Source organism: Antarctobacter sediminis (genome assembly GCF_019218285.1).
Taxonomy (GTDB): domain Bacteria; phylum Pseudomonadota; class Alphaproteobacteria; order Rhodobacterales; family Rhodobacteraceae; genus Antarctobacter; species Antarctobacter sediminis.
Window position 1 is genome coordinate 1 of record NZ_JAHUZG010000001.1, and the last position, 54,525, is coordinate 54,525.

Here is a 54,525-nt window from a genome sequence, read left to right on the forward strand (position 1 = left end):
GTCGGGGCCTTCATCCAGTCCAGACGCTGCGCCTGCTCCGCCCAGAACCCCTCGGGATCCGAAACCGAACGCGCATACATCTCTTCGTAACGCTCCGCATCAACATGCGACTGCTGCGCAAGCTCTGCCGAGGGCGGATAAACGGGGTTGCCGGTCTCGGGTTTGGTCTGTTCGGTCATGAAAGGAGCTCCCTCTCCGTAGTGATCCGGCGGTGGTCCGTGACCCGGCGTCACCGCATTCAACCCGGAGAATACGCGATCTGCAAAAGAAAGAAATAATGTTAGCGTTATGAATGATTTAGCTGTAAATCCTTTTCAGGTAAGGGTTGAAAATCGTAAACAAATTTGCCCAGATCCTTGCAAGTGCCTTGTTTTCATAAGCGGCTGTCGATGTTGTCGCAGGCTGTGGAAAAGGGCTTGCCGTACATCCGCAGGGAGAGTCGGCCGATCACGGCGGTGTGACAAAAGGATGCGGTATGCGCTTGTATACCGAGTGTTAGCGCTCGCCCTTCCGAATCTCCTTCGGGGCAAGCCCCTTGAACCGGCAGGGCTTTCGGCTAACCTCCCCGCGAGGCGGAAGATACCGCTCTACTGAAAAAAGGGGAGGATGACATGTCCAACATCACGGCCAAACTACTGGCAACCACCATCGCGGCGACGCTGGCCACTCAGGCGGCGGCGACGGAATGGAATGTTTCCACATGGGGATCGCGCCGCGCTTTCACCGAACACTTGCACAAGATCGCAGAGCTGGTGTCCGAAAAGACGGGTGGCGAATTCACCATGAATATCTCGTATGGCGGTCTGTCCAAGAACCGCGAGAACCTTGACGGGATTTCCATCGGTGCCTTCGAAATGGCTCAGTTCTGCGCCGGTTATCACCCGGACAAGAACCGCGCGATTACCGTTCTGGAACTGCCCTTCCTTGGGGTTGCGACACTGGAAGAAGAAGTGGCCGTCAGCCACGCGATCTATGGTCACCCGGCGGTTGCCGAGGAAATGGCCCAATGGAACGCCAAGATGCTGATGACCTCGCCCATGCCGCAATACAACCTTGTCGGCACCGGCGAACCGCGTGACGAACTGGCGGAGTTCGACGGCATGCGTGTCCGTGCGACCGGCGGTCTGGGCAAGGCGTTTTCGGCGGTTGGCGGTGTGCCGACCAGCGTGACCTCGTCCGAGGCCTATCAGGCGATGGACTCCGGCGTCGTTGATACGGTGGCCTTTGCGCAGCACGCGCATCTGTCCTTTGGCACCATCAATCAGGCGGATTGGTGGACGGCAAACCTCAACCCGGGCACCGTGAACTGCCCCATCGTGGTCAATATCGATGCCTATGACGGCCTGCCGGACGATCACCGGGCTGCGCTGGATGAATCCGTGGACGAGGCGATCGCCTTTTACCTCGAGAACTACGGCAAGCTGTTGCAGCGCTGGGATGAGGTGCTGGCCGAAAAGAACGTACAGAAGGTCATGATCTCGGATGACGAACTGGCCAAGTTCCGCGACGTGGCCGGCAAGCCCATCCACGACGCATGGATCAAGGACATGAGCGCGCAGGGCCTGCCCGCGCAAGAACTGTATGACCTTGTCTTCTCCACGCTCGAAGCGGCGCGGGCCTCGAACTGAGCTTGGCGCTTCCTGCCCCGGCCTTGCGCCGGGGCCTCTTGCCGGACCTGACGGTCCGGCAGCATCCCGGTGCGGGGCCGGGAGGGGAGCAACAATAATAATACAGGGGGTGAGCGATGGCGGGACATGCTTCCGTCCTCGAAGACGACAGCCTGTTGTCGCGGCTGGACCGCGGCCTTGCGCGGCTGGAGTGGGGCATGGCCCTTGTCTCTGGTATCGGTGCTTTTGCGCTGATGTGCCTTGCTGTCGTTTCCGTTTCGGGACGCAATTTCTTTAACGAGCCGCTCAGGGGATATGTCGACTGGATCGAGGCGGCGATGCCCTTCATCGCCATCTTTGGCATCTCGTACGTTCAGCGGTCGGGCGGACATATCCGCATGGACATCGTGGTGGGCGCGCTGAAGGGGCGAGCGCTGTGGATCGCCGAGTTCATCACCACTTTCCTCATCCTCGTGCTGATGGTGCTGCTGGTCTGGGGGACATGGGCCCATTTCGACCGCAGCTTTGATTTCTCCAAACCGAACTGGAGCCGGGACAGTTCGATCGACCTTGGCCTTCCGATCTGGCCCGCCAAGCTGGTGGTTCCGGTGGCCTTTGCGGTGATCTGCCTGCGGCTGGTCCTGCAACTGGTGGCCTATGGCCGCGCCATTGTGCTGGGGCTGAGCGAACCGGTGGCCGTGCCCTTGGTAATGTCTGCGGCCGAACAGGCCGCGGCCGAGGCGGATCAGGTACAGGGGCATGACCAATGACATCGATTGAAATCGGTTTGTGGGTGACTGGCGGGCTGCTGGTCATGGTTGTGCTCGGAATGCGGGTGGCCTTTGCCGCCGCCATGGCGGGGCTGATCGGGCTGATCTGGATCTTCTGGTCGAAGAAAGGATACGATCCCGAAGACTTTGGCTGGGCGCTTGGCGTGGCGGTCAAGACCGCGGGGCAGGTGCCGCATGGCAAGGTGGCCTCGCAGGCTTTGTCGCTGATCCCGACCTTTATCTTGATCGGCTATCTTGCCTATTACGCGGGGCTGACCCGCGCGCTGTTCGAGGCGGCAAAACGCTGGATCGCATGGGTGCCGGGCGGATTGGCGGTCTCGACTGTGTTTGCGACGGCGGGGTTCGCGGCGGTGTCCGGGGCAAGCGTCGCGACGGCGGCGGTCTTTGCCCGGATCGCCATCCCCGAAATGCTGAAGGTCGGTTATGACAAGCGGTTTGCCGCCGGGGTCGTTGCGGCGGGCGGTACGCTGGCCTCGTTGATCCCGCCCTCGGCCATTCTGGTGATCTATGCCATCATCGTGGAACAGGACGTGGGCAAGCTGTTGCTGGCCGGGTTCATACCCGGGCTCTTTTCGGCGGTGATCTACGGCCTGCTGATCGTCGGGCTGGCCTTGACCATCAAGGGGTTCGGCCCGCCGGTCGGGGGCTTTACCTGGCGTGAGCGGCTGGTCAGCCTGCCTCCGGCGTTGCCCATCGTGGCGGTGGTCGTGATCATCATCTTCTTTGTCTACAATCCCTTCGGAGGGGACAGTTGGGGCACGCCGACCGAGGGCGGGGCCATCGGAGCCTTCATCGTCTTTCTCATGGCGTTGTACCGGGGGATGCGTCTGCGCGAGTTGAAAGACGCGCTGGTCGAGACGGCAAAGCTGTCGATCATGATCTTCAGCATCATCTGGGGCGTGCTGATCTACGTGCGCTTCCTTGGTTTCGCGGATTTGCCCTCGGCGTTCAGCGACTGGCTGACTGCCTTGCCCTATTCGCCGATGCTGATCCTTGTCTGCATCCTTTTGGCCTACGCGGTTTTGGGCATGTTCATGGATGCCATCGGGATGTTGTTGTTGACGCTGCCGGTGGTCTATCCGGCGATCATGGCTCTGAACGGCGGCCCCTTCGTCAGCGCCGAAGAGGCGGCCTTTGGCATGTCCGGCCCGATGTGCGCCATCTGGTTCGGCATCCTTGTGGTCAAGATGGCGGAGTTTTGCCTGATCACGCCGCCCATCGGGCTGAACTGCTTTGTTGTGGCAGGGGTGCGGCCCGAACTGTCGGTGCAGGATGTGTTCCGGGGGGTCACACCGTTTTTCGTGGCCGATGCGGTGACGATTGCGCTGTTGGTGGCCTTTCCGGGCATCGTTCTGTGGCTGCCGTCGCTGGCCTGAGCACGGCGCAGGGGCGAAAAAGGAAAAGGCCGCGCGATCTGCGCGGCCTTTTGCCTTTGGGTCAGCGGCGCCCCTTGCGATCGCCGTTGCCGCCACCGCCACCGGTTCCGCCTTGCGGGTCTTCCAGCTTGCCACGTGCTTTGCGGGTCATCGCGCCGCGCATCTCGTCTTCGCCTGGAGTGCCGATGCTTTTGGCCTGATTGGCGTCATGGTACTTTTCCAGCACCGTATCGTCGGCGGTGGCCCATGGGTTCGCGTGCGATGCCAGTGCCGCGCCGGACATCAGCACAAGGCCCAGGGCCGCGGCGAGGGTGGTTTTACATGTCATCTCACATTCCTTGTCTCGATCGGGCACCTATGCGCCCGTCATTGATATTCGAATCGTGAGATATTTTGAATACGGAATGTTTAAGGCCGGATTAACCCGGGCATGTTCCCGCCGGTCACAGCCCGATCAGGCGGGACGGTGCCCCGCCGCGCATCCCTTATGCAGCGCGGGTCAGTTCGGCCCGGGTGGCCACCGCCAGCCGTCTGATCCCCTCGGCCAGAACCTCGGGCGGGTTCAGTGTGAAATTGATCCGGATCGCCCGGCGGTCGCGGCCCAGCGGGTCAAAGACGCTGGAGGGCGACACACAGACCCCATGATCAAGACCCGTCTTCATCAGCCGGTCGGTATTCAGCGCAGGGTCGTGGGCCACGGCCCAGACGAACATGCCGCCCGTGGGCACCTCCCATGTGAACAGCTCCGACAGATCCGCTGCCATTGCCGTGCAAAGCGCGTCGCGACGGCTGCGGTACAGGTTCAGCACCTCGGGCAGCAGTCGGTTGGGCAAGTCCTGCTCCAGCGCCGCCAGCGCCACGTGTTGGGTCAGCCCGCTGGTGAACATGTCCGATCCCTGTTTGGCCGTGGTCATGGCGGTGATGACCTCTGGCGCGGCAATGACCCACCCGACCCGCAAGCCCGGCGCCAACTGCTTGGAGAAGGTGCCAAGGTAGATCACCGGCCCGTCATAGACATCGGCCCCGGTGGCCGACAGGTCCAGCATGTGGTGCAGGGGTGTGCCGTCGTAATAGAGGTGCCCATAGGGATCATCCTCGACCAGCCAACAGCCCGTGTCCCGCGCCGCCGCCAGCAGGGCGTGCCGTTGGTCCAGCGGGACCAGCCGGCCGGACGGATTGGAAAAGTTCGGCACGGTATAGGCAAACTGCGCTCCGGCCATCGCCGTGCGGGGATCGCAGGCCGGATCCTCCAGCGCCATGGCGCGATATTGGGGCTCGCGCGGTTTCCACGCGTCGATGGCCCCCAGATAGGCCGGGGATTGCGCGGCAATCACTTCGCCCGGATTCAGCAGGACCTTGCCCACCAGTTCCAGCCCCTGCATGCCTGCGGTGGTGATCAGCACGTTGTCGCGCGTCAGATGCAACGCGCCCTTGCTGTACATCGCGGCGATGCGGTCGCGCAGGGCATTCAGACCGTCGATGGGCGAATAGCCAAGGCTGTCCTGCGTATGGTTCGACACTGCCCGCCCGGCAAAATCCGCCAGTTCCGCAACCGGCCATGTCGACGGATCAGGCAATCCGCCTGCCAGGTTCACCAGATCGGGAATGGCCCCGGCGGCAAGGAAGGTTTGCGTCACATCGTTGGTGTCGTTCAGCCAGCGGGCAAAAGGGGCGCGTCGGGCCATCGGAATCCTCCAGGAAACCTGCCGGAAGGGCAGAAGTGTCATCGTCCTAACATGTTTTCATGAAAGACTGCCAAGGGTCCGGGGCAGCATTTCCCGATGAAATCGCTTTATTTCCGAAAATCCGGAAATAAAGGGTTGCGGGAGAAAATATAATTCCGTATTTCCGGAAATATGAAAGAAGAATCGCTCAATGCCCTCTCTGCCCTTGCCAACAGCCGCCGCCTCGACGTGTTTCGCCTGTTGATGCGCCGCTATCCCGATGCCGTTCCGGCCGGCGAACTGGCAATCGCGCTTGGTCTTGCGCCCTCTTCCCTGTCGGCCGCGCTTTCGCAGCTGCGCGGCGCGGGTCTGGTCACCCAGACGCGTCACGGCACCTCCTTGCTCTATGCCGCCGACACCGGTGGCGCAGGGCGCCTGCTGTCCTTTCTGGGGGCCGACTGCTGCCGCGGCCGTCCAGAAATCTGCCTGCCCCTCACGCTTCAGGAAGCTTCAATGGCCGACCGTAAATACAATGTCCTTTTCATCTGCACGGGCAATTCCGCCCGTTCGATCTTTGCCGAAACGCTGCTGCGTGAACTGGCAGGTGACCGGTTTCAAGCCTTCTCGGCCGGCACCCGCCCGACCAGCGAACTGAACGATCGCGCGCTTGCCGTGCTTCGCGACAAAGGGCACGACATCTCTGGCCTGCGCTCGAAGAACATCAAAGAATTTCAGGGCACGGACGCGCCGCGACTCGATTTTGTCTTTACCGTCTGCGACCGCGCCGCAAATGAGGAATGCCCGCCTTGGCCGGGCCAGCCCATGACCGGCCACTGGGGCCAGCCCGACCCGGTCAAGGCCGAAGGCACCGACGCCGAGAAACAACTGGCGTTCCAGCAGGTCTACGGCGCGCTGCGCAACCGCATTCAGTCCTTTACCTCGCTGCCCATCGAAACGCTCGACCGCGAAAGCCTGCAAGCCCGGATCGACGACATCGCCAAGACGGAAGACCTCGCATGACCACCTACGCCATCAACGGGCTTGGCCGCATCGGCAAGCTGATCGTCAAACCCATGCTCGAAGCAGGCGACAACATCGCCTTTCTGAACGACGCGGTGGGGGATCCGGCCATGCATGCGCATTTGCTGGAATTCGATACCGTCCATGGCCGCTGGGACGCCGATTTCAGCGCCGACGCGGACAGCATCACCATCAACGGCACGCGCATCCCGGTCTATGGTTCGCGCAGCCTCGACGACCTGCCGCTCGAAGGGATCGATGTGGTCATCGACTGCACCGGCTATTTCAAGACCGCCGACCGTATCGCGCCCTATTTCGAACGCGGCGTGAAAAAGGTGGTGGTGTCCGCCCCGGTCAAGGACGGCGGCGCGGTCAATATCGTCTACGGCGTGAACGACGACATCTACAAAGCGGATGAACACAGGATCGTCACGGCGGCCTCCTGCACCACCAACTGCCTCGCGCCGGTGGTCAAGGTCATCCACGAAAACCTCGGCATCAAACACGGTTCGATCACCACGATCCATGATGTGACCAACACCCAGACCATTGTCGACCGCCCCGCCAAGGATCTGCGCCGCGCGCGATCGGCGCTGAACTCGCTGATCCCCACGACCACCGGGTCCGCCACGGCGATCACGCTGATCTATCCGGAACTCAAGGGCCGCCTGAACGGCCATGCCGTGCGGGTACCACTGCTCAACGCCTCGCTGACCGATTGCGTCTTCGAGGTCGAAAAGCCGACCACCGCCGAAGAGGTCAACGCCCTGTTCAAATCCGCCGCCGAAGGCGAATTGAAGGACATTCTCGGCTATGAAGAGCGCCCGCTGGTCTCCACCGACTACACCAATGACCCGCGCTCTTCGATCGTCGATGCGCCCTCGACCATGGTGGTCAATGGCACCCAGGTAAAGATCTACGCCTGGTATGACAACGAATGGGGCTATGCATATCGGCTCGTGGACGTGGCCCATATGGTCGGCAAAAGCCTCTGAAAGGCGCAACCGCCTTCGGCGCTTCTTCTGTCTGAAAATATCCCGGGGTGAATTGGCCGCAGGCCAAGAGGGGCAGCGCCCCTCGACCCCAACCGCCTGACCGGAGTCCGGACATGACCGACACCACCTCGCACCGCCCGGAAGGGCTGGCCGCCTATATCGCCGTCACCGCGGCCTATTGGGCCTTCATGCTCACCGACGGGGCCTTGCGGATGCTGGTGCTGTTGCATTTCCACACGCTGGGCTTTTCGCCGGTGCAGCTTGCCTATCTGTTCCTGCTCTATGAATTCGCCGGGATTGTCACCAATCTCTCGGCGGGCTGGATCGCGGCGCGTTTCGGCCTGACCTCGACGCTCTACGCGGGCCTTTCCTTGCAGGTCATCGCGCTATTGGCGCTCGCTCAGCTCGATCCGGCATGGAGCCTGACCGGATCGGTCATTTTTGTCATGGCGGTGCAGGGCCTGTCCGGCGTGGCCAAGGACCTGTCCAAGATGTCTGCCAAATCGGCGGTCAAGCTTTTGGCCCCCTCGGGGCAGGGCGGCTTGTTCAAATGGGTTGCGGTGCTGACTGGGTCCAAGAACGCGATCAAGGGGCTGGGCTTTCTTTCCGGCGCGGCGATGCTGGCCCTCTTCGGCTTTGTCCCGGCGGTCCTTGGCATGGCGGCGGTGCTGGGCGCGGTGCTGCTGGTGCTTGCCCTGCGGATGCCGGGCGGGCTGCCCTCCGGCAAGAAAGGCGCCAAGTTCAAAGAGGTCTTTTCCAAGGACCGCAACGTGAATTGGCTGTCGGCTGCGCGGGTGTTTCTGTTCGGCGCGCGCGATGTCTGGTTCGTGGTCGGTATCCCGGTCTATTTCTATGCCGTCCTGTCCGATGGCAGCGAAGAGGGCAATCGCCTTGCCTTTTTCACCATCGGCAGCTTCATGGCGGTCTGGACCATCCTTTACGGCGCGGTTCAGGCCTATGCGCCCAAGGCGTTGGGCGCGGACAGCCGTCCGGGGGCCGAAATTGTCGGTGCTGCGCGCAACTGGGCGTTGTCGCTGATCGTGGTGCCCGCGCTACTGGCCGTGCTGGTCTTTGTGACCGGGGAACCGGCACCTTGGCTGACGGGGACGATCATCGCGGGCCTTCTGGTCTTTGGCGCGCTTTTCGCGGTGAACTCATCGCTGCACAGCTACCTGATCCTTGCCTTTTCCAAGGGCGAGCGGGTGACGATGGATGTGGGGTTCTACTACATGGCCAATGCGGCGGGCCGTCTCTTGGGGACGCTGCTGTCCGGGCTCAGCTACCAGTTGGGTGGCTTGCCAGCCTGTCTTGCCACGGCGGCGGTCATGGTCGCGATCAGTGCCTTGGGCGCGGCAAAGCTGCGCCTCGACTGATCCGGGTCACAGGTCGTTCAGGATGGCATCCAGCCCGGTCTCGAATTCGGCCATTGCGCTGCCAAGCCGCCGCTCGATCTCGGCCTGATAGGCCATGGCAAGGGGCAGCAGATCCGCCATCAACGCGCGTCCCTTGTCAGTCAGCGCCAGCCGGACCAGCCGTCGGTCGCCCGCGTCCTGCGCCTTTTCGATGTAGCCTGCGGTTTCCAGCCGGGTCGCCGCGCGGCTGACCTTGCTTTTCTCCATCGCTACGCGGGCCTCGATGTCGCGCACCGAAACCGTGGCCGCGCCGTCCAGCGGCTGTGCCAAGTGGACTAGCACCCGCCATTCCGGGATCGAGATGCCGAATTTCTCGCGGTACTGCCGTGCCAGCGCCTCGGAAGTCTTTTCGGCGGCGACCGCAAGCCGGTAAGGCGTGAAACGCCCAAGGTCGAACTCCGGAAGCGGTGTCGGTCGGCTCATGTCGGTGTCCCTGTGACGGCGATTGAATTCACTGTAGCCCCGCCCTTGTTGCAAGTGCAATGAGGGGCGCGGCGTCAGGCGGACCAGACCACGCGGAACCCCTGATGTGTCGTCGAACTGTCCGGCGAGGTCCCGGACCGGGCCGCGATCCGGTAACGATAGCAATAACTGCGGTGACAGAGGAATGATCCGCCCTTGGACAGTTTGTACCCCTTCATCCCCTCAAGCCGTGCCTTCACCTGTTTCTTGAGCGATCGTATGCGGAAAGGATCGGCGGTCCATTCCCAGACATTGCCCGCCATGTTGTACAGGCCATAACCGTTGGGTTCAAAGGCGCGGGCGGGGGCGGTTGTGCGATAGCCGTCAGCGCAGCTGTTCAAGTCCGGGAACCGGCCTTGCCAGATATTGCAGGGCTGAAAATCCGTGTCGTCGGGTTCCGCATCGCCCCATGGAAAACGTACATCGCCCAGTCCGCCACGCGCCGCATGTTCCCATTCCGCCTCTGTCGGCAGACGGCCACCGACCCATGCGGCATAGGCCATGGCATCGTTCCACGAGACATGCACAACCGGGTGATCAGGATGCCATGCGTCGGCACGGGTGTCCGGCCCGTTGACCTCACGCCAATTGGCACCTTCAACCTGCCGCCACCACTGCACCGCCGCCACAGCGCGCGTGGGCCCCACATGTTCCGGCACCTGGTCCTGGAACACGAAGGACCAGCCAAAGCGTTCCGCCTCGGTGACAAATCCTGTGGCGGAAACAAACGCGTCGAACTGGGCATTGGTGACGCTGGTTGCACCCATCAGAAAGGGTTTGACGCGTGCTTCGCGCAGCGGGCTTTCGCCGTCGTCGGGGATCTGCGGGGTGGTTGTGCCGACCAGCGCCTTGCCGCCCGGAATGCGGACCGCATCCGCGTCGGGACGCGGTGCCCCTTGGGCGATTTTCGAGGCTGGCGTGCCGGTTTGGGGGCGGGCGGGTGTGCAACAGGATTTCGGGGCGTCTTGGGGTTTGGTCATGGCTCTTGGGTATCCCGGCTGATGCCGCGCGTCGATAGGTCTAGAGGGCTGCGGCCAAAGCCAGCCAACCCGCGGTTTCCGAGCCAAGCTGCGCCGCGCCCAGAACATCGCCGGTTTGCCCGCCCAGCCTTTGCCTTGCGCGCTGCGCGACAATCGCCGCCGCCAGGGCCATGACCGGCAGAACCACCAGCGCCGCGCCGCCCAAGGACAGGGCGGCGACCGCGGTCACGATCAGGCTGGGCAGCCAGACGCGCCAAGGCAGCGCGGTGTCCGTCGTGGCGGCCATCTGGCCCATGCCATCCGCACGGGCGGGCGGCAACAGGTCCAGCAGCACCAGCATGGCCAGACGGCTGACCACCGAGACAAGCACAAACCCGGCCAGCGGCAAGGCGGGCAGCGCGCCAAGCGCCGAGGCCGCAAGCCCAACCGCAAAGATCAGCGCTATCACGCCATAGCTGCCCACGCGGCTGTCGCGCATGATCTCCAGCCGGTGGGCGCGGTCGCGGCCCCCGGCACCATCGGCGAAATCGGCAAATCCGTCGTGGTGCAGCCCGCCGGTCAGCACGGCCAGCAAGGCCAGCGCGGTCAGCGCCGCCGCAAGCGGCGGCAGGCCCACCGCCTGTGCCCCGGCGAAACCGGCCCATGCGGCAAGGCCCATGGGCAGGCCGACAAGGGGAAAGCCCCAGCGCGCCTCGGCCAACGTGGGAACCGGATCCCGCAGTTGCCCCATCGGCAGGCGCGTCAGCATCATCATCGCCAGCCGCAGTTCGTCGACGCGGCGGGCCATGGTCATGCGCCGGAAACGCCTGCTTCGGCGAAGGTGGCCATGCCGTTGTGGCAGGCCAGCGCGCCTTTGAGGATCGGCAGGGCAAGCGCCGCGCCCGAGCCTTCGCCAAGCGCCATGCCCATGTCCAGCAGCGGTGTCTTGCCCATGGCCTCGGCCAGCTTGCGGTGTCCCGGTTCGCGGCTTTGATGGGCGATCAGGCAATGGGCCAGCAGCTCCGCGTCGGTCGCCGCCAAAGGTGCCACCGCCGCGGTGCAGATGAACCCGTCCAGCAGGACCGGGATTCGTGCCATGCGCGCGGCCAGAACGGCCCCGCACAGCGCCGCCTGTTCCCTGCCGCCAAGCGCCGCCAGCTGCATCATCGACGACAGGCCAGAGTGCTTTTCGACGCCTGCCGCGACCACGCGGGCCTTGAGGCTCATGCCGTCGGCGTCCGAGCCGGTGCCGGGGCCGACCCAGTCGGGGGCGGTGCCACCAAAGGCCGCCATGGCCAGCGCGGCGGCGATGGTCGAATTGCCGATGCCCATTTCGCCCAGCAACAGGATGTCGGCCGAGCGGTCGACCGCCGCCGCACCGCGTTGCAGAGCGTCGAGGCATTCGGCCTCGTCCATCGCGGGGCCGGTTGTGAAATCGTGGGTCGGCCGGTCAAGGTCCAGCGCGATGACATCCAGATCCGCGCCGGCGGCCTTGCTCAGCTGGTTGATCGCGGCCCCTCCGGCTGCGAAATTCGCCACCATCTGCGCGGTCACTTCCTGTGGGAACGGGTTGACGCCCTGCGCGCAGACGCCGTGATTGCCGGCAAAGACCAGCACCTGCGCCTTGTCGATGCGGGGGCGGTCCGTTCCGCGCCAGCCGGCCATGAAGGCGGCCAGTTCCTCCAGCCGGCCCAGCGACCCCGGCGGCTTGGTCAGTTCCTTCTGCCGCGCGGTCGCGGCCTCGGCGGCGGCACTGTCATAGGCCGGAAGATCAAGAGAGCGGACCGCGTCCAGCGAGGCGAGGGGCAGGGTGTTCATGCAGGTTTGACCTTCAGTGGGTGACCAGCGACGCAGAACCACAATTCGTCGCAGGCTTCGGCGATATGTTGATTGACCAGCCCCGCCGCGTCACGAAAGGCGCGGGCAAGGGCGTTTTCGGGGACGATCCCGGCGCCGACCTCATTGGTGACAAAGATGACCGGCGCGGTTTGCTCGGGGATCGCATTCACCAAGTCGTCCAGCGCCGCGCGCCAGTCGTCCTCGGCCAGCATCAGGTTGGTCAGCCACAGCGTCAGGCAATCCACCAGCCGGGGTGCGCCGCCGTCGCTGTCACGCAGGGCACGCGGCAGGTCATGCGGTGCCTCGATCGTGCGCCAGTCCGCGTCGCGCCGCGATTGGTGCAGCGCGATCCGGTCGGCCATTTCGGTGTCATGGGCCTGGGCGGTGGCGATGTAGATCGCAGGCCGCCCCAGCGCGAGCGTCTTCTGCTCTGCCAGACGGCTTTTGCCCGAGCGTGCGCCGCCCGTGATGAGGATCGACTTTCCCATGCGGTCGTGACAAAGCATATGCCGTTCTGCTTGAAAAGCCCTGAAATGACGCCCCCTGACGCCGCCGAACTGATCCTGATTCGACATGCGCCCGCGCTGCACGGCGGGCGTTTGTGCGGGCGCAGCGATGTGCCTGCCCGTATCGGCGATCCTGCGGCTTGGCGTCCGGTGCAGGGCTTTCTGGCCCATGTCGCGCAAAAAGTGGTCAGCCCGGCGCTGCGCTGTCGCCAGACGGCGGCGGCGATCTGGCCGGAAACCGCACCCGAAACCGATGCACGCCTGTGGGAACAGGATTTCGGCGCGCATGAAGGTCTGACCTTCGACGAGATCCCCGACATCGGCAATCTGACGCCCGAGGCGCTGGCCAACCATTGCCCGCCGGGCGGGGAGAGTTTTGCCGATATGGTTGCCCGTGTCCGTCCGGCGCTGGAGCAACTGGCCGATCGCGCGCGGGCGGGTGGCTCCGTGGCCGTCGTGGCCCATGCGGGCACCGCACGGGCGGCGCTGGCGCTGGCGCTTGGGTCGGTTCCTGCGGCGCTGTCGTTCGAGATCGCGCCGTGGTCGATGACCCGGTTGCGCGCCTATCCCGGCGGCTTGTCCGTGATCGCCACGAACTGGCGCCCGCTCTGAGCGATGGTTTTTGTCGCGGGGCATTTCGGAGAGTGGATCCAGGGCCGGTTCGGCCCCGAGGGGCCGGTGGTGCTGGTCACAATGGCCTGTCCCGATCTGGGCGTGTCGGTCGATCACCATGACGCGGGGCCGCTGTCTGTCGCGGGGGTGCCACCGGTGCTGAAACCTGATCAGGCCGCGCGCTTTTTCGAACTACTGGGCAGTGATTTGCAGGGGCAGGTCCACGTGACGCCGGATTTCCCGCCGGGCGGCGGCGCGGGCATGTCGACCGCGGCGCTGGTCGCGCTGGGGCGGTTGGCCGGAAAGGAAAGCCCGGCCATCGCCCGTGCCTGCCTTGCGGTCGAGGGGGCCAGCGATCCGCTGATGTGGCCCGCGCCGGACAGGGTGCTTTGGGCCTCGCGCCGGGGCGAAGTGCTGGCCGAAACGGGGCCGGTGCCCAACTGCGAGGTGCTGGGCGGTTTCTGGGGGCCACCCGAGCGGACCAATCCCGCTGACGAGGGCTTTCCCGATGTGCGCGACCTGATCGAGGCATGGCCTGCCGCAGACCTGCGGGGCAAGGCGCAACTGGCCAGCGAGTCCGCACGGCGGTGCACCGCGCTGCGCGGACCGGCGGGCGATCCGACCGAACGCCTTGCCGTCGAACTGGGCGCGCTGGGCTTTGCCCGTGCGCATACCGGTCCGGCGCGGGCGCTGATCTATGCGCCGGGCACCGTGCCGGATGGGGCCGAAACCCGGTTGCGCCGGGCCGGGTTCGGCAATGTGCTGCGGTTCAGAACCGGAGGTGAGGCGTGATCTTTGCGCAGGTGATGCTGATCGGCTTCGTCGTGGATGCGCTGCTGGGGTGGCCGGGGGCGCTGTATCGCCGCCTGTCGCATCCCGTGGTTTGGATCGGAGGGCTGATTTCCTTTCTCGAGCGCCGTTGGAACCGGGACAGCGAAGGACGCCGCATGATCCTTGGCGCATTGGTGGTGCTGGTGGTGCTTGTGGTTTCGGTCACGCCCGCATTGTTGCTGAGCCTGCTTTTGGGTGCGGGGTGGCCGGGTGTCGTCCTGTTGGGCCTGCTGGCCTGGCCCCTGATTGCGGTTCGGTCGATGTACGATCACGTGGCCGAGGTGCTGCACCCGCTGGCCAAGGGGGATCTGACGGGGGCCCGCCATGCCTTGTCGATGATCGTGGGGCGCGACCCCAGCACGCTGGACGAGGCGGGCGTCGGCCGCGCCGCGCTGGAAAGCCTTGCCGAAAACAGTTCGGACGGCATCGTGGCACCGCTGTTCTGGGGGGTGGTGGCGGGGCTGCCGGGGATCGTGGCTTACAAGGCGATCAACACGATGGATTCCATGATCGGCCACCGCAACGACCGCTATGAATATTTCGGCAAGACCGCCGCGCGGTTGGACGACCTAGTGAACCTGATCCCCTCACGGCTGACCGGGCTGTTCTTTGCTCTGGCCTCTGGCCGTGTCGTGACAGCCATGCAGACCGTGCGGCGCGACGCGCGCCACCACCGGTCACCCAATGCCGGCTGGCCCGAGGCCGCGCTGGCTGGTGGGCTGGCGGTGCGCCTGTCGGGGCCGCGCATCTATGGCGACCGCGTGGCGGACGAACCTTGGGTGAACGGCGCAGCGGCGGATCCCGACGCCGGGTCGATCAGTCGGGGACTTGCGCTCTATGTGCGGGCGATGTTTCTGTGCGGCGCGGTCCTGTTCGGGCTGGCGATACTCTGAGAGGCGGCATGCGCGATCACGGCGGCGATTTGGACCGGGCGATGACCCGGTATGGCGAGGGCGACTGGCTGGACCTGTCCACGGGTATAAATGCCAGCCCCTATCCGATGCCGGATCTGTCGCCGCGTGCCTTGGGGGCTTTGCCGACTTCGGCCGATCTTGCCGCGCTGGAAACCACGGCGCGCAAGGCCTATCGCGCCCACCCGTCGGTGGATTGCGTGGCGCTGGCGGGTGCGCAGGCCGCGATCCAACTGGTTCCGCGCCTTGGCCCCGCGCGTGAGGCGCGTGTCGTCGGGCCGACCTATAATGAACACGCCGGTGCGTTGCAGGCGCAGGGCTGGAGCGTCACGCAAGTTTCCGACATCGCGGAGCTGAAAGGCGCAGCCCTTGGCGTGGTGGTGAATCCCAACAACCCTGACGGGCGTTTCTGGACGCCGGAGGACCTGATCGACCTGTCAAAGGACGTCGGACTGCTGGTCGTGGACGAAAGCTTTGCCGATCCTGCGCCGGAATACTCGCTGATCCCCTATATGGATCGGCTGCCGGGCGGGGTGTCGATCCTTGTGCTGCGCTCTTTTGGCAAGTTCTTCGGTCTGGCGGGGCTGCGCCTTGGTTTTGCTCTAGGGCCATCACCGATTGTCGGAGAGATGCGCCGCCTTGCCGGGCCATGGGCGGTCAGCGGGCCAGCCATCGCGGCGGGGCGCGCGGCACTGGCGGACAGCGCGTGGCAAGAGGCCATGATCGGTCGGCTGGCGCAGGACGCTGTGCGGATGGATGCCTTGGCCAAGGCGGCGGGCTGGACGCTGGTGGGCGGGACGGTGCTGTTCCGGACCTATGACACAGGCGATGCCCTTGCCGCGCAAGACAGGCTTGCACAGGCCCATATCTGGACTCGCGCCTTTCCCTATTCCAAGGGCTGGCTGCGGCTGGGCCTGCCGGGGACCGTGGCGGATTGGACCCGGCTGGAAACGGCGCTGGGGGGCTAGGCCCTAGCGCGCGGCTGCAAGCAGGCCGTCCACATCCAGATGTTGCTCAAGGTGATCGGCCAGCGCCTCCAGCGTGGCCTCGACCTCGGCATCGTAGGAGGCGGTGGCGCTGACGCCGAACCCGGCCAACCATGCCGCGCGAAAGCCATCGTCGCGGAACATGCCGTGCAGATAGCTGCCCATGACGCGGCCATCGCCGCTGATTGCACCTTCGGGCGCGCCGTCCACATGGGCAAAGGGGCGGGTGCGGTCCGGGCCGTCGCTGCGGCCGATGTGGATTTCATACCCGTCGAACCCCGCGCCGGTGCCAGCGTGGGTGGCGCGGACCTCGGTCAGGGATTTCTGCGGCGTCATGACGGTTTCCACCTGCAAGAAGCCAAGACCGGGGTCGCGGCCCGCCGGGCCTTCGATTCCCTGCGGGTCATCCACGCCGGTGCCCAGCATCTGGTAACCGCCGCAGATACCAAGGATGTGCCCGCCGCGCCGGTGGTGCGCGGCAAGATCTATGTCCCAGCCCTGTTCACGCAGAAAAGCCAGATCGCCACGGGTGGATTTGCTGCCGGGCAAGATCACGAGGTCCGCGTCACCGGGAATCGGCTGCCCGCGGCGCAACATGGTCAGCCGCACGCCCGGTTCCTGAGCCAGCGGGTCCAGATCGTCGAAATTCGCCATCCGCGACAGGCAAAGACAGACGATATGCAGCCCCTCGGTCCGGTCAGGGGCGTTCACGTCCAGCGCATCTTCGGCAGGCAGGCGCCAGGCCTCGGGGAACCATGGTGCGACGCCGAAACCCTGCCAGCCGGTGCGCTGTTCGATCAGCGCATAACCATCGTCGAACAGGCGAGGATCGCCTCGGAACTTGTTGATAACAAAACCGGAAATTCGTTTTTCATCTGCCGGATCAAGGATCGCCTGCGTGCCGACGATCTGCGCGATGACGCCGCCACGGTCAATGTCACCGGCGAGGATGACCGGCACGCCAGCGGCCTCGGCAAAGCCCATGTTGGCGATGTCCCCCTTGCGCAGGTTGACCTCGGCCGGGCTGCCTGCGCCTTCCACGATCACAAGATCATGCGCACCCTTCAGGCGGCCGAAACTTTCCATAACAGAGACAAGGAGTTGCGGCTTCAACTTCGCGTAGTCCCGCGCCTTTGCGGTTGTCAGCCGCTTGCCCTGAACAACTACCTGCGCGCCCACATCCGTTTCCGGCTTGAGCAAAACCGGGTTCATGTCCGTGTGCAGGGGCAAGCCGCAGGCCAGCGCCTGCAAGGCCTGCGCGCGCCCGATCTCTCCTCCGTCCGATGTTACGGCGGCGTTGTTCGACATGTTTTGCGGTTTGAACGGGGCGACCGACAGGCCGCGCCGACGGGCAGCACGGCACAGACCGGCCACAAGCATGGATTTGCCCACGTTGGACCCGGTGCCCTGGATCATGATGGCGCGGCTCATGGTGTGACCCCCAGTCTGGCGGGCAGTTGATCCCGCGTATGTTCTGCAAAGTGGAAAACCTGCCACCCGCGTTTGGCGGCAGCAGCGATATTGTCGCGATTGTCGTCGATCAGGAGGATATTTGACGGGACCAACGCGGCCCAATGTTCGATTTGTGCAAAGAATCCGGCGTCAGGTTTTGCCGCGCCCATCGCACCCGAGGCAAATATCCTTTCGACATGGGCGTCCAGGCCCACGGTCTGCATGATATATTCGGCGCGGGGCACCGGATTATTGGTACCGATCACGGCGCGCTGCGGGCTGCGGATCAGCCAGTCCGTCACCTGCGGATCGCGGCGGTCCTCGGAGGCCAGCCAATGCGCCAGCAGGGCCTCGGCTGTCACCTCGGTTTTTTGCGTGGTCAGCCAGTCGGCCAGCACATCGCGCAGATGAACCTCTCCTTTCAGAACGCGCCGCCCGATGCCCGGTTGATCCAGCAAGGCGCGAAAGGCGCGCGGAGACAGGCCAAGATCGCGGTCCAGTCGCGCCACCCAGCCAAAGGGATCGCGCTTGGACTCGGCATTCAGAACGCCGTCGAAATCCCAGACGACAAGGTCGATGTTCATCGCGGATAGATCAATGCGGTCGCCACATAGCCGGTTGGCATGGGCACGGTCGGAGGCGTTTCCATCCCCTGCGCCACGTGGTCCGGCAAGAGATGCGTATGCGGTCCGGTGGGCGAAGCGCCGTCCGCGGGCGGGATCGGCGCGTCGATCTCGATCCGCAGGCAGGGGGTTTCGATCACCCGCACCGGGGCGGCATCGCGCAGGGCCAGACCTGTCCGGCCAAGGTGATCGGGCCAGCCGGTCCCCTCGGTACGGGCCAGTGTCGCGGCCAAAGGCGCGTCACAGCGCACGGTGAATCGGGCGGCTCGCTGGCCAAGGCCAAGGTCAAAGCGCGCACCAAGGGCGTCACGCGGCAAAAGCGCCCCGTCGTCCGGCCCCAGCGCTGTCAGCGCAGCGGGCCTGTCGCGAAAGGCGCGTCCCACCGGCACCGCCAGCGCGATCACCTTCGGCGCATCGGGCCGGTCGATTTCAAAGGCGGTCAGGTAACGCGTCGCCTCCAGCCGCAAGGCCGCGTCGGGCAGGCCAAGGGTCAGCACGCCGTCCCCGATCCGCACGTCGCAGGGGGCGCCGGGCAGGCGCGATACTTCTCCCGAAGCACCCCAGATCCCGGCGACGAGACGAGCGCCCAAATCGCTGATGCGATGGGCGACTTCGGTCAGGATGGTGTCGCCCTGCCATGACAAGCGCCGCGTTTTCAGGCCCAGCCGCGCCGCCCGTTCGGGCAGGTCGGCCCAGACCTGCGCCCGGAATGCATCCGAGGCGCTGCCCCAGACGGCGATCTCGTCAAGGCTGCGGGCGCAGCCGGTGCACAAGTTTGCCGCCTCGTCGATCACACAGCGCGCGACGCAGGGGCTCGCAGGGGGAAGGCGGTCGGCGCGGCTCATGTCATGTCCACCAGAACAATTTCGGGCGGGCGCCCGATACGGATTGGCAAACCCGAATAGCCCAATCCCCCCGAAACCACCAGTTGCCGGGCGTTTTCTACATGATGGCCATAGGCAAAGCGGCGTCCGTATTTCGAAGGCACAACGATGGGACGACCGAAGGGCGCAACCTGACCGCCATGTGTATGGCCCGATACCGTCAGGTCGATATGGTCGGGAAGGTTCGCAAAGATGTCCGGTTCATGCGCCATGAGGATCGTGAACTGCGCCGGGTCTAGGTTGGGCAGGACCGCATCCAGATCGTCGAACCCCTCTGGCCTTCGTTTCCAGAAGGTTTGCAGCGCGCGCTGGGACTCGATCCCGACGAGATTGATGGATCTGCCGCCAACCTTCATCCGGACCAGTTCGTTGCTCAGAATCGTGATCCCGGCCTCGTCCAGCGCGTGATGCCATTTGGTCGGCTGCCCAGACCTCTGGGCTTCGGGGTCGTCGCGCCAGTCGTGATTTCCAAAGACGGCGAAGACGCCAAGCGGCGCCTGCAACTTGGCCAATGCGCCCGCCACTTCGGCCGGGGTTAGGTCGCGCCCGCCTATGTGGTGGCCGACATAGTCGCCCAGCAGCAAGATCACATCAGCCTTCAAGGCATTGGTCTGTTTGACCAAAGACTCGATCCGCAACATCCCCATATGCGGCTCTGCGGCATGCAGATCGGCAAAAAGCGCGATCCGTAGCTTCGGGGCGGGTACACCCCGCAAGGCCGTCAGGCGGTATGTCCGAAGCTGGGCCGGCATGTGGTCCGGAGCAGGCATGAAGGGTCAGAACTCCACGCCCTGCTGGGCTTTTACGCCGTCGCGGAAGGGGTGTTTGATCAGTTCCATCTCGGTCACCAGATCGGCGGCTTCGATCAACTCGGGCTTGGCGTTGCGGCCGGTCAGGCAGACATGGGTCATGCGCGGCTTCTGATGCAGCAGGAAATCGACCACCTCGTCGATGTCGATATAGTCATAGCGCAGGGCGATGTTGATTTCGTCCAAAAGAACGAACTGGATCTCAGGGTCCAGAATCTGTTCCTTGGCGATTTTCCAGCCATTCTGTGCAGCGGCAATGTCGCGCTCGCGATCCTGGGTTTCCCAGGTGAAACCTTCGCCGGAGACGAAGAACCGGCATTCGTCGGCAAACCGTTCCCGCAGGAACGTCTTTTCGCCGGTGTCCCAGTTGCCCTTGATGAATTGCACCACGGCGCAGGGCATCTGATGGGCGATGCAGCGCATGATCATGCCGAATCCGGCCGAGCTTTTGCCCTTGCCCTTGCCGGTATGAACCATGATCAGACCTTTTTCCTCGGTCTTGGTCTTCATCATCTCGTCCCGGGCGGCCTTGATGCGGCGCATCTTTTCATTGTGGCGGGCGGTGATCTCGTCCATGGCGCGCTCCTTTGTGCAATCCCGCGAGGAATTGCATCCGTGTCGCGCCCCGTCAACGTGCTTCGCGATTGACAAGGCGGCGCGACTGGCGCACCACGACCGTCACGATGGTTCCCCGGGGCGTCCGGGGAGGTAAACAGGGAACGCGGTGAAACCCCGCGGCTGCCCCCGCAACTGTAAGCGGTGAGCCCCTTCGCAAACGTGCCACTGGCCAACCGGCCGGGAAGGCGCGGGGGGGCCGCGACCCGCGAGCCAGGAGACCTGCCATCGTGAGAGGTGAAACTTTGAGACCGGGCGGGGTGCCCCGGAGGAGGTGAAGATGACTGTTCAAGACACATGCCGCCATCAGGGGACGGACGCATGACCGCGCCCGTGGAACTGATGGTCTGCGTCAAATGCCGCCGTGGCGAGGAAACGCCGGAGGGCGGCATTCGTCCCGGCCAGCGCCTGTTTGACGCCGTCGCCGCCCGCGACCTTCCCGAAGGCGTGATTCTGACGCCGGTGGAATGCCTGCAAAACTGCGACCACGGCTGTTCCGTCGCCATGCGCGGTGGGCCGCGGCGGTGGACCTACGTATACGGAAACCTGCACGAAGCGTCGCATCCGGACCTGCTGGTCGAGGGGATGGCGCTATATCATGCGGCCGAGGACGGGGTGATCCCGTGGCGGTCGCGCCCGGAACACTTCAAACGCAACTGCATCGCGCGCATCCCGCCCGAGACGACAGACACGCCCGAAGAGGACAAGACATGACCGATCTCGCCAAGCTTCCCGTCACCGTGATCACCGGCTTTCTTGGCTCGGGCAAGACGACGCTGATCTCGCACCTCATGCAGAACCCGGGCGGCAAGCGCCTTGCTGTCGTGGTCAATGAGTTTGGCGACGTGGGCGTTGACGGGGAAATCCTCAAGGGCTGCGCCATTCCCGATTGTCCGGCGGAAAACATCATGGAACTGGCGAACGGCTGTATCTGCTGCACCGTGGCCGATGATTTCATTCCCACGATCGAGGCGCTGATGGCGTTGGAGCCGCGCCCGGAACATATCCTGATCGAGACCTCGGGACTGGCCTTGCCGAAGCCGCTGCTGAAAGCCTTTGACTGGCCCGACATCCGGTCCAAGATCACCGTCGACGGCGTGATCGCGCTGGCCGATGCCGAGGCCGTGGCCTCGGGCCGGTTTGCGCCGGACGTGGAAAAGGTGGACGCGCAGCGCCTTGCCGACGATTCTCTGGACCACGAAACGCCGCTGTCGGAGGTATTCGAGGATCAGATTTCCTGCGCGGACATCGTCCTGTTGACCAAGCCCGATCTGGCCGGCCCCGAAGGCGTGGCAAAGGCCAAAGAAATCATCGCCGCAGAGGCACCGCGCCCGCTGCCGGTGATCGAAGTGGCCGAAGGCGTGGTCGATCCCCGGGTGATCCTTGGGCTGGAGGCTGCAGCCGAGGATGACATGGACGCGCGTCCCTCGCATCACGACGGGCATGACGACCATGAGCATGACGATTTTGAATCCATCGTGGTCGACATCCCCGAACTGGCCGATCCGGCAGAGCTTGTCGCGCGGATCGAGGAACTGGCCAACAGCCAGAACATCCTGCGGGTCAAGGGGTATGCCAGCGTTGCGGGCAAACCCATGCGCCTGCTGGTACAGGCGGTGGGCGCACGGGTCCGGCATCAGTTCGACCGGCCGTGGAAACCGGGAGAGGACCGGCAGGGCCGACTTGTGGTGATCGCGGAACATGACGACATCCGTCCCGATGCGATCCGCGCGGTTCTGGGTGTTGCGACCGAGGCGGCCGAGTAAGGGCGGGGGCATCCCCGCCGGGCCGAGATTCCGATGCACGTCCTCTTTCGCGAAAGCCACGGGTTAGAAGAGACCGAGACCCCCACCGACCTGGCGCAAAGCCCGGCGGATCTGGTGGTGCTGTCCTTTTCGGATTCCGATCTTGGGGCCTTTGCCGCCGGGTGGGAACGCGGCGGCGGCCGGGATGGTCGGATGCCGGGTTTGCGGCTGGCCAATATCGCGGCGCTGAAACATCCACTGTCGGTGGACACCTATGTCGAACAGACGCTGGAAGGGGCCAAGGGCATCCTGATCCGTCTCATCGGGGGCGTTCCCTACTGGTCCTACGGAATCCAGCAGATTGCCGCGCTGGCCCAGCAAAAGGGTATTGCGCTGGCGGTTCTGCCCGCCGACGGGCGGGCAGATGCGCGTCTGGATGAGGTTTCGACCCTGCCGGTATCGACGCTGCGGCGACTGCAACACCTTTGTGACGCCGGCGGGGCCGTGGCCGCGCAGGCGGCGCTGGCGCAGATGTCGCTTGCGGCGGGTCTCTATGCGGCGCCGGTGCGCGGCGCGAAACATGTGCCGCAGGTGGGTGGCTGGCTGCCGGAACACGGTGTCTGCTGTCCGGTTCTGGCGCTGGCGCCTGTGGCCGGTGGTGGAGGGGGGCTGTCTGCCCCCCGCTTGCCTGAGGCAAGCCCCCCCGAGAGTATTTGTGCCAAGAAGAAACAGGGGCCGCTGGTTCTTGTGGTTTTTTATCGCTCGTACCTTGTGGCGGCGGATCTGGCGCCCGTTGAAGCGCTTTGCACCGCGCTGTGGGAGCGCGGTTTTTCGGTCATGGGGCTGTTTGCGCCGTCCCTGAAGGCGCCCGATGCGGCGGGGTGGCTGGCGCGGCAGGTTGCGGCGTTGTCGCCCGTCGCCATCGTCAATGCCACCGCCTTTTCCGGGCGTGGCGCGCAGGGCACCTCGCCGCTGGATGCGGGCGGCGTGCCGGTGTTTCAGGTGGCGCTGTCGACTTCGACCCGGGCCGCATGGGACGAGGCCGAGCGTGGTTTGTCCCCTGCCGATCTTGCCATGCATGTGGTCTTGCCCGAGGTGGACGGGCGGCTTTTCACCGGGGCGGTGTCTTTCAAGGAACCGCAAGTGCGGGACCCGGATCTGCAATTCGCCCGCGTGGCGCATGTGCCCGACGCGGACCGGGTGCGCGCCGTGGCGGACCGCGTGGCGCGCTGGGTTGCGTTGGGCCGGACGGCGGCGGATGCGCGGCGGTTGAGCATGGTTTTGTCCACCTATCCCGGGCGGGACTGGAACCTTGCGCATGCGGTGGGGCTGGATGCGCTTGCCTCGGCCGATGCGATCCTTGCGGATCTTGCAGAGGCGGGGCATTCGGTCACGCCGGGCGTGGCGGCGGAGGATCTGCGGGAGGCGCGGATGTTCTGGCCGATGGGGGCCTATCGCGCGGCGCTTGCGCGTTTGCCCAAAGGCCTGCGCGACGATCTTTGGGCCGCTTGGGGCGCACCGGAGGAGGATCCCGATTGTCGCGACGGTGGTTTTGCCTTTCGCGCCATCGCGCGGGGCGCGGCACTGATCGCCTTGCAGCCGGAGCGCGGCACGCCGAAGCTGAGGGACGAGGAATATCACGATCTGTCCCGAGTGCCGCGCCACGCCTACGTGGCCTTTTACCTGTGGCTGCAAGAGCGCAGCGATGCGCTGATCCATATCGGCGCGCATGGCACACTGGAATGGCTGCCCGGCAAATCCGTCGCGCTGTCCGATGGCTGCTGGCCCGAGGTTTTGACCGGCAATCTGCCGGTGATCTATCCGTTCATCGTCAACGACCCCGGCGAGGCGGCGCAGGCGAAACGCCGCATCGGCGCGGTGACGCTGGGCCATGTGCCGCCGCCACTGCGTGAGGCGGGCACGCCCGAGCGTCTGACCCGCCTGGAAAGCCTGCTGGATGAGTTTTCCAACGCCGATGGACTGGATCCTCGGCGGCGCGACAGGCTGATGCAGGACATTAGGGAAGAGGCGCAAGCGATTGGTATCGAAGGAGATCTTGGCCTGACGGCGGAGGCCTCTGTGGCTGAGGCGATCACGCGGATCGACCGGTTCGTTTGCGATGTGAAGGAAAGCCAGTTCGGTGACGGATTGCATGTCTGGGGCCGGGTGCCACAGGACATGGGCAACTTTGATGTCGCGACATCGGCAAGATCCGAACGGCAGGCCCTGCTGGACGCGCTGGACGGCAAGCGCATCGCCTCGGGCCCCTCCGGGTCGCCATACCGGGGGCGGACCGATGTGCTGCCCACCGGGCGGAACCTTTTCACCACCGACCCGCGCTCTGTTCCGACGCGGAGCGCCTATGCGCAGGGCGTCAAGCTGGCCGAGGAACTGGTGCGGCGGCATTTGCAGGACGAGGGCGACTGGCCCAAGGGGTTGATCGTCGATCTTTGGGGATCGGCCACGATGCGCACGGCGGGCGAGGAATTCGCCATGGCACTGCACCTGCTGGGCGTCCGGCCCGTCTGGGACAAGGGCAGCGAGCGCGTCAGCGGGGTCGAGATCATACCGATCGCCGAGCTGGAACGCCCGCGCATCGACGTTACGCTGCGGGTCTCGGGCCTGTTCCGCGATGTGTTCCCGACGCTTTCGGTGCTGTTTGGTCAGGCGGTCAAGGCGCTGGCCGAACGGGACGAAGCGCGTGACTGGAACCCCTTCGTGGGGCAGGCGGGTGCGCGGGTCTTTGGCCCCGCTCCGGGATCATTCGGTCTTGGGATCGGCCCGCATATGGGCGATTATTCCGATGGCGGGCGGCAGGCGGCGGGCGAGGCCTGGCTGGCGGCCTCTGCCTGGGCCTATGACCGGGGCGAGGGGCAGAAGGATGCCGAAACCCTGCGGGAAAGGGTGCGTGCGGCGGATGCCTTTGTCCACCTTCAGGATCTGCCGGAAACCGACCTGTTGCTGGCCGAGGATTATGCCAGCCACGAGGCAGGCTTTGCCGCCGCGCAGGGCGTGACCGGTGGCAAGGCCGCGCTGTATCACATGGACAATACCAACCCGGCGGCCCCGAGGGCGCGTGGGTTGACCGAGGAAATCGCGCGTGTCGTGCAGGCGCGTGCGGCAAACCCGGCTTGGCTGGACGGGATGCAGCGGCACGGGTTCCGCGGCGCGGCCGAGATCGCCGCGACGCTGGAAAACATGGCGGCTTTTGCGCAACTGGCGGACGTGGTTCCGGGGCATCTGTTCGATCTCTATTATGACGCCACGCTGGGCAACGAGGCGTTGACCGCCTTTCTTGAACAGGCCAACCCCGAGGCGCTGGCCGCCATGCGCGCGCGGTTTGCGGCACTGCATGCGGCGGGGCTTTGGCAGACGCGGCGCAACTCGATCCTTGCCGCGCTGGAGGCGGCGGAATGAGCGCGCCCGAGGTCAAGGGCTGGTGCCCCGGCGCCTGGCGCCCGATGCGCTCGGGCGACGGGCTGGTGGTGCGGGTGCGCCCCCATCTGGCGCGGTTGATGGCGGATCAGGCGCGTGGACTGGCCGATCTGGCGGAGCGGCTTGGCAGCGGCGTGGTCGAGGCGACGGCGCGGGCCAATCTGCAATTGCGTGGTGTCACGGATGACGGCTTTGCCCGTGTGATCGAAGGGCTGGAGGCCTTGGGTCTCTTGCCCGGAAATGCCGAGAGCGAGGCGCGGCGCAACGTGATCCTCGATCCGTTTTCGGGTGCGGACCGCCGCGCCGAAGGGTTCACCGAAGCATTATACGATGGGCTGGCCGATCCGCGTTTCGCGCGGCTGCCGGGGAAATTCGGCTTTGCCGTCGATCCCGGACCGCAACGGCGGCTGGACGGGATCAGCGGTGACATCCGGATTGAAGGCGCGGGGGACGGCGTGATCGTCCGCGCCGATGGCATGACCACCGGGCGCCCCGTGGCCGAGGCGCAGGCTGTGGCGCTGGCGCTGGCCATTGCGCAATGGTTCCTCGACAGCGGCGGCGTCGGTTCTGACGGGCGCGGCCGCATGGCGCGGCATCTTGCGGCGGGCGCAATCCTGCCCGATGCCTTGCGGGGCGATACGCCTCCGGCGGATCCCGTCCCGGCCCCCGAGCCGGGACCTTTGGCCACGGGACTTTGCGTGGCGGCTCCCTTTGGCCTGTTCAGCGCCGAGGCGCTGCGCCATCTGGCCGACCGGGCCGACGAAATCCGTGTCACCCCGTTCCGCATGGTCTATCTGCCGGGCGTCGCGACGGTGAATCATCCCGGTCTTGTCACCGATCCGCGCGATCCGATCCGCCGGATCGAGGCCTGCACCGGCGCGCCCGGCTGTCCACAGGCCAGCGTACCCACCCGCGCCTTGGCCCGGACCCTTGCCGCCCATGTCCCAGAGGGCGAGCGTTGGCATGTCTCGGGCTGTGCCAAGGGCTGCGCCTTTCCCCGTGCCGCGGACCTGACCCTCGTCGGGCGCGACGGTGCATTCGACCTTGTCAAGCAGGGGGCCCCGTGGGATGACCCCATCCGCCGCGAACTGACCCCCTTGGAAATCAACGAACTGAGCAGGCCCTGATCCATGCCATACACCTATGAAAAAGACGGCGCGGCCATCTACAAAGAGAGCTTCGCCACCATCCGGTCCGAGGCAGAGCTTGACCGCTTTGCCGCCGACGAGGAACAGGTGGTGGTGCGCATGATCCACGCCGCGGGCCTTGTCGGGCTGGAACGCGACGTCAAGGTTTCGCCGGGCATGGTGGCGGCGGCGCGTACCGCGCTGAATGCCGGGGCCCCGATCTTTTGTGACGCGTTCATGGTGTCCGAAGGTGTGACCCGCAAACGCCTGCCCGCCGAGAACGATGTGATCTGCACCCTGCGCGACCCTGCGGTTCCCGATCTGGCGGCGCAACTGGGCACCACCCGCTCTGCCGCCGCGCTGGAGCTGTGGAGGCCACGGTTGGAGGGGGCGCTGGTCGCCATCGGCAATGCGCCCACGGCGCTGTTTCACCTGCTGGAAATGCTCGAAGATCCCGAGTGTCCGCGCCCGGCGGCGATCATCGGCTGCCCTGTGGGTTTTGTCGGTGCGCGCGAAAGCAAGGACGCCCTGTGGGAGGCACAGCCGGTGCCCTCGCTGATCGTCGAGGGGCGGCTGGGCGGCAGCGCCATCACCGTTGCGGCCATCAACGCCATCGCGAGCCGCGCGGAATGAGGGGCGGGACGGTATACGGCGTCGGCCTTGGCCCCGGCGACCCCGAACTGATGAGCGTGCGCGCTGACCGGCTGGTCCGGAATGCCCGCCACGTGGCCTTTTTCCGCAAGGCGGGCCGCGCAGGCCGCGCCCGTGGCATCGTTGATGGCATGTTGCGCGACGATGTCGTGGAATTCGCCATGGAATACCCGGTCACGACGGAGATCCCGCTGAGCGATCCGCGCTACAACCAGATCCTGTCCGAGTTCTATGGCGATTGCGTCGCCCATCTGAAGGCGCTGGTGGCCGCGGGCGAGGACGTGGTGGTGCTCTGCGAGGGCGATCCGTTTTTCTACGGGTCCTTCATGCATCTCTATACCCGGCTGCGCGACGAGGCTCCCGTTCACGTGGTGCCCGCGATCACGGGTATGTCGGCGGCATGGACGGCCACCGGCGAACCGGTCACTTGGGGCGATGATGTGCTGTCGGTGCTGATGGCGACCCTGCCAGAGCAAGAACTGGTGGCCCGCATGACCGAGGCCGACGCACTGGTGGTCATGAAGATCGGGCGCAACCTGCCGCGCGTCCGGTCGGCGCTGGAAAAGGCGGGCAAGCTGGACCGGGCTTATCTGGTGGAATATGCCAGCATGAGCGGTCAGGCCGTGGTCAGGCTGGCCGACGCGCCGGAACGGATCTCGCCCTATTTCTCGATCGTCATCGTACACGGGCAGGGGCGGCGACCATGAGCGGCTGGGTCGTGATCGCGGGGCTTGGCCCCGGGGATGAGGCGCTGGTCACTCCCGAGGTGACATCCGCCATCGCAGAAGCCACCGATATCGTGGGGTATATTCCCTACGTCCGCCGGATTGCCCCGCGCGCGGGGCTGCGCCTGCATGAAAGTGACAACCGCGTCGAACTGGACCGGTCGCGGCACGCGCTGGACATGGCCAGCGAGGGGCGGCGGGTGGTTGTCGTCTCCTCGGGCGATCCGGGCGTTTTTGCCATGGCCTCGGCGGTGTTCGAGGCAGTCGAGGCCGGCCCGGCGGAATGGCGGGCGCTGGAGATCCGCGTGCTGCCCGGCATCACGGCGATGCTGGCGGCGGCATCTCGGGCCGGGGCGCCCTTGGGCCATGATTTCTGCGCCATCAACCTCAGCGACAACCTGAAACCCTGGGCGCTGATCGAGAAACGGCTGCGCCTTGCGGCAGAGGCGGATTTCGCCATGGGGTTCTACAATCCCCGGTCCAAGTCGCGGCCCGAAGGCTTTGGCCGCGCGCTGGATGTTCTGCGCGAAACCTGCGAGCCCGAGCGCATCATTCTTTTTGCCCGCGCGGTTTCAACACCTGATGAGGATCTGCGTATCGTGCGCCTGTGCGATGCCACGCCAGACATGGCGGACATGCGCACCGTCGTCCTTGTGGGGTCGTCGCTGACGCGGGTGATCACCCGCGAAAACGGCGCGCCATGGGTCTATACCCCCCGGTCTGTCCCGGCATGAGCGACCCAGTCCAGCACTTCCTGCGGGGTCGCGACCTCGCGCCGTGCGGGCAGGGCCGGACGGTCGATCATCACAACCGGCAGCCCAAGGGCGCGCGCGGCATCCAGCTTGGCCGACGCGCCCGATCCGCCCGCGTTCTTGGATACCACCATGTCGATCCCGTGCTCTTCCATCAGCGCGCGGTCGCCTTCGGCGGTAAAGGGACCGCGATCGACGATCACGTGGTATTCGGCAAAGGGCGGCGGCGTCTTGGGCGGATCCACCAGACGCAGCAGGTAGAAATGCTGCGGATTGGGGGCGAATTCGTCCAGATGCATCCGGCCCACGGCCAGCATCACCCGGCGCGGCGCGCCATTCAGTGCGCTGACGGCGGCGGGAATGTCGGGCACATGGGTCCAGCGGTCGCCGGATTGCGGTTGCCACGCGGGGCGGGTCAACGCCAGATGCGGCACACCGGCAAGGCGCGCGGCCTCGACGGCATTGGTGCTCATTTGTGCGGCAAAGGGATGCGTGGCATCCACCAGATGTGTGATGCCGTTTTCGCTCAGGTAGGCCGCCAGCCCCTCAACCCCGCCAAACCCGCCGACGCGCTGCGGCAGGGGTTGTCGACGCGGGCGCTCGACGCGGCCCGCAAAGCTGACGGTGCCGTTGATCCCGTGCTCTGCCGCCAGCCGTGCCAGCGCCGTGGCCTCGGTCGTGCCGCCCAGGATCAGGAGGTTCGGGGTCATGTCTGAGCGCGCTCCGTGGTTGGTGGTGATCGGTTTGGGCGAAGATGGACCGGACGGGCTGACAGGTGCAAGCCGTGCCGCGCTGGAACAGGCGGAGATCGTCATGGGTCCGCCCCGTCACCTTGGCCTGTTGCCGGAACTGAGGGCCGAAAAAGTTGCGTGGCCGGTGCCCTTTGCCGATGGGCTGGACCTGCTGGACCGCTATCGCGGCCGCCCTGTTGCGGTGCTGGCCTCCGGCGATCCGTTCTGGTTCGGTGCGGGCAGCGTGATCGCGCGCCGGTTTGCCGACCACGAATGGCGGGTCTTGCCGGGGGTGTCCTGTTTCTCGCTGGCGGCGGCGCGCCTTGGCTGGGCCCTGGAAAAGACGCTGTGCATGGGATTGCACGCCGCGCCGCTGTCCCGGTTGCGCCCGCATTTGGCGCGAGGCGTGCGGCTGATCGTGACGCTGCGCGACGGCGCGGCGGTTTCCGAACTGGCCCGTTACCTTGACGGTCTTGGCTTTGGCACCTCGCAGCTTTGGGTGATGGAGGCGCTGGGCGGTCCGCGTGAAAAGGTGACACGGCTCGCGGCCCAGGACGTGCCTGACGGGTTTGAACATCCGGTGGTTGCCGCCATCGAGGTGGCGGGTGAAGGGGCCGCCTTGCCGAAGGTCTCCGGTCTCGACGACGATTTCTTTGACAGTGACGGCGTGATGACCAAACGCCCGGTGCGGGCGCTGACCCTGTCCGCGCTGGCCCCCAAACCGTTTGAACAGCTGTGGGACATTGGCGGCGGTTCGGGCAGCATCGGCATCGAATGGCTGTTGCGCGATCCGACCGTCGAGGCCGTCACCGTGGAACCCCGCGCCGACCGGATCGGTCTGATCCGCGCCAATGCGCAGGCGTTGGGCGTTGACCGGTTGCAGGTGGTCGAAGGCCGCGCGCCCGATGTCCTGACGGGGTTGCCTCGCCCGGATGTGGTCTTTGTCGGCGGCGGGCTGGGCATCGGTTTGCTGGACTGGCTGTATCGCAACCTGCCCGAAGGCACCCGGCTGGTCGCCAATGCGGTGACGTTGGAAAGCGAGGCTTTGTTGATCGCGGCACAGGCCGATCGCGGCGGCACGCTGTTGCGGGTCGAACTGGCCGAGGCGGGCGCGCTGGGCCCGCGCCGGGGCTGGAAATCCGCATATCCCGTCGTGCAATGGAGTGTGACGCTGTGATCGCCGGGTTCGGGTTTCGCAGCGGGGCCACGGTGGACAGCCTGCGCGACGCCTTGCACCGCGCGGGCGGGCAGGGGCTGACGCATCTGGCCACGGCAGAGGACAAGGCGCAAAGCCCCGTCTTTCAGACCTTGGGCGAAACCATGGGCCTGCCGGTTGTCGGGATTGCCCCGGACCTGCTGCAAGCGCAGGGCACTGCAACCACGTCGAACCCCAGCCTTGAGGCGCGCGGCACAGGCAGTGTGGCCGAGGCAGCGGCGCTTGCCGCGGCGGGCCCGGGGGCAGAATTGATCCGCACGCGCGTGGTCTCGGGCGACCGAATGGCCACCTGCGCGCTGGCAGAAGGAAAACAGAGATGACCGTTCATTTCATCGGCGCGGGACCGGGGGCCGCCGATTTGCTGACCGTGCGCGGGCGCGACTTGATCGCCGCATGTCCGGTGTGCCTTTATGCGGGCTCGCTGGTGCCCGAGGCGGTGCTGTCCCATTGCCCGCCAGGGGCACGGATCGTCAACACCGCACCGATGGATCTGGACGCCATCATCGCCGAGATCGCCAGAGCCCACGCCGAAGGCAAGGACGTGGCGCGGCTGCATTCCGGCGATCTTTCGGTCTGGTCGGCCATGGGCGAGCAACTGCGTCGGCTGGATGCGCTGGGCATTCCCTATCAGGTGACGCCGGGCGTGCCGTCCTTTGCCGCCGCCGCCGCCGCGCTGGGCGCGGAACTGACCGTGCCGGGGCTGGCGCAGTCGCTGGTGCTGACCCGGACGCAGGGCCGGGCCTCGCCCATGCCCGCGGGCGAGACACTGGCCAATTTCGCCAATACCGGCGCGACGCTGGCGTTGCACCTGTCGATTGGCCAGTTGGAAAAGGTGCAGGCAGAGCTGTTGCCGTCTTATGGGCCCGAGTGCCCCGTCGCGGTGGTCTACCGGGCCAGCTGGCCGGATGAACGGGTGATCCGCACCACTTTGGGCGGCCTTGTCGATGCGGTGGACGAGGGGATCGCGCGGACGGCTCTGATCCTAGTGGGGCCGGCGCTGGGTGAGGGGATCACGGCGGAAAGCCAGCTATACGCAGCGGATTATGACCGGCGGTACAGGCCGCAAACGGCAGACAGCCCCTGGGCGGAGTGGCAACATGGCGATGACTGATTTTCCGCGCGGGCTGATGATTTCGGCCCCGGCTTCGGGGACGGGCAAGACGACGGTGATGCTGGGCTTGTTGCGCGCGCTGCGTGACGAGGGCCTGTCGGTACAGCCCTTCAAATCCGGTCCCGACTATATCGACCCGGCCTTTCACCTTGCGGCCAGCGGGCGGGCCTCGTTCAACCTGGACACCTGGGCGATGGACGGCGGACTGCTCGACGCCATCAGCGCACAGGCAAAGGGCGCCGACATCTGCATCGGCGAAGGATCGATGGGGCTATACGACGGGGTGGCAACCCGCGGGCAGAGCGGTTTCGGCTCTTCGGCGGAAACCGCGCGGCGCATGGGCTGGCCCGTGGTTCTGGTGGTGGACGTGGGAGGGCAGGCGCAATCTGCGGCGGCCACGGCGCTGGGGTTTCGCGAATACATGCCGGACCTGCCATTCGCGGGTGTGATCCTGAACCGCTGCGCTTCGCCCCGGCATGAGCGGCTGACCCGTCTGGGAATGGAACGCGCAGGCATCGAGGTGCTGGGCGTGCTGCCCCGGCGCGGCGACCTGACCCTGCCCGAGCGGCACCTTGGTCTGATTCAGGCGATCGAACACCCGGATCTTGAGGCGGCGATTTCCGGCTATGCCGATTTCCTGCGCGCGCATGTGGACCTTGACCGGATTCGCGCGGCGGCGGATGGACTGTCGGACGCCCCGACTTCCGGGCTGCGCCCGTCAGCGGCCCGCCCACCAGCCGCATCCGCCATTCTGCGCCCCCCGGCGCAACGGATCGCGCTGGCACGCGATGCGGCGTTTTCCTTTACCTATCCGCACCTGCTGGAAGGCTGGCGCGCCGCCGGGGCGGAAATCCTGCCGTTCTCGCCGCTGGCCGACGAAGCGCCGGAGGACAGCGCCGACATCGTCTGGCTGCCGGGGGGCTACCCCGAACTGCACGCCGGGCGTCTGGCGGCGGCCGGGCATTTCCGCGAAGGTTTGCGCCGCTTTGCCGAAACGCGGCCCGTGCATGGCGAATGCGGCGGCTACATGGCGCTGGGCGAGGCGCTGATCGACAAGGAAGGCGTTTCGCACCGGATGGCGGGCCTGCTGGGGCTCGTGACCTCTTATGAAAAGCGCAAGTTCCACCTTGGCTATCGCCGTGCCGTGCTGGAGGCCGGGATGCCGGGGCTGGCACCGGGCGCGGCCCTGCGCGGGCATGAGTTCCACTATTCAACGATCCTCGGCCAGCCTGACGCGCCGCTTGCCCGCGTGGCCGATGCCGATGGCAACCCGGTGCCGGAAACCGGTTCGGTTCGGGGCAATGTCACCGGCACCTTCTTTCACCTTATCGCAGCGGAGGCGGGCTTATGAGCGGTTTCGTCAGTTTTGTCGGCAGCGGGCCGGGTGATCCCGAGCTTTTGACGCTGAAAGCCGTGGACCGTCTGAAGCGGGCCGATGCTGTGTTGTTCGACGATCTGTCCTCGGGGCCGATCCTTAGCCACGTGCGTCCCGGTGCAGACCTGATCGGCGTGGGCAAGCGGGCCGGGCGGCCTTCGCCCCGGCAGGATCACGTCAGCCGCCTGCTGGTGGACTATGCCAGCGAGGGCGGGCGCATCGTTCGGCTGAAATCCGGCGACTCGGGTCTGTTCGGGCGGCTGGAAGAAGAGCAGGTCGCCCTGCGCGCCGCCGGGATAGACTATGAAATCATCCCGGGGATCCCCTCGGCGGTGGCCGCGGCGGCGGCCTGTGGCATCCCCCTGACGCGCCGGCTGACTGCGCGCCGGGTGCAATTCGTGACCGGTCATGACGTCAGCGGCGCGTTGCCGCCGGATCTGGACCTCAAGGCCCTCGCCGATCCGGGGGCGATGACGGTGGTTTTCATGGGCAAGCGGACCTTCCCCAAACTGGCGGCGGAGCTGCAAGCCGAGGGCCTGCCGGGCACCACCCCCGCGATCCTCGCCGAGGCGGTGGGCACTGCCGAACAGGCGCTGCACCGCGACACGGTGGCGGGCCTGTCGGCGCGTCTGGCGGATGAAATCGGGACCAAGCCTGCGCTGATCCTTTATGGTCCCATGGCGGAATTGGGGGTGGGGTTTGACTGATCTCTGGCTGGTCGGCATCGGCACCGGCAATCCCGACCATGTGACAATCGAGGGGCAGCGCGCCCTGCGCGAGGCCGCCGTGGTGCTGATCCCCCGCAAGGGGGCCGCCAAGGAGGATCTGGCCGAACTGCGGCACGAGATCCTGCGGGCCTCGGGATCCGGGGCGCGCGTGATCCATTTCGACATGCCGGTGCGGGACCCAAAGCTGCCCTATGCCGAGCGGGTGGACCGTTGGCACGATGAAATCGCCGAGCGTTGGGTCGCGGCGTTGCGCGATGCGCCCGAGGGGCCTGTGGCGCTTTTGGTCTGGGGCGATCCCGGCCTTTACGACAGCACGCTGAGGATTGCCGCGCGGCTGACGCCTGCGCCGCGTGTACGGGTGGTGCCGGGGATAACGGCGTTACAGGCGCTGACGTCGGCCCACGCGATCCCTTTCAACACGGTCAATGGCCCGGTCATGGTCACGACCGGGCGGCGGCTGCGCGACCACGGCTGGCCCGAGGGGGCCGATACCGTGGTGGTCATGCTGGATGGGGAATGTTCCTTCCAAAGCCTTGACCCGCAGGGGATCGACATCTGGTGGGGCGGCTTTCTGGGCATGAAGGAACAGGTGCTGGAGGCCGGCCCCCTGGCCGAGACCGGGCCAAAGATCGTGGCGACGCGGGCCGAGGCACGGGCCAGACACGGCTGGATCATGGACACCTACCTGATGCGGCGCTGAGCAGGCCCGTATAGGCGGGGATTTCCAGACTCCGCGATAGGGCCCAGAATGTTACTGTACCCGGAGAATCCCAAGCCGGAGTCCCGCATTCATGCCTGTCTTTCGCATGGCCGCCGCCGCAATCCTTGCCCTGAGCACTGCCGCAGCCGCGCAGGACCTGATGCTGTTCCCGGCAGAGACCTTTGGGCAGGTGGTTGCGCCGCGAACGGAATCCATGTTGGGGGATGTCCGTCTGGAGTCGCGGATCGGCGATTACAATAACGAGTTCATCTCGAACTATGGGCCGAATTCGGTCTTTGCCCGCACCGGCCGTTCCGTGGGCATGTTGCAGATCCTGACCAATGTGGGCCATGCGCCCTGCACGGGCTTCCTTGTCGAAGGCAACAGGATCGTCACCAACCACCATTGCGTCCCGGGCATTCTGAACCATCCCAAGATGAAGGCGCAGGGAGCCAACAGCATTGCCGCTGTCCAGTTCCACGTGGGCTATACCCGGGACGGGCTGGACGAGGGGGTAAAGACCTTTCACGTCAACCCTGTGCCGCTGGAGACCAGCGAGGCGCTGGATTACACCGTCTTGCAGGTGCTGGGCGATGCCAATGCGGAATTTGGCGCGCTGGACCTGACGGCGGCGGTGCCACAGGATCGCGACCCGTTCTGGGTCATCGGTCACCCAATGGGCGAGGCGCAACGCATCAGCCGCGAGAAATGCCAGGCCGACAGCCCGGCGCTGGCCAAGCAGCGGTTGCGGCACACCTGTGACACGCTGCCGGGCAATTCCGGCTCGCCGGTGATCGACGCGGGATCGCAAAAGGTGATCGCCCTGCACCATGCGGGCAGCCGGGCCGGGGATGTGAACTTTGCTGTTCCGATGGCCGAGATCCTTGCGCAATCCAAGGTGCTGAAGGCCGCAAGCCCGGTGCCCGCCGCCCCGGAAACAAGCGAACGGGACGCCGAACTTGCGTTGGCCGCAGCTTTGGCTGAACTGGAAAAGCTGCGGGCGGAAAAAGAGGCCTTGCAGGCCAGACCGGACCCAAAGCCCGAGCCGGTCGCGGCCCCGGAACCAGACCCAACCGACACGCGCGAGATCCTGCGCAAGTCGCAGGCCCATCTGAACACGCTGGGCTGTGACGCAGGGGCGGCGGATGGCGTCATGGGGCCGCGCACGCGCGAGGCGTTCCGCCGCTTTCTGGCGGCCACGGGTGTGGCGCTGACGGTCGAAGATCTTGGCACGGTGCGGGCACTTGCGGCGATCACCGCGACATCGGGCCGGATCTGCAAGACGGTCGCCGCCGCGCCACCGGCGCAAGTGACCCCGGAGGCCACCGCCCCGACCTATTCGATGGTGGGCACATGGTCGTGGTCCGCCACTTGCCCGCTGGGCATCGCCACCGGCACCAGCACCTATCGGTCCACCGGGGGCAACGGGTTCAGCGCCACGATCACCAGCACTGCGGGGCCGGGGACGACGCAAGGCACCCTGAACGGGCGTCAGTACACCGCGACCGAAACCTATGGCTGGATCACCAACAGTGCCAGCGGCAGGCTTTCGGCGGACGGGCGGTCCCTGACGATGACGGTATCGAACGGTTGCCGGGTCACGGCGCGCAAGAACTGAGCCCTAGACCGGGACCAGTTGCCCCTCGCGCAGTTCCAGCGCGCAAGGCGCGATCTTTTCGCGGAAGACCGGATCATGGCTGACCAGCAGGATCGGCAGGGGCAGGGCGTCGATGATCTCGGTCAGGCGGCCCGCGTTCTTGGGGTCCAGCGCGTTGGTCGGCTCGTCCAGCAGCAACACCTCGGGCGACATGGCCAGCACCGTGGCAAGGGTGACAAGGCGCTTCTCACCGCCAGAGAGCTTGTGCGTGATGCGGTTGCGCAGGTGTTGCAGGTCCAGCACCATGAGCGTCTGTTCGACAATGGCCAGCGCCTCGTCCCTTGTCTTGCCAAGGTTCAGCGGGCCAAAGGCCACGTCCTCGGCCACGGTGGGGCAGAACAGCTGGTCATCGGGATCCTGAAACACCAGACCGATGCGGCGGCGGACCTCGTGAAAATCGGACTCGCGCGTGCGGGGCTGATCAAAGATCGTGACACTGCCCGATGTGGGCCTTTGCAGCCCAAGGATCATGCGCAACAGCGTGGACTTGCCCGCGCCATTGGCCCCGGTGAGGGACAGCCGCTCGCCCTCGCCAAGGCGCATCGAGGCGCCGTTCAGAACCGGCGGCTGGCCGGGGTAGGCGAATTGCAGGTCATCCAGTGCGATCAGCGCCATGTCAGATCCAGTGTCAGAAGGGCGGCCAGCGCCGCGACAAGCGCCAGCGCAAAGCGGGCATCGGCGGTCGTGTAACGGAAATCGTCCAGCAACACGATACGTCCCGCGAAGCCGCGGCATTTCATGGCCCCCAACAGCCGTTCGGACCGTTCGATGGCGCGCACCATCATCATGCCCACGAGATAACCAAAGCTGCGATAGCTGTGCCACGAGGTAGAGGGGCGAAAGCCGCGCACCTTCATGGCGGCCCGAAGACGCAGGTATTCCTGCCGCAACACCTCGACATAGCGGATGGTGAACATCAGCAGATGGACCAGCGTTTCCGGCATCCTGAGCCGGTACAGCGCATGGCCCACGGTCACGGGTTCCATTGTGCCGACAAGGGTGATGAGGGCAAGCACCACGGCATTGGCGGTCAGGCCGATCTGGATGGCACGGGCAAGTCCCTGCCATGTGGCGGGATACCCCCAAAGCGTAAAGATCGCGTCGCCGGGAACGGTGAAAGGCAGCAGCGCCAGCATGAAGAAGATGAAACCATCCATCATGGCAACCCGTTTCAGGGTGCGCGCGGGCGGCAGTTTCGACAGGACCAGCAGGCCAAGCGAAAGTGCGAGCGCGGCGCCGAGGGCCACGAGACTGTCCAGCGCCACCACCGCGATGCCGTAGACCAGCGCGGCAAGGATGCGCGCGCGCGGATCCAATGCGGCGATCAGGCCGGGCGTGGCTTCGGCCAGCGCGGGGTTGCTGTTGGACAGGATATGACTCACGCGGCGTCCCGGGATTTCAACTGGCGGCGGGCGGCAATGTAAAAGCCAAGACCGAACAGGCCAAGGATATAGCCGATGCCGCCAAGGATCGTTTGCAAGTCGTTCTTTTCGCGATAGGCGGCGATCTCGCGGCGCAGCGGGCGCATCTCGTCGCGGACGATGCGGGCGATTTCGGCCCGGTCGGCGTCACTGAGGGCATTGCCGCCGGTGGCGGGTGCAACGGCCTGAACCGGGACCGCGGCGGGGGTCGGGGCCTTGCCCATCAGGCGTGCCACGTCCTCGGCCGACATGGTGACATCCGCCACATGGCCAGCACCAAGATCGGCGCGAAAGGTATGGGCGACGGGCTGGGTCGGTTGGAACAGGAAAAAGCCGTCTTCGTCGGTCACGGTCTCTCCCAGCAGGGTTCCGTCCGGGCCAAAGACCTGCACCGGCAGGTCAGGGGCCATTTCCCCGTTTGACAGGCCGATTTCGCCCTCTATCGCGCTGCCCGAGGGAAAGACCGACGCGATGACCTTATGCGCCAGTGCAGGCAGGGGCAGGGCACAAAGCGTCAGGACCAGCACAACCCGTTTCATGACGCGATTTCTTTCATCGAGTGGAAGAGATCCGGTTTGACCTTGTGCGCCAATAGCACGGCAAAGCCGGTCAACAGACCTTCAAGCACCATGATCGGCAGATGCGCGACAAAGACCAGATGCGCGGCGGCAAGGAACTCATCCCCGCTCAGCATCAGCGACACGGCGACCATCAGGGTCGTCAGCGCGATGGCCAGTGCGCCGCCAAGCCCACCCCAGACCGCCGCCATGATGGGACTGCCACGCATCAACAGGGGCCGGAACAGCATTCCGACCAGCACGGCAGGCAGGGCGATGTTGACCGCGTTGACCCCCAGAACGGTCAGCCCGCCAAAACCGAAAAAGATCGCCTGCAACAGCAGCCCGACAAAAAGTGCCGGGAAGGCGGCCCATCCAAGGATCAGCCCGGCCAGCCCGTTCAGCATCAGGTGGACCGAAGACGGCCCGATCGGCACATGGATCAGAGAGGCCACGAAAAAGGCCGCCGACAGAACCCCGGCTGCCGGGATACGTTCCAGCGGCAGGGCGCGCAGGCCAAGGGCGATGCCGCCCGCCGCAGCCACGGCGCCGCCGATGACGACCGGGTTGGACAAGGCTCCGTCGACGATGTGCATCCGCTTACTCCAGGTCCCAGGCGCGGATCCAGATCACCGCGTCCTGGCTCAGTTCCTTGCCCTCGTGTTCGGTCACCGGACCGGCACCAAGCGCGGCAAAGCCCCAGTATCCTGCCTTGGGCACGCCGAAGGTGAAATAGCCGTTTGCGTCGGAAATCGCCACGATGGCGCCACCGGGGGGCGGCGAGGTGACCGGATCGCTGGCGGCAAAGCTGTCCATGTCCGGTTCGGCGGCCATGTATTCGATCTCGATCTCGGCACCCGCCACGGGCGCGCCATTGGCCAGCACCTGCCCGGTGAAGGTGCCTCCGGCGATGATGTTGTACGGCTTGTTCAGCGGCAGGATTTCAACCGGCAGACCAACCGGCTGATCCCAGTCGGTGGGCAGGGTGCTGCGGTTCAGGAACGCCTTGGTGATCTGCTGGATGTAGATATCCTCGGATTCCTCGTAATAGGGTTCCGGCACCGTCACCAGAACGTAGTCGCCCGACCGTTTCACCGGGACGGAACCAAGGAAGGCCGCGGCCTCGTTGCTGGCGCCCTGAAAGCGGATCGGTTGAAGCCTGTCCAACAGGTCGGTTCTTTCGCCGCGATGGATCATGAAGAATTCCTGCGGGCGCTCCATGTCCATGACATGACCGTTGTCAAACGGATGCCAGAAGATCAGCTTCACCGGCACATCGCCGGGGCGTTCGATCATCGTGTCGGTGGTGTATTCCAGCAGGAAATGCGCCGGTGCCATCGTCGGCAGGGCCAAGAATGCGGCCAACAGGGCCTGACGGCCATGGGCGAAAAGGGTCACGGTCTACGTCCTCGTCCAAGTCGCGCCATCCCCGGCGCGGAGCAGTTTGAACATGGGGCAAGGCGGCCGGAGTCCGGAAAGGACACAGGCCAGACGCACACCCCGTCGTCCGGTGGAACCGCGGCCATCTGGGCCACGGGTGTCCGGCAGGTCTCCTGGCTTGCGGGTCAATGCCTGGGCCTGCCTTCCCGGATTGCTCCAGTGGCGTTATGGCCCGGCTCTCCGCTTACAGTTGCGGGGGCAGCTGCCGGGTTGGCGCAGGTTCGCGCCGCACGGCATTCCCTCTTTCCCCCGAAGGTGGCGCCTTCGGGACCGGTCACAGCGACTGTCTGGCAGATGCGCCCGTGGCGCGCAATGGGCAAAGCGACACGGGGACCCCGGCTGCGACGCGGGCGCGGGGCTTGCCAAGCCGGGGTGCGAAGGCCACTGTCGCCCCACGGAAAAGCAAGGGGAACGGGCCATGTTGCGCAGGGCATTGGGAAAAGGCGGACCAGAGGTTTCGGCGCTGGGCGTCGGGGCCATGTCCTTTGCAGGCTTTTACGGGGCGATCAGCGAAACCGACAGTCACAAGCTGCTGGACGCGGCGCTGGATGCCGGGATTGACCATGTGGACACGGCCAATGTCTATGGCATGGGCACGTCCGAAGCGATTATCGGCAGTTTTCTGAAACGTTATGCGGGCAAGGGCGGGCTGCCCTTTCGCATTGCCACCAAGGCCTCGATCACCCGCGATCCGGACACCGGCACGCGCTGTTTCGATAATTCGGCCACGCATCTTGAGACGGAACTGGACCAAAGCCTGAAACGGTTGGGGATCGACCGCGTGGACCTTTTCTATGTCCATCGCCGCGACCCCAGATACGAGATCGAAGAGGTGACGCAAAGCCTTGCCAGGCTGGTGCAGAAGGGCAAAATCGGTGCCTTCGGCTTTTCCGAGATCGCCCCGGCCAGCCTGCGCCGCGCGGCGGCGGTGCATCCCGTGGCGGCGGTGCAATCGGAATATTCGCTGCAAACCCGTTTGCCGGAAATGGGCCTTTTGCAGGCCTGTTCCGAACTGGGCACCGCGCTGGTGGCTTTTTCGCCGGTCGGGCGCGGGTTGCTGTCCGACAGTCCACCCACGCCCGAAAGGGTGGCCGCCGCGCCATTCCTGAAGGTCAATCCGCGTTTTACCGGTGGTAATCTTGAACGCAACATTGCCGCCAGCAAGGGCTTTCGCGACCTTGCGGCCGAGGCTGGCTATCCCACCGCAACGCTGGCGATTGCCTGGGTCGTCAGCCAGGGACGGGCGGTGCATGCCATCCCTGGCACCCGCAGCATTGGCCACCTGCACGAACTGGTGCGCGGGGCGTCGATGATGCTGGGCGACGATCTGAAAGCCGAAATCGAGGCGCGCCTGCCCCTGGGGTGGGCCCATGGCGCGCGCTATTCCCATGACCAGGCGATCGGCCCCGAGGCCTATTGCTGAGCGTCCAGACGAAAGGAAACCCGATGGATTATGTCTTTGACCCGGCCCCGCAGGCCAGCGTGGCCGTGGCCGGCAGCACGGACCGCCTGCCAGTGCGTCGCATCTTTTGCGTGGGACGCAACTATGCCGCCCACGTCCGCGAGATGGGCAAGGACCCGGACCGCGATCCGCCGTTCTTTTTCACCAAACACGCCGGTGCGGTGGTGGACACGGGGCAGACCGTTGCCTACCCGCCGGAAACCGCGGACCTTCACCACGAGGCCGAACTGGTAGTGGCCATCGGCACAGGCGGGCGCGACATCGCCGAGGCCGACAGCCTGTCCCATGTCTGGGGCTACGCGGTGGGCAATGACCTGACCCGGCGTGACCTACAGGCCGTTGCCAAACAACAGGGGCGACCATGGGATTGGGCCAAGGATTTCGATCAGTCCGCGGTGATCGGTCCGGTGCATCCGGTGCATGAAGTCGGCCACCCGGACAAGGGGCGGATATCGCTGACGGTCAACGGCGCTCCACGGCAAAGCGGTGACCTGACCGAGATGATCTGGACCGTACCCGAGATCATCTCGATCCTGTCGCAGTCGATGAAACTGGTTCCGGGCGATCTGATCATGACCGGCACCCCGGCGGGCGTCGGCGCGCTGGAACCGGGCGACACCTGTGAGGTAGAGATTGAAGGGTTGGGCCGGATCGAAACGCTGATCGGCCCGCGCGGCTAGGATGGGGCGAACCTGTTCCGGGCAACAGTCATTGCAGCCCATTCCAAAGGCGTGGGCTGTAACAAGCATCCAGTCACCTGAGCCTTGCGCCCCGTGCAACGATAGCTGACCCGCAACCGCGCCCTCTGGGCCCCAAGGGGGCGTCATCCCTGTGGCTGCTTGCCCCTGAGATGATCCATCAACAGGCGCAGCGGCATCATCGCGCGATACTCGCGCGGGAAATACAAATAGATCCCCGGCGCGTCGGCGATGGTGCCATGCAGAACCTCTTCCAAGCGGCCTTGTGCGATGTCTTGGGTAAAGTAGTCCCGGAAGGTGTAGACCAGCCCAAGATCCTGCCGGGCAAGGTCGATCATGGCAGGCAGGGTGTTGACCACAAGATTGCCCCGCACCGCTACGTCATAGGGGCCATCTTTGCCCGCAAAGCTCCAAGCCGCGATCCGGCCCGAAGTTTGAAACCGGTAGCGGATACAACTGTGATCCAGCAAATCGCGCGGGGTGACGGGGGCCCCGTGCCGGGCAAGATAGGCGGGGCTGGCCACCACGGCCAAAGGCAGGCCGGGTGTCAGGCGGACCGCAACCATGTCCTGTGCGATACGGTCGCCCAGACGAAACCCGGCATGCAGTTCTTCGCCCGGCAGGTCCGAAAACGCATCGGTCAGGGACAGTTCGATCTCGATTTCCGGGTAGGTCTCGCAAAAGCTCCTGAGCCGCGCACCCAGAAACAACTGATAGGCGAACTCTGGCATTGCCAGTTTCAGCGTGCCCCGCGCGGCGTGCCCCGTGGTGCGTGCGCTTTCCACGGCCTCGCCCAGTTGATCAAAGGCCGGTCCGGTGCCCCGGATCAGCGCTCGCCCTGCCTCGGTCAGGCTGATTGAACGGGTGGTGCGGATGAAAAGCGCCGTGCCCAGCTGGTCTTCGAGCGTTTTTAGCTGGTGGCTGACGGTCGAGGGTTTCAATCCCAGCGCATCTGCCGCAGCACGCAGGCTGCCATGACGGGCAATCGCGGTAAAAACCTCAAGCGTGGCAAGCGGCAGGCGCATGGTTTCCCCTTTGGACGATTGTTCGGTATCATACATGAGGGGAGGTGGGTTTCACGCAAATAGTGCCTCCGGTCTCATGGTTCCGAGAAGGGCGTGACCGGCAGTTTGCTGGAGTCCTTCATCTCTTTCAGCGAGAGGTTCGACCGGATGCTGGTGACGCCGGGCAGGCGCCTCAGGGTGCTGTCAACGAAATTGCTGTAGTCGTCCAGATCGCGCGCGACCACGATCAGCAAAAAGTCATCGGCCCCGGTGGTATTGTGGCAGGACAATATGTTGGGAGTCGTTTCGACGATGCGCTGGAACTCGGCCGTGGCGGCCTGATCGTGTTCCGAGCAACGCAACTGGACAAAGGCCATCACGCCCAGCCCCAGTTTGCGGCGGTTCAGATTGGCCTGATAGCCTTCGATGATGCCGCTGTCTTCCAGTCGTTTCAGACGCCGCCAGCAGGGCGTTTCGCTCATCCCCAGCGTTTCGGACAGGCGGGCGTTGGTCATGCGCCCGTCCTCTTGCAGCAAGGTCAGGATGCGAGCGTTGACGGCGTCAATCTGGGGCAAGGGCGGAAACCTCTCATAGTGTAGTCATTCGGCGGGTTTTCTGCCCTGAATTTTGCGAATTTGGATAAGATTGGCAATTCTATTTCCTCGCGCGCCGCTATGATCCTTCGTCACTTGCAGCCCAAACCGAAAGATCCGCCATGAAAGCCGTCCTTTTCGAGAAGTTCCAAGAAGCCCCCAAGCTGGTTTCGGTCGAGGATCCGACACCTGAACCGCATGGTGTTGTGCTGAAGGTCGCCGCCACAGGTGTCTGCCGCAGTGACTGGCACGGCTGGATGGGGCACGACAGCGACATTGATCTGCCGCACGTGCCCGGGCATGAACTGGCAGGCGTGGTCGAAGCCGTCGGCAAGGACGTGACCAACTGGAAAGTCGGTGACAAGGTCACGGTGCCTTTCATCTGCGGCTGTGGAAGTTGTTCCGAATGCCATGCCGGGCATCAACAGGTCTGCCTGCATCAGGAACAGCCCGGTTTCACGCATTGGGGGTCTTTCGCCGAATATGTGCCGATCCATCAGGCGGACCTGAACCTTGTGGCCCTGCCCGAAACGATGGATTTCGCCACCGCGGCCAGCCTTGGTTGCCGGTTTGCCACCTCCTTCCGGGCGGTGATCGATCAGGGCAAGGTCAGCGCGGGTCAATGGGTGGCCGTGCATGGCTGTGGCGGCGTGGGCCTTTCCGCGGTGATGATCGCGGCGGCGGCTGGTGCGAATGTCATAGGCGTGGACCTTGATCCGGCCAAGCTGGCACTTGCGCAGGAACTTGGCGCGGTGGCGACGATCAACGGAAAAGAGGCAGACGTGCCCGGGGCCATTCGTGAAATCACAAGGGGCGGGGCGCATGTCTCGCTGGATGCGCTGGGCCATCCTGTGACGATGACCAACTCGATCCTCTGCCTGCGGCCGCGCGGCAAACACATTCAGGTTGGCCTGATGCTGGGCGACCACGCGGCCCCCGCCATCCCCATGCCCAAGATCGTCGGGCAAGAGATCGAACTTTTGGGCTCACACGGGATGCAGGCGCACCGCTATGGCGCGATGCTGGACATGGTTGCCAGTGGCAAGCTGAACCCGTCGCGGCTGGTCGGTGAGCAGATCAGCCTTGCCGAGGCTCCCGAGGCGCTGATGAGCATGGACAAGTTCCAGTCGGTCGGCGCAACCGTCATCACACGCTTCTGAGCCATGGACAGGATCGCATTCATCGGTGGTCTGATCGCCAGAGACAGCGGGCGGGCGCCCACGCGGATCGCGGCCACCTTTTCCGTCGCGGCCCGTCGGGCGCGGCCATAGCCGGCCTGCGGCGTTCGCGCCACGAATGAGCGGAGGACCGGATGGGGTGACGTGCTTGCCGTCGTTCCCACGGCCCTTCGTCATGGCACGGTCTTTGGCCTGTGCGTCAACCGCTCCGCTGAGGATCTGCCAGAGCCGCATCAGGCAGGGCAAATCAAACCTAACCTTAAACGCAGAACACAGATTGGAGGGTTTTCCATGAACGACCAGAATGAAAACAAGCGCATCGTCAAAGCTTTTCTGGAGACCGTTTTCAACGAGCACAAGGTTGACGAGGGCATGGATGCCTATGTCGGAGACACTTATACCCAGCACAATCCCGGTGTGGCCGACGGGGTGGAGGCGTTCAGAGAGAATTTCCGGTCCTTTTTTGCAGCGCACCCTGACTCCTACTTCGACATCAAGCGCATGTTTTGCGAGGGCGACCACGTGACCGTTCATGCCCATTGGACCCAAGGCAAGGACGATCGCGGTTCTGCCGTCATGGACATCTTCCGGCTGGAGAATGGGCGCATCGTAGAGCACTGGGACGTCATTCAGCCCATTCCTGATGAAATCGCGCATGACAACACGATGTTCTGAGCCATGGAAAAGATTGCATTCATCGGCGGCGGCAATATGGCCGCCGCAATCGCGGGCGGTCTGATTGCCAATGGCACCCGCCCTGACACGATCACCATCGCCGATCCGAACGCCGATCAAAGGGCGCGGTTGCAGGCAGAACACGGGATTGCGGTGACCGCGGAGAGTGCCATGGCCTGCGCCGGTGCCGAAACTGTTGTTCTGGCGGTCAAACCACAGGTGATCCCGGCGGTTGCGGCGGAAATCGGCGGCACATTGGACGGCAAACTGGTCATCAGCATCGCTGCCGGCGTCACCATCACCATGCTCGAGGACCTGTTCGGGCAGGTGGCCATAGCCCGCGCCATGCCCAACACGCCCGCATTGCTGGGTTTGGGTGCGACGGGGCTCTTTCTGAACAACCGGGCCAGCGCCGACGAACGGGCGCGTGCCCGCAGGATCATCGACGCCTTTGGCATTTGCGTCGACGTCACCCGCGAAGACCTGCTGGACGCCGTGACCGCCGTATCGGGCAGCGGTCCGGCCTATGTCTTTCTGCTGATCGAAGAGATGATCCGCGCGGGCATCGCGCTTGGCCTGCCGCCCGAAGACGCAAAGGCGCTGACCGTGCAGACCGCCCTTGGCGCGGCGACAATGGCCGCCAAGGGCGAGGCCGCGCCGGAGGACCTACGCCGGCGCGTGACCTCTCCGAACGGGACAACCCATGCGGCAATCACAGCGATGCAGGACGCGGGATTTGGCGCGGTGATCGAAAAGGCGATGATTGCCTGCCGCGACCGCGCGGTTGAACTGGGCAAGGGTTAAGCGATGTTCGAAAAGGTCGAGGAGTACCCGGTAGATCCGATCATGATCGGGGCCGATTACTTTGCCCGCGATCCGCGCAAGGACAAACTGAACCTGACGGTTGGCATCTATCAGGACGCCGAGGGTCAAACCCCGGTGCTGGAGGCGGTCAAGCGCGCCGAGCAGCATCTGGTCGAAACACAGGCGACGAAATCCTACCTCGCCCTGACCGGTGACGCGGACTACTGCGCTGTACTGGGACACGAGATTCTGGGGCAGAGCTATGGCGCGGAATGGGTCGCGGCCCAGACTTCGGGCGGGGCGGTGGCCCTGCGGGTCATGGCAGACCTGCTGGCGCAGATGCCCAAGCCTCCGACCGTCTGGCTGCAAACACCCACCTATGGCAATTACGTTCCGATCCTGACGGCCGCCGGGGCCAGATTTGCCCATGTGCCCTATTACGATCCGCTGCGCCGCCAGATCACCTTTGACCGGATGCTGGCGGGACTGGAAAAGGCCCGCGCCGGGGATGTTTTCCTGATGCAGGGAGTCTGCCACAATCCGACCGGCGCTGATATGACCCCGGAGCAGGTGGCCGCGCTGCTGGACCTGCTAGAGGCGCGTGGCATCGTGCCTTGGATCGACCTTGCCTACCTTGGGTTCGGCCAAAGCTTTGATGCGGATTGCGCTATGGCCCGACAGATTGCGGCGCGGTTTCCGGAATGTATCGTCTGCATCACCCTGTCCAAATCCTTTGGCATCTATCGCGACCGGGCCGGGGCGTTGTTCGTCAAGACGCGCACCGCCGACCGCGAGCGCATCCATCGCGCAGTGTCGGCCATCGTGCGCTCGGGTGCGTCCCATGCGCCGGATCACGGTCCCTCTGTTGTACGGACGATCTTGCAGACCCCTGCGTTCAAGGCGCTTTGGCTGCGGGATCTTGACCGGATGCGCGACCGCGTGGCGCGGGTCCGGGCGCGGATCGTCGATACCGAAGAAGCGTTGTTTGGCACGCAGGATCTGGCCTATCTCGGACGGCAATCCGGCATGTTCAGCTTGCTGCCGCTGACCGGCGATCAGGAAACCGCGCTGACGCGGGATCATGGCATTCACGTGGTCAAGGGCGGCCGGGTCAATGTCGCACGGTTGGGTGAGGGCGACATAAGCTGGCTGATCCGCGCAGTGCGTGACGTCACGGGTCGGGGCTGACAGGCCGCGCGCCAAGCGTCATTGGCCGAAATGTGATCATCGCGCCGGCCCTGCGCTGTCGGCAGCGGTTTGGTCCGCTGCTACGCGGGCAATCTGCCTGCGCAGCCACATATGTGCCGGGTCCTTGTCCGTGCGGCGATGCCAGATCAAATCGGGACCAAACTGCGACGCCTGCAACGGCAGGGGCTTCAGCACGACAGGCAGCAGATCGGCAAATCTCTGCGCCAGCATCCGGGGCAGGGTCGAGACCAGGTCGGATTGCGTGACGATGAACGGGGCCAGCAGGAAACTGGGCACCCGCGCGGCAATGTCCCGGTGCAGGCCAAGGTCGGCAAGGCGCTCATCAATCTCGCTGGGCTTGCTGTGGCCGATCGTGACCTGACAATGATGCGCAGCGGCATAGACAGGCAGCGTCAGGTCCACATCCGCATATCTGCCGCCCTGTGAGACCATGCAGACGTAGTCGTCAAAGAACAGGGGCTTGTGCTGTGCCCAGCCCGGAACCTCGGGGCAGAAATCAATTGCAAGGTCACAGTGACCACTGTCGATCTGGCTCAGCAAAGACCGCGCGCTGACCGGTTCGATCCGCAACCGGACACCGGGGGCCTGTCGTTCCAACAGCGCCAGCAGTGGCGGCGCAAGCAACAGCGAGACATAGTCGCTCATCCCGATGGTAACCCGCATCTCAAGCGCGGCCGGGTCAAAGCGTGCTTCGCCGGCGTCCAATGCCCGCAGGCGGGTCAGGATCTCGGCGATGTCGGGGGCCAGTTCTTCGGCGCGCGGGGTTGGCAGCATCCCCTGAGTGGATCGCACGAACAAGTCGTCCTGAAACAACTGGCGCAACCGGCCAAGCGCGCTGCTGGTTGCGGATTGCGTCAGCCCGATACTGGATGCGGCACGGGTGACGTGCCGTTCGCGCATGAGCGTGTCGAAAACCACCAGAAGGTTCAGATCGATGCGGGCAAAGTCCATATATCTACCGTGTCAATGAAGGTGATGCTCATTATCAATTTCATCAACGGTCCGCCAGCGCCTATCTGGCGCGTCGATGTCGAGATTTTCGAAGGACCTGAAATGACACATTCCACCAAAGTCCGGTTTGGCGCGCGGCGCTGGACCGGTCTGCTTGTTCTCTGCGCTGCCCTCTTGCTGGAAGGCATGAACATCGGCAGCGTCAACGTGCAGCTTGCCCCGATCTCTGCCGATCTCGGGATCGCTCCGGCGGCGCTACAGTATATCGTCAGCGCCTATCTGGTCTGCTACGCGGGTTTCCTGTTGTTGGGCGGGCGCGCCGCCGATCTCTTTGGCCGCCGCCGCGTCTTTCTGATCGGGGTCAGCGTGTTCCTCCTTGCCTCGCTGCTTGCAGCGATGGCTGGCGGGCTGACGGTGCTGATCGTGGCCCGGGCCCTGCAAGGTATCGGCGCGGCGATCTCTACACCTGCGGCGCTGGCATTGATCATTTCGATGTTCGCCGAGGGGCCGGAACGGAACAAGGCCATGGGCGTCTACGGTGCCATGGGGGCGGCGGGGTTTTCCGTTGGGCTGCTGATCACCGGCTTTTTTACCGAATGGCTGGGGTGGCGCGCGGGTTTTGCCGTCTATGCGCCTCTGACGCTGGCCGTGATCCTGCTGTGCCCCTTTGTGGTGCCCGCTGACCGCCCCGAGGATCTGTCTAAGGGCGGCAAGGATATTGCGGGGGCCGTGACCATCACGCTGGGCCTTTTGGCGCTGACCTTCGGCGTTGGCGAATCCCACGTCCTGAGCCTGTCGCAAAGCCTTGTTCTGTTCGGGGCGGCGCTGATGTTGTTCCTTGCCTTTGCGTGGATCGAAACCCACAGCCGCGACCCGCTCATCCCGTTCCGTATCTTTTCGGCAGGGTCGGTACTGGCGGGCAACCTCTTGGCGGCGAGCTTTTTCGCGGGCGTTGCGGGCATGATGTTCGTTGCGGCGCTTTATCTTCAATCGGTGCTGCACATGTCGCCCTTTTATGCCGGGTTGGCCTTTGCGCCGATGTCGCTGATGCTGGTGGTCTCAAACAACCTATCAGCGGTTTTCATCAACCGGATCGGTATGCGGCGGACCATTGCGTTGGGGCTGGCGCTGCAAGTCGCGGGGATCGTCTGGTTTGCGCAGGCGACCGAGGTGACCTCTTATTGGGCAAACCTGCTGCCGTCCTCTCTGGTGCTTGGCTTGGGGATCGGCCTGATCTTTCCCGCTGCCATGCTGGCCGGAACCACGGGCCCTGACGAACACCAGCGTGGGTTGGCCTCCAGCCTTGTGGCCACGTCGCAACAGACGGGCGGGGCGCTGGGCACGGCGTTGACGGCGACGATGCTGGGCAGTGTTGCGCATGGTGGCAACCTGTCCGAAGCGATGGGACCGGCCTTGTTGAGCGTTGCACTGTTGCCTGCGCTTGGGCTGGCGGTCACCTGGGCGGCGCTGCGCCGGCCAAGCGCAAGCTCAGCGCTGGCGCTGCACTGACGGGCCGGTCCGGGTTCCGGACACCGGGCACCGGGGATATCCCCGGTGCCCTCTGGTCGTGAACGGGTCAGAGGGGTGTGGGCTGAACTTGCCGGATATCCTCTGCAAAGGGCACGCGCCTGCGGCGAAAACGGGCGCTTGCGACGGTTTCGGGATGGCTGATCCGATCCATGCGGAAATGGCGAAAATCATCCCGCGCCGGATCCCATGCAACCAGATACCATAGCGGCGGCAGGATCAGCATGGCCTGCGGCTCGACCTCGCGGGCGGACTGCACACCCTTGGCGTCGCGATAGCGAAACCGCAGCCTTTGTCGTTGCAGAAAGGCGGGTTCAAAGGCGGGCAACAACCCGGGATCCATCTGGCCCATGTCAGTAATATCGACCTGCGGGGCCAGTCGCCCGACATAGAGGCAGTCGAGAAAGGCACGAAGATCGCGCACCTTGTCCGCGGGCAGCGCTTTTTCGATCTTGGCCAGCGCTGTATCCGCCAGCCCGGAAAAGGGCAGGCCCCCGGCCGCGCGCACCGATGCGACGCTGATCAACAGGGCAAAGACCTCGGCTACGGAAAGCCGCGCGGTGGTTTGCACCGATTGCGGGTCCAGCCGCAGGCCGCCGCCGCGCCCCGGCTCGGAATGGATGACAAACCCTTCGTCCCGCAATGCCCCCAGATCCCGCAGCACCGTGCGCCGCGATGTGACAAGCTCTGCTGCGATCTCGGCAATGGTGACGGTGCCGTTGCGGCGCAGGTAGCGGACAAGGGCATCTTGTCGAAGACGTGCAGTCACGTTCCGGCTCCGCGATGATTGGTGCCACTTTTTGGCACCTTTTGGGTTTAGCCCGAGGCCGACACCATCAGCAAGAGGCACAGCCCATGATCCCGACCACCGACTTTCCCCAACCCAGTGTCCTGACCCTTGGAGAGGTCACGCTGGAAGTTTTTGAAGCCGGCAGGGAAAACGCCGGGAATCCAATCGTGCTGTGCCACGGTTGGCCCGAGCACGCGTTTTCCTGGCGCCACCAGATGCCGGCGCTTGCCGCGGCGGGCTATCACGTCATCGTCCCCAATCAGCGGGGGTTCGGCCGGTCCTCCCGGCCCAAAGAAATTGCCGCCTATGACATTGCGTGCCTGACCGGCGATCTGGCGCGTTTGCTGGACCATTTCGGTTATCAGGACGCGGTCTTTGTCGGCCACGACTGGGGGGCCAATGTTGTGTGGAGCATGGGGTTGCTGCACCCGGACCGGGTTCGCAAAATCATCAATCTCGCGCTGCCGTTCCAACCTCGGACCGAAATCCCATGGGTCGCCTTCATGGAAACGGTTTTCGGGCCAGACAATTACTTTGTGCATTTCAACCGCAAACCCGGGGTCGCGGATGCGGTGCTGGATGCGAACGCGCATCGTTTCCTGACAAATCTCTTTCGCAAGAACCTCCCCCCGACACCGCCCGAGCCGGGGATGATGATGCTCAACCTTGCCAAGGCCGAAACCCCGGTGGGGGATCCTTTGATGAGCCCCGATGAACTGGCCGTATTTGCCGAGGCTTTCGCGGCGTCAGGCTTTGCAGGAGGGATCAACTGGTATCGCAATCTTGACCGGAACTGGCACATTCTGGCGGATGTGGATCCGGTCATCCATGCGCCTTCCCTGATGATCTATGGCGCGCGCGACATGATCCCCCAATCGGATACGCTGGCGGAGCATGTGCCGGGCGTGGATGTGCTGACCCTTGATTGCGGGCATTGGATTCAGCAGGAAAAGCCGGAGGAGACGAACCGGGCGATCCTGCAATGGCTAGGCGCCTGAGGCGCTTGGGGCGGGCCGCCGAAAAACGGCCCGCCTTTGGGATCACCGATGGCGACCGATGAAATCCACCAACAGGGCCGAGATTTTCTCGGGCTGATCTTCCATGGCGAAATGCCCGCAGTCCTCCAGCAGGTGCAGTTCCGAACCGGGAATGCTGTCATGCAGCCGGTGAGCCCAGTCCACCACCTGCCACGCATCGTCTGCGCCCCAGATCACCTGCACCGGGCGCTGGCTCAGTTCGGCATAGCGCGGGGCGACCTCACTGGTGTGCTTGGGGTCATAATGCCTGACTTGATGCTGAAACAGGCTGCCCTGTCCAATGGGGCCAGAGATGACATCGAGAAAAACCTCCATCGAGGTTTCTGCCAGTCGCTGTTTGTTCTGGACCGTTGAAAACAGCCAGTCGCGAAAGTGTTCGCGATGCTCGGCATCGGGCGCCTTGATCAGTGTGTCCAGCCCGGCTTGCATCTGTTCATGTGTGCGACGGGATGGCCAACTATCAAAACTGACCACGTCGATCATGGACAATGACTGCAAACGTTCTGGCGACTGGATACCGAACCGCTGCGCAACGCCGCCGCCGATGTCATGGGCGACAAGATGCAGATCGTCCAGCCCCCAAAGGTCCAGCAGACCTTCGAGGATCGCAACCTGTCCGGTGACCGAAGTGTCGACAGCCGGATCCCGCGGGCGTTCCGAGAGACCATAACCCAGCAGGTCGTAAACATGGACCCGATAACCTGCCTCAACCAGCGAAGGCAGCACGTTGCGCCAGATGTAGGAAGACGAGGGCGTGCCGTGGATCAGAACCACCGGTGCCCCTTTACCGTGTACGCCGTGCGCGATGCGGAAATTGTCGATCAGCGCATGTTGGTTGACGATATGGTTCATGCGGGAACTCCTTGAATTGCCTTTCCCGCAAGGTATTTTGCCGATAGAATATTCTGCAAATGAATGATTGTCATGAGATGATCGAAATATGTGATCACTTGGGGTGTGATGATGGTGGGGCATGGCGGAACGACTGGATATTGAGGGATTGCGCGCGCTGCTTGCGATTGCGACCCATGGTGGCGTCACGCGGGCGGCGGATCATCTTGCGTTGTCGCAACCTGCGGTCAGCCACAAGATCAAGCGGCTGGAACAGGCGCTGGATTGCACCTTGCTGGCACGCCGCGCCGGTGGGCCGCTGTTCACCGAGGCCGGTGAGCGGTTGCTGGACTACGCGCAACGCATGATGGACCTGCATGACGAGGCGCTGGCCGCTGTGGGCAAGATCCCGTTGAAGGGGGCGATCCAACTGGGCATGACAGAGGATACAACCGGCGGCGACGTGGCGCGCATTCTTGGCCGGTTTACCCGCGCTCACCCGGCGATCCGCGTGCGGACCCGGATCAGCCAAAGCCTGACACTGGATGACTGGCTGCGTGCGGGCGAAATCGACGTGGCGGTGATGCAGATCTTGCGCCGGGATCTGCGGGCTGACGACCTGTTGCTATACGAGGATCAGTTGCACTGGATCAAGGCGCGTGACCTGAGGCTGGATCTTTCGGCGCCGGTGCCCTTCCTCGCCTTTGACAGCCAGTGTTTCTACCGTCACTGGGCACGTGACGAAGGTGCGCGCGCGGGACTGCGATTTGAAACGGTTATCGAGTGCCCCAGCGTTTCCGGCGTGTTGTCGGCGGTCCGGTCGGGGCTGGGGGTGGCCTTGATGAACGGATTGCACCTGTCAGCGGATCTGGATGTGGTCGACGAGGTCTTTCCTCAGCCGCCCGCCATTGCCTATGTCGTCCGAACCCGCGCCAAGACCCGGAACGATGCCGTTCGCGCGCTGGTTCAGGACATTGCCAAGGAGGTCAGCAGCCCGGCCGCGCTGCGTGTCGCCTGACCGGCGTTGGTGTCCGAAGGCGCGTGCCCTTACCCCGCGGCCATGAAGTCGATCAGGTTGCGCACCCGGGCAGGCAACAGGCGTCCGCTTGGATAGACGGCAAACATGTCGCGCGACACCGGACAGGCATCCCGCACCGTGATTTCTTGCAGCCCGTCCGTGACCATCTCGCGCGGCAGAATGGTAACGCCCATGTTCCGCCGGGCGGCTTCGGCCAGCAGGTCAAGCGTGTCGATCTGATGAGCGATCACCTTGGGTTTCAGTGTCTCGCCGCCTTTGATTTGCCAGGGTTGGCGCGAAACAAGCGCCGGAAGTGTCAGCAAGTGCGCGACGGTCGCCGGCGTGCTCAGATCATGGTCCCGGCAGAACGCCGCACCGGCACAGAACGCATAGGTCAGGGTCCAGAGCTTTCGTGCCATCAGGCCAGAGTCCTGTAACGGCCCCACCCGAAACGCCAGATCTATATTATCGCGAAAGAAATCGAGCTTTGCGTTGGTTGCGGTCAGGTCGAGTTTCACGCTGGGGTTCCTGGCGGCGAAATCCAGGAGCCGCGGGCCGATCCTGCTGTGCACCGCTGCTGGCGGCGCGGTGAGCCGGATCGTCTGCGGCGTGCTGTCACCGGCGAGGCCCGCGATGTCCTGCAAGGAGTCGATCGGCTCCTGACAGCGGTCCATCAGCTGTCGGCCTTCTTGCGTCAGGCGCACCTGCCGGGTCGTGCGTTCGAACAGCCGGATGCCCAGATGGTCCTCTAAGGCGCCGATCCGACGGCTGACCCGACTGAGAGGAATGCCAAGCTGGTCGGCGGCGGCAGAAAAACTGAGGTGTCGGGCGACGGCAGTGAACAGCGCCAGGTCGTTATAGATCATTATTCCACTATCGCAATTATCTGTCCTGATCTTCATTATTATCACGAGTGCTCGGGCTGGCTACCTTTTGCGCAACATCGCAGAATGGAGATCCCCGATGACACAGGCCATAATCATTCCTGAAACCGGCACGCCGGACGTTCTGAAGCAGGTCAGC

At 64.9% G+C, this 54,525-nt stretch carries 59 protein-coding genes and 2 riboswitches (1 of these 61 only partly in view); of the genes, 34 read left to right on the forward strand and 25 right to left on the reverse strand.

The genetic code is table 11. The features are described from left to right. On the reverse strand, nt 1–179 hold a 179-nt coding region (locus tag KJP30_RS00005), incomplete at its 3' end, for an acetyl-coenzyme A synthetase N-terminal domain-containing protein (RefSeq protein WP_218448382.1). 432 nt (nt 180–611) lie between these two features. Between KJP30_RS00005 and dctP the strand changes: the two genes are divergently transcribed. From dctP to KJP30_RS00020, 3 genes are all read left to right on the forward strand, one after another. After that, nucleotides 612–1,628, forward strand: a complete 1,017-nt coding sequence (gene dctP, locus KJP30_RS00010; protein WP_218446915.1) for a TRAP transporter substrate-binding protein DctP — start codon at nt 612–614, stop codon at nt 1,626–1,628. A gap of 116 nt (nt 1,629–1,744) precedes the next feature. Continuing rightward, nucleotides 1,745–2,377 (forward strand): TRAP transporter small permease subunit, encoded by a 633-nt coding sequence (locus KJP30_RS00015; protein ID WP_218446916.1) that lies wholly within the window; start codon nt 1,745–1,747, stop codon nt 2,375–2,377. Beyond that, the gene (locus tag KJP30_RS00020; protein WP_218446917.1) at nt 2,374–3,774 is read left to right on the forward strand and encodes a TRAP transporter large permease; all 1,401 of its coding nucleotides are present in this window, start codon (nt 2,374–2,376) and stop codon (nt 3,772–3,774) included. The genes KJP30_RS00015 and KJP30_RS00020 overlap by 4 nt, the downstream gene beginning before the upstream one ends. Nucleotides 3,775–3,835: 61 nt before the next feature. On the opposite strand, the gene KJP30_RS00025 is transcribed toward KJP30_RS00020, so the two are convergent. Together KJP30_RS00025 and KJP30_RS00030 are read right to left on the reverse strand one after the other, a co-directional pair. Continuing rightward, nucleotides 3,836–4,102, reverse strand: coding sequence for a hypothetical protein (locus tag KJP30_RS00025; protein WP_218446918.1), 267 nt, complete (start codon nt 4,100–4,102; stop codon nt 3,836–3,838). 157 nt (nt 4,103–4,259) lie between these two features. Then, nucleotides 4,260–5,459 (reverse strand): aminotransferase-like domain-containing protein, encoded by a 1,200-nt coding sequence (locus KJP30_RS00030; protein WP_218446919.1) that lies wholly within the window; start codon nt 5,457–5,459, stop codon nt 4,260–4,262. 171 nt (nt 5,460–5,630) lie between these two features. Between KJP30_RS00030 and KJP30_RS00035 the strand changes: the two genes are divergently transcribed. The 3 genes from KJP30_RS00035 (at nt 5,631) to arsJ (ending at nt 8,826) form a co-directional block, all read left to right on the forward strand. Continuing rightward, nucleotides 5,631–6,458 (forward strand): arsenate reductase/protein-tyrosine-phosphatase family protein, encoded by an 828-nt coding sequence (locus tag KJP30_RS00035; RefSeq protein WP_218446920.1) that lies wholly within the window; start codon nt 5,631–5,633, stop codon nt 6,456–6,458. Then, nucleotides 6,455–7,453, forward strand: a complete 999-nt coding sequence (locus KJP30_RS00040) for an ArsJ-associated glyceraldehyde-3-phosphate dehydrogenase (protein WP_218446921.1) — start codon at nt 6,455–6,457, stop codon at nt 7,451–7,453. Before KJP30_RS00035 ends, KJP30_RS00040 begins: the two co-directional genes overlap by 4 nt. 113 nt (nt 7,454–7,566) lie before the next feature. Beyond that, complete coding sequence (gene arsJ, locus KJP30_RS00045) at nt 7,567–8,826, forward strand: organoarsenical effux MFS transporter ArsJ (protein ID WP_218446922.1); 1,260 nt, start codon at nt 7,567–7,569, stop codon at nt 8,824–8,826. Nucleotides 8,827–8,832: 6 nt separating this feature from the next. Here arsJ and KJP30_RS00050 read toward each other — a convergent pair whose 3' ends face one another. The 5 genes from KJP30_RS00050 to cobU all read right to left on the reverse strand — a co-directional run bounded on the left by KJP30_RS00050 (nt 8,833) and on the right by cobU (nt 12,613). Continuing rightward, nucleotides 8,833–9,288, reverse strand: a complete 456-nt coding sequence (locus KJP30_RS00050) for a MarR family winged helix-turn-helix transcriptional regulator (protein ID WP_218446923.1) — start codon at nt 9,286–9,288, stop codon at nt 8,833–8,835. 74 nt (nt 9,289–9,362) lie between these two features. Next, complete coding sequence (locus KJP30_RS00055) at nt 9,363–10,307, reverse strand: formylglycine-generating enzyme family protein (protein WP_218446924.1); 945 nt, start codon at nt 10,305–10,307, stop codon at nt 9,363–9,365. 40 nt (nt 10,308–10,347) lie between these two features. Then, nucleotides 10,348–11,100 carry an adenosylcobinamide-GDP ribazoletransferase gene (gene cobS / locus KJP30_RS00060; RefSeq protein WP_246594314.1) on the reverse strand — a complete coding sequence of 251 codons (753 nt, stop codon included), beginning with the start codon at nt 11,098–11,100 and terminating at the stop codon, nt 10,348–10,350. Continuing rightward, complete coding sequence (gene cobT / locus KJP30_RS00065; RefSeq protein ID WP_218446925.1) at nt 11,097–12,104, reverse strand: nicotinate-nucleotide--dimethylbenzimidazole phosphoribosyltransferase; 1,008 nt, start codon at nt 12,102–12,104, stop codon at nt 11,097–11,099. Before cobT ends, cobS begins: the two co-directional genes overlap by 4 nt. Then, nucleotides 12,101–12,613 carry a bifunctional adenosylcobinamide kinase/adenosylcobinamide-phosphate guanylyltransferase gene (gene cobU, locus KJP30_RS00070; RefSeq protein WP_218446926.1) on the reverse strand — a complete coding sequence of 171 codons (513 nt, stop codon included), beginning with the start codon at nt 12,611–12,613 and terminating at the stop codon, nt 12,101–12,103. The genes cobT and cobU overlap by 4 nt, the downstream gene beginning before the upstream one ends. Before the next feature lie 45 nt (nt 12,614–12,658). Between cobU and KJP30_RS00075 the strand changes: the two genes are divergently transcribed. From KJP30_RS00075 to cobD, 4 genes are read left to right on the forward strand one after another with little or no spacing between them, the layout of a single operon-like run. Further along, the gene (locus KJP30_RS00075; RefSeq protein ID WP_218446927.1) at nt 12,659–13,243 is read left to right on the forward strand and encodes a histidine phosphatase family protein; all 585 of its coding nucleotides are present in this window, start codon (nt 12,659–12,661) and stop codon (nt 13,241–13,243) included. Between the two features lie 3 nt (nt 13,244–13,246). Continuing rightward, nucleotides 13,247–14,035, forward strand: coding sequence for a propanediol utilization protein (locus KJP30_RS00080; protein ID WP_218446928.1), 789 nt, complete (start codon nt 13,247–13,249; stop codon nt 14,033–14,035). After that, on the forward strand, nt 14,032–14,967 hold the full coding sequence (gene cbiB / locus KJP30_RS00085) for an adenosylcobinamide-phosphate synthase CbiB (RefSeq protein WP_343222722.1): 936 nt from the start codon (nt 14,032–14,034) through the stop codon (nt 14,965–14,967). Before KJP30_RS00080 ends, cbiB begins: the two co-directional genes overlap by 4 nt. Nucleotides 14,968–14,975: 8 nt before the next feature. Continuing rightward, nucleotides 14,976–15,953, forward strand: a complete 978-nt coding sequence (gene cobD / locus KJP30_RS00090) for a threonine-phosphate decarboxylase CobD (RefSeq protein WP_218446929.1) — start codon at nt 14,976–14,978, stop codon at nt 15,951–15,953. A 3-nt stretch (nt 15,954–15,956) separates the two neighbouring features. Here the strand turns inward: cobD and KJP30_RS00095 are convergent, their stop codons facing one another. Genes KJP30_RS00095 through cobO form a run of 5 tightly spaced genes read right to left on the reverse strand, consistent with a single transcriptional unit; the run spans nt 15,957 to nt 20,315 of the window. Then, nucleotides 15,957–17,402 (reverse strand): cobyric acid synthase, encoded by a 1,446-nt coding sequence (locus tag KJP30_RS00095; protein ID WP_218446930.1) that lies wholly within the window; start codon nt 17,400–17,402, stop codon nt 15,957–15,959. Then, entirely contained in the window at nt 17,399–18,007 is a 609-nt protein-coding gene (locus KJP30_RS00100) for an HAD family hydrolase (protein WP_218446931.1), read from the reverse strand. Before KJP30_RS00100 ends, KJP30_RS00095 begins: the two co-directional genes overlap by 4 nt. Then, the gene (locus KJP30_RS00105) at nt 18,004–18,891 is read right to left on the reverse strand and encodes a DUF1289 domain-containing protein (protein WP_218446932.1); all 888 of its coding nucleotides are present in this window, start codon (nt 18,889–18,891) and stop codon (nt 18,004–18,006) included. Before KJP30_RS00105 ends, KJP30_RS00100 begins: the two co-directional genes overlap by 4 nt. Beyond that, nucleotides 18,888–19,682, reverse strand: a complete 795-nt coding sequence (locus KJP30_RS00110) for a metallophosphoesterase (RefSeq protein WP_218446933.1) — start codon at nt 19,680–19,682, stop codon at nt 18,888–18,890. The genes KJP30_RS00105 and KJP30_RS00110 overlap by 4 nt, the downstream gene beginning before the upstream one ends. Nucleotides 19,683–19,706: 24 nt before the next feature. Then, a complete protein-coding gene (gene cobO, locus KJP30_RS00115; protein WP_218446934.1) occupies nt 19,707–20,315 on the reverse strand; it encodes a cob(I)yrinic acid a,c-diamide adenosyltransferase in 609 nt (202 codons plus the stop codon). Between the two features lie 91 nt (nt 20,316–20,406). Then, a riboswitch (cobalamin riboswitch) is annotated at nt 20,407–20,598 on the forward strand. Nucleotides 20,599–20,675: 77 nt separating this feature from the next. Here cobO and KJP30_RS00120 point away from each other — a divergent pair. The 7 genes from KJP30_RS00120 to cobJ are packed head-to-tail and all read left to right on the forward strand — an operon-like array spanning nt 20,676 to nt 28,771. Then, complete coding sequence (locus tag KJP30_RS00120) at nt 20,676–21,068, forward strand: DUF1636 family protein (protein WP_218446935.1); 393 nt, start codon at nt 20,676–20,678, stop codon at nt 21,066–21,068. Continuing rightward, complete coding sequence (cobW, locus tag KJP30_RS00125) at nt 21,065–22,120, forward strand: cobalamin biosynthesis protein CobW (protein ID WP_218446936.1); 1,056 nt, start codon at nt 21,065–21,067, stop codon at nt 22,118–22,120. The genes KJP30_RS00120 and cobW overlap by 4 nt, the downstream gene beginning before the upstream one ends. A gap of 33 nt (nt 22,121–22,153) precedes the next feature. After that, nucleotides 22,154–25,516, forward strand: a complete 3,363-nt coding sequence (gene cobN, locus KJP30_RS00130; protein WP_218446937.1) for a cobaltochelatase subunit CobN — start codon at nt 22,154–22,156, stop codon at nt 25,514–25,516. After that, nucleotides 25,513–26,661, forward strand: a complete 1,149-nt coding sequence (gene cobG, locus KJP30_RS00135; protein WP_218446938.1) for a precorrin-3B synthase — start codon at nt 25,513–25,515, stop codon at nt 26,659–26,661. The genes cobN and cobG overlap by 4 nt, the downstream gene beginning before the upstream one ends. Before the next feature lie 3 nt (nt 26,662–26,664). Then, nucleotides 26,665–27,294, forward strand: coding sequence for a precorrin-8X methylmutase (locus tag KJP30_RS00140; RefSeq protein WP_218446939.1), 630 nt, complete (start codon nt 26,665–26,667; stop codon nt 27,292–27,294). Beyond that, nucleotides 27,291–28,019 (forward strand): precorrin-2 C(20)-methyltransferase, encoded by a 729-nt coding sequence (locus tag KJP30_RS00145; protein ID WP_218446940.1) that lies wholly within the window; start codon nt 27,291–27,293, stop codon nt 28,017–28,019. The genes KJP30_RS00140 and KJP30_RS00145 overlap by 4 nt, the downstream gene beginning before the upstream one ends. Continuing rightward, a complete protein-coding gene (gene cobJ, locus KJP30_RS00150) occupies nt 28,016–28,771 on the forward strand; it encodes a precorrin-3B C(17)-methyltransferase (protein WP_218446941.1) in 756 nt (251 codons plus the stop codon). The genes KJP30_RS00145 and cobJ overlap by 4 nt, the downstream gene beginning before the upstream one ends. Here the strand turns inward: cobJ and KJP30_RS00155 are convergent. Beyond that, nucleotides 28,744–29,499, reverse strand: a complete 756-nt coding sequence (locus tag KJP30_RS00155) for a cobalt-precorrin-6A reductase (RefSeq protein WP_218446942.1) — start codon at nt 29,497–29,499, stop codon at nt 28,744–28,746. The genes cobJ and KJP30_RS00155 overlap by 28 nt on opposite strands. Here KJP30_RS00155 and cbiE point away from each other — a divergent pair. The 7 genes from cbiE to KJP30_RS00190 all read left to right on the forward strand — a co-directional run bounded on the left by cbiE (nt 29,498) and on the right by KJP30_RS00190 (nt 36,268). Next, entirely contained in the window at nt 29,498–30,697 is a 1,200-nt protein-coding gene (gene cbiE / locus KJP30_RS00160; RefSeq protein WP_218446943.1) for a precorrin-6y C5,15-methyltransferase (decarboxylating) subunit CbiE, read from the forward strand. The genes KJP30_RS00155 and cbiE overlap by 2 nt on opposite strands. Further along, entirely contained in the window at nt 30,679–31,056 is a 378-nt protein-coding gene (locus tag KJP30_RS00165) for a cobalamin biosynthesis protein (RefSeq protein ID WP_218446944.1), read from the forward strand. The genes cbiE and KJP30_RS00165 overlap by 19 nt, the downstream gene beginning before the upstream one ends. Next, on the forward strand, nt 31,053–31,847 hold the full coding sequence (gene cobM / locus KJP30_RS00170; RefSeq protein ID WP_218446945.1) for a precorrin-4 C(11)-methyltransferase: 795 nt from the start codon (nt 31,053–31,055) through the stop codon (nt 31,845–31,847). The genes KJP30_RS00165 and cobM overlap by 4 nt, the downstream gene beginning before the upstream one ends. Then, the gene (locus KJP30_RS00175) at nt 31,840–33,198 is read left to right on the forward strand and encodes a cobyrinic acid a,c-diamide synthase CobB (protein WP_218448385.1); all 1,359 of its coding nucleotides are present in this window, start codon (nt 31,840–31,842) and stop codon (nt 33,196–33,198) included. The genes cobM and KJP30_RS00175 overlap by 8 nt, the downstream gene beginning before the upstream one ends. Beyond that, on the forward strand, nt 33,195–33,929 hold the full coding sequence (gene cobA, locus KJP30_RS00180; RefSeq protein ID WP_218446946.1) for a uroporphyrinogen-III C-methyltransferase: 735 nt from the start codon (nt 33,195–33,197) through the stop codon (nt 33,927–33,929). The genes KJP30_RS00175 and cobA overlap by 4 nt, the downstream gene beginning before the upstream one ends. Beyond that, nucleotides 33,922–34,650 (forward strand): precorrin-6A synthase (deacetylating), encoded by a 729-nt coding sequence (gene cobF / locus KJP30_RS00185; RefSeq protein ID WP_218446947.1) that lies wholly within the window; start codon nt 33,922–33,924, stop codon nt 34,648–34,650. Before cobA ends, cobF begins: the two co-directional genes overlap by 8 nt. A gap of 91 nt (nt 34,651–34,741) precedes the next feature. Beyond that, entirely contained in the window at nt 34,742–36,268 is a 1,527-nt protein-coding gene (locus KJP30_RS00190) for a trypsin-like peptidase domain-containing protein (RefSeq protein WP_218446948.1), read from the forward strand. Between the two features lie 3 nt (nt 36,269–36,271). On the opposite strand, the gene KJP30_RS00195 is transcribed toward KJP30_RS00190, so the two are convergent. The 5 genes from KJP30_RS00195 to KJP30_RS00215 are packed head-to-tail and all read right to left on the reverse strand — an operon-like array spanning nt 36,272 to nt 39,623. Further along, nucleotides 36,272–36,922 (reverse strand): energy-coupling factor ABC transporter ATP-binding protein, encoded by a 651-nt coding sequence (locus KJP30_RS00195; RefSeq protein WP_218446949.1) that lies wholly within the window; start codon nt 36,920–36,922, stop codon nt 36,272–36,274. Further along, entirely contained in the window at nt 36,913–37,689 is a 777-nt protein-coding gene (cbiQ, locus tag KJP30_RS00200) for a cobalt ECF transporter T component CbiQ (RefSeq protein WP_425515691.1), read from the reverse strand. Before cbiQ ends, KJP30_RS00195 begins: the two co-directional genes overlap by 10 nt. After that, nucleotides 37,686–38,267, reverse strand: a complete 582-nt coding sequence (locus KJP30_RS00205; protein ID WP_218446950.1) for a NikL family nickel/cobalt ECF transporter subunit — start codon at nt 38,265–38,267, stop codon at nt 37,686–37,688. The genes cbiQ and KJP30_RS00205 overlap by 4 nt, the downstream gene beginning before the upstream one ends. Further along, nucleotides 38,264–38,881, reverse strand: coding sequence for a cobalt transporter CbiM (gene cbiM, locus KJP30_RS00210; protein WP_218446951.1), 618 nt, complete (start codon nt 38,879–38,881; stop codon nt 38,264–38,266). The genes KJP30_RS00205 and cbiM overlap by 4 nt, the downstream gene beginning before the upstream one ends. Before the next feature lie 4 nt (nt 38,882–38,885). Next, a complete protein-coding gene (locus tag KJP30_RS00215) occupies nt 38,886–39,623 on the reverse strand; it encodes a DUF4198 domain-containing protein (protein WP_218448387.1) in 738 nt (245 codons plus the stop codon). 188 nt (nt 39,624–39,811) lie between these two features. Further along, nucleotides 39,812–40,015, reverse strand: a riboswitch (cobalamin riboswitch). A gap of 128 nt (nt 40,016–40,143) precedes the next feature. Between KJP30_RS00215 and KJP30_RS00220 the strand changes: the two genes are divergently transcribed. Continuing rightward, nucleotides 40,144–41,148, forward strand: a complete 1,005-nt coding sequence (locus tag KJP30_RS00220; protein ID WP_218446952.1) for an aldo/keto reductase — start codon at nt 40,144–40,146, stop codon at nt 41,146–41,148. Between the two features lie 23 nt (nt 41,149–41,171). Next, the gene (locus tag KJP30_RS00225) at nt 41,172–41,867 is read left to right on the forward strand and encodes a fumarylacetoacetate hydrolase family protein (protein WP_218446953.1); all 696 of its coding nucleotides are present in this window, start codon (nt 41,172–41,174) and stop codon (nt 41,865–41,867) included. Nucleotides 41,868–42,010: 143 nt separating this feature from the next. Here the strand turns inward: KJP30_RS00225 and KJP30_RS00230 are convergent, their stop codons facing one another. Beyond that, on the reverse strand, nt 42,011–42,946 hold the full coding sequence (locus tag KJP30_RS00230) for a LysR family transcriptional regulator (protein WP_218446954.1): 936 nt from the start codon (nt 42,944–42,946) through the stop codon (nt 42,011–42,013). A 38-nt stretch (nt 42,947–42,984) separates the two neighbouring features. Beyond that, nucleotides 42,985–43,464 carry an Lrp/AsnC family transcriptional regulator gene (locus KJP30_RS00235; RefSeq protein WP_218446955.1) on the reverse strand — a complete coding sequence of 160 codons (480 nt, stop codon included), beginning with the start codon at nt 43,462–43,464 and terminating at the stop codon, nt 42,985–42,987. Between the two features lie 140 nt (nt 43,465–43,604). Between KJP30_RS00235 and KJP30_RS00240 the strand changes: the two genes are divergently transcribed. From KJP30_RS00240 to KJP30_RS00255, 4 genes are all read left to right on the forward strand, one after another. Next, nucleotides 43,605–44,642, forward strand: a complete 1,038-nt coding sequence (locus tag KJP30_RS00240) for a zinc-dependent alcohol dehydrogenase family protein (protein WP_218446956.1) — start codon at nt 43,605–43,607, stop codon at nt 44,640–44,642. 162 nt (nt 44,643–44,804) lie between these two features. Further along, complete coding sequence (locus tag KJP30_RS00245) at nt 44,805–45,335, forward strand: nuclear transport factor 2 family protein (protein WP_343222723.1); 531 nt, start codon at nt 44,805–44,807, stop codon at nt 45,333–45,335. A gap of 3 nt (nt 45,336–45,338) precedes the next feature. Continuing rightward, nucleotides 45,339–46,139: a pyrroline-5-carboxylate reductase gene (gene proC / locus KJP30_RS00250; protein ID WP_218446957.1), complete on the forward strand. Its 801-nt coding sequence runs from the start codon at nt 45,339–45,341 to the stop codon at nt 46,137–46,139. Between the two features lie 3 nt (nt 46,140–46,142). Further along, nucleotides 46,143–47,327: an aromatic amino acid transaminase gene (locus tag KJP30_RS00255; RefSeq protein WP_218446958.1), complete on the forward strand. Its 1,185-nt coding sequence runs from the start codon at nt 46,143–46,145 to the stop codon at nt 47,325–47,327. Between the two features lie 36 nt (nt 47,328–47,363). On the opposite strand, the gene KJP30_RS00260 is transcribed toward KJP30_RS00255, so the two are convergent. Continuing rightward, nucleotides 47,364–48,299, reverse strand: a complete 936-nt coding sequence (locus KJP30_RS00260) for a LysR family transcriptional regulator (RefSeq protein ID WP_218446959.1) — start codon at nt 48,297–48,299, stop codon at nt 47,364–47,366. A gap of 102 nt (nt 48,300–48,401) precedes the next feature. Here KJP30_RS00260 and KJP30_RS00265 point away from each other — a divergent pair, with 102 nt between their 5' ends. Then, a complete protein-coding gene (locus KJP30_RS00265; RefSeq protein WP_218446960.1) occupies nt 48,402–49,808 on the forward strand; it encodes an MFS transporter in 1,407 nt (468 codons plus the stop codon). Nucleotides 49,809–49,875: 67 nt separating this feature from the next. Here KJP30_RS00265 and KJP30_RS00270 read toward each other — a convergent pair whose 3' ends face one another. Continuing rightward, complete coding sequence (locus KJP30_RS00270) at nt 49,876–50,595, reverse strand: helix-turn-helix transcriptional regulator (RefSeq protein WP_218446961.1); 720 nt, start codon at nt 50,593–50,595, stop codon at nt 49,876–49,878. Between the two features lie 86 nt (nt 50,596–50,681). Here KJP30_RS00270 and KJP30_RS00275 point away from each other — a divergent pair, with 86 nt between their 5' ends. Continuing rightward, entirely contained in the window at nt 50,682–51,614 is a 933-nt protein-coding gene (locus KJP30_RS00275; RefSeq protein ID WP_218446962.1) for an alpha/beta fold hydrolase, read from the forward strand. Nucleotides 51,615–51,656: 42 nt separating this feature from the next. Here the strand turns inward: KJP30_RS00275 and KJP30_RS00280 are convergent, their stop codons facing one another. Next, complete coding sequence (locus KJP30_RS00280) at nt 51,657–52,505, reverse strand: alpha/beta fold hydrolase (RefSeq protein WP_218446963.1); 849 nt, start codon at nt 52,503–52,505, stop codon at nt 51,657–51,659. A 121-nt stretch (nt 52,506–52,626) separates the two neighbouring features. On the opposite strand from KJP30_RS00280, the gene KJP30_RS00285 reads away from it, so the two are divergent. Then, nucleotides 52,627–53,502, forward strand: coding sequence for a LysR family transcriptional regulator (locus KJP30_RS00285; RefSeq protein ID WP_218446964.1), 876 nt, complete (start codon nt 52,627–52,629; stop codon nt 53,500–53,502). A gap of 29 nt (nt 53,503–53,531) precedes the next feature. Here KJP30_RS00285 and KJP30_RS00290 read toward each other — a convergent pair whose 3' ends face one another. Then, nucleotides 53,532–54,404 (reverse strand): LysR family transcriptional regulator, encoded by an 873-nt coding sequence (locus tag KJP30_RS00290; protein WP_218446965.1) that lies wholly within the window; start codon nt 54,402–54,404, stop codon nt 53,532–53,534. 61 nt (nt 54,405–54,465) lie between these two features. Between KJP30_RS00290 and KJP30_RS00295 the strand changes: the two genes are divergently transcribed. Then, nucleotides 54,466–54,525: the start of a quinone oxidoreductase family protein gene (locus KJP30_RS00295; protein ID WP_218446966.1), read on the forward strand. Its footprint extends 936 nt past the window's final position; the window shows 60 of its 996 coding nt (coding positions 1–60); the start codon lies at nt 54,466–54,468; its stop codon lies off the right edge, out of view.

Bases quoted from the DNA above. Each gene is read 5' to 3' on its own strand.
- dctP (WP_218446915.1), top strand. From the start codon at position 612: ATGTCCAACATCACGGCCAAACTACTGGCAACCACCATCGCGGCGACG.
- KJP30_RS00015 (WP_218446916.1), top strand. From the start codon at position 1,745: ATGGCGGGACATGCTTCCGTCCTCGAAGACGACAGCCTGTTGTCGCGG.
- KJP30_RS00020 (WP_218446917.1), top strand. From the start codon at position 2,374: ATGACATCGATTGAAATCGGTTTGTGGGTGACTGGCGGGCTGCTGGTC.
- KJP30_RS00025 (WP_218446918.1), bottom strand. From the start codon at position 4,102: ATGACATGTAAAACCACCCTCGCCGCGGCCCTGGGCCTTGTGCTGATG.
- KJP30_RS00030 (WP_218446919.1), bottom strand. From the start codon at position 5,459: ATGGCCCGACGCGCCCCTTTTGCCCGCTGGCTGAACGACACCAACGAT.
- KJP30_RS00035 (WP_218446920.1), top strand. From the start codon at position 5,631: ATGAAAGAAGAATCGCTCAATGCCCTCTCTGCCCTTGCCAACAGCCGC.
- KJP30_RS00040 (WP_218446921.1), top strand. From the start codon at position 6,455: ATGACCACCTACGCCATCAACGGGCTTGGCCGCATCGGCAAGCTGATC.
- arsJ (WP_218446922.1), top strand. From the start codon at position 7,567: ATGACCGACACCACCTCGCACCGCCCGGAAGGGCTGGCCGCCTATATC.
- KJP30_RS00050 (WP_218446923.1), bottom strand. From the start codon at position 9,288: ATGAGCCGACCGACACCGCTTCCGGAGTTCGACCTTGGGCGTTTCACG.
- KJP30_RS00055 (WP_218446924.1), bottom strand. From the start codon at position 10,307: ATGACCAAACCCCAAGACGCCCCGAAATCCTGTTGCACACCCGCCCGC.
- cobS (WP_246594314.1), bottom strand. From the start codon at position 11,100: ATGACCATGGCCCGCCGCGTCGACGAACTGCGGCTGGCGATGATGATG.
- cobT (WP_218446925.1), bottom strand. From the start codon at position 12,104: ATGAACACCCTGCCCCTCGCCTCGCTGGACGCGGTCCGCTCTCTTGAT.
- cobU (WP_218446926.1), bottom strand. From the start codon at position 12,613: ATGGGAAAGTCGATCCTCATCACGGGCGGCGCACGCTCGGGCAAAAGC.
- KJP30_RS00075 (WP_218446927.1), top strand. From the start codon at position 12,659: ATGACGCCCCCTGACGCCGCCGAACTGATCCTGATTCGACATGCGCCC.
- KJP30_RS00080 (WP_218446928.1), top strand. From the start codon at position 13,247: ATGGTTTTTGTCGCGGGGCATTTCGGAGAGTGGATCCAGGGCCGGTTC.
- cobD (WP_218446929.1), top strand. From the start codon at position 14,976: ATGCGCGATCACGGCGGCGATTTGGACCGGGCGATGACCCGGTATGGC.
- KJP30_RS00095 (WP_218446930.1), bottom strand. From the start codon at position 17,402: ATGAGCCGCGCCATCATGATCCAGGGCACCGGGTCCAACGTGGGCAAA.
- KJP30_RS00100 (WP_218446931.1), bottom strand. From the start codon at position 18,007: ATGAACATCGACCTTGTCGTCTGGGATTTCGACGGCGTTCTGAATGCC.
- KJP30_RS00105 (WP_218446932.1), bottom strand. From the start codon at position 18,891: ATGAGCCGCGCCGACCGCCTTCCCCCTGCGAGCCCCTGCGTCGCGCGC.
- KJP30_RS00110 (WP_218446933.1), bottom strand. From the start codon at position 19,682: ATGCCGGCCCAGCTTCGGACATACCGCCTGACGGCCTTGCGGGGTGTA.
- cobO (WP_218446934.1), bottom strand. From the start codon at position 20,315: ATGGACGAGATCACCGCCCGCCACAATGAAAAGATGCGCCGCATCAAG.
- KJP30_RS00120 (WP_218446935.1), top strand. From the start codon at position 20,676: ATGACCGCGCCCGTGGAACTGATGGTCTGCGTCAAATGCCGCCGTGGC.
- cobW (WP_218446936.1), top strand. From the start codon at position 21,065: ATGACCGATCTCGCCAAGCTTCCCGTCACCGTGATCACCGGCTTTCTT.
- cobN (WP_218446937.1), top strand. From the start codon at position 22,154: ATGCACGTCCTCTTTCGCGAAAGCCACGGGTTAGAAGAGACCGAGACC.
- cobG (WP_218446938.1), top strand. From the start codon at position 25,513: ATGAGCGCGCCCGAGGTCAAGGGCTGGTGCCCCGGCGCCTGGCGCCCG.
- KJP30_RS00140 (WP_218446939.1), top strand. From the start codon at position 26,665: ATGCCATACACCTATGAAAAAGACGGCGCGGCCATCTACAAAGAGAGC.
- KJP30_RS00145 (WP_218446940.1), top strand. From the start codon at position 27,291: ATGAGGGGCGGGACGGTATACGGCGTCGGCCTTGGCCCCGGCGACCCC.
- cobJ (WP_218446941.1), top strand. From the start codon at position 28,016: ATGAGCGGCTGGGTCGTGATCGCGGGGCTTGGCCCCGGGGATGAGGCG.
- cbiE (WP_218446943.1), top strand. From the start codon at position 29,498: ATGTCTGAGCGCGCTCCGTGGTTGGTGGTGATCGGTTTGGGCGAAGAT.
- KJP30_RS00155 (WP_218446942.1), bottom strand. From the start codon at position 29,499: ATGACCCCGAACCTCCTGATCCTGGGCGGCACGACCGAGGCCACGGCG.
- KJP30_RS00165 (WP_218446944.1), top strand. From the start codon at position 30,679: ATGGAGTGTGACGCTGTGATCGCCGGGTTCGGGTTTCGCAGCGGGGCC.
- cobM (WP_218446945.1), top strand. From the start codon at position 31,053: ATGACCGTTCATTTCATCGGCGCGGGACCGGGGGCCGCCGATTTGCTG.
- KJP30_RS00175 (WP_218448385.1), top strand. From the start codon at position 31,840: ATGACTGATTTTCCGCGCGGGCTGATGATTTCGGCCCCGGCTTCGGGG.
- cobA (WP_218446946.1), top strand. From the start codon at position 33,195: ATGAGCGGTTTCGTCAGTTTTGTCGGCAGCGGGCCGGGTGATCCCGAG.
- KJP30_RS00190 (WP_218446948.1), top strand. From the start codon at position 34,742: ATGCCTGTCTTTCGCATGGCCGCCGCCGCAATCCTTGCCCTGAGCACT.
- KJP30_RS00195 (WP_218446949.1), bottom strand. From the start codon at position 36,922: ATGGCGCTGATCGCACTGGATGACCTGCAATTCGCCTACCCCGGCCAG.
- KJP30_RS00205 (WP_218446950.1), bottom strand. From the start codon at position 38,267: ATGAAACGGGTTGTGCTGGTCCTGACGCTTTGTGCCCTGCCCCTGCCT.
- cbiM (WP_218446951.1), bottom strand. From the start codon at position 38,881: ATGCACATCGTCGACGGAGCCTTGTCCAACCCGGTCGTCATCGGCGGC.
- KJP30_RS00215 (WP_218448387.1), bottom strand. From the start codon at position 39,623: ATGGCACCGGCGCATTTCCTGCTGGAATACACCACCGACACGATGATC.
- KJP30_RS00220 (WP_218446952.1), top strand. From the start codon at position 40,144: ATGTTGCGCAGGGCATTGGGAAAAGGCGGACCAGAGGTTTCGGCGCTG.
- KJP30_RS00225 (WP_218446953.1), top strand. From the start codon at position 41,172: ATGGATTATGTCTTTGACCCGGCCCCGCAGGCCAGCGTGGCCGTGGCC.
- KJP30_RS00230 (WP_218446954.1), bottom strand. From the start codon at position 42,946: ATGTATGATACCGAACAATCGTCCAAAGGGGAAACCATGCGCCTGCCG.
- KJP30_RS00240 (WP_218446956.1), top strand. From the start codon at position 43,605: ATGAAAGCCGTCCTTTTCGAGAAGTTCCAAGAAGCCCCCAAGCTGGTT.
- proC (WP_218446957.1), top strand. From the start codon at position 45,339: ATGGAAAAGATTGCATTCATCGGCGGCGGCAATATGGCCGCCGCAATC.
- KJP30_RS00255 (WP_218446958.1), top strand. From the start codon at position 46,143: ATGTTCGAAAAGGTCGAGGAGTACCCGGTAGATCCGATCATGATCGGG.
- KJP30_RS00260 (WP_218446959.1), bottom strand. From the start codon at position 48,299: ATGGACTTTGCCCGCATCGATCTGAACCTTCTGGTGGTTTTCGACACG.
- KJP30_RS00265 (WP_218446960.1), top strand. From the start codon at position 48,402: ATGACACATTCCACCAAAGTCCGGTTTGGCGCGCGGCGCTGGACCGGT.
- KJP30_RS00275 (WP_218446962.1), top strand. From the start codon at position 50,682: ATGATCCCGACCACCGACTTTCCCCAACCCAGTGTCCTGACCCTTGGA.
- KJP30_RS00280 (WP_218446963.1), bottom strand. From the start codon at position 52,505: ATGAACCATATCGTCAACCAACATGCGCTGATCGACAATTTCCGCATC.
- KJP30_RS00285 (WP_218446964.1), top strand. From the start codon at position 52,627: ATGGCGGAACGACTGGATATTGAGGGATTGCGCGCGCTGCTTGCGATT.
- KJP30_RS00290 (WP_218446965.1), bottom strand. From the start codon at position 54,404: ATGAAGATCAGGACAGATAATTGCGATAGTGGAATAATGATCTATAAC.